General features: G+C 72.5%; 51 protein-coding genes and 2 pseudogenes (2 of these 53 only partly in view). 23 read left to right on the top strand and 30 right to left on the bottom strand.

Features of this window, described 5'->3' with window-relative positions:
* On the bottom strand, positions 1-1298 hold the 5' portion of the coding sequence (locus AC6JBM_RS54810) for a glycosyltransferase (RefSeq protein ID WP_497981359.1). 4 nt of this gene lie to the left of the window's left edge; the window shows 1298 of its 1302 coding nt (coding positions 1-1298); it begins with the start codon at positions 1296-1298; its stop codon lies off the left edge, out of view.
* Between the two features lie 13 nt (positions 1299-1311).
* Positions 1312-1629, bottom strand: a pseudogene (locus AC6JBM_RS54805) (GtrA family protein); the annotation flags it as partial.
* A gap of 164 nt (positions 1630-1793) precedes the next feature.
* Here AC6JBM_RS54805 and AC6JBM_RS54800 point away from each other — a divergent pair.
* The 5 genes from AC6JBM_RS54800 to AC6JBM_RS54780 all read left to right on the top strand — a co-directional run bounded on the left by AC6JBM_RS54800 (position 1794) and on the right by AC6JBM_RS54780 (position 7141).
* Positions 1794-2441 (top strand): response regulator, encoded by a 648-nt coding sequence (locus AC6JBM_RS54800; RefSeq protein WP_497981358.1) that lies wholly within the window; start codon positions 1794-1796, stop codon positions 2439-2441.
* On the top strand, positions 2438-3262 hold the full coding sequence (locus AC6JBM_RS54795) for a sensor histidine kinase (RefSeq protein ID WP_350612655.1): 825 nt from the start codon (positions 2438-2440) through the stop codon (positions 3260-3262). The genes AC6JBM_RS54800 and AC6JBM_RS54795 overlap by 4 nt, the downstream gene beginning before the upstream one ends.
* 34 nt (positions 3263-3296) lie before the next feature.
* Positions 3297-4850, top strand: coding sequence for an FAD-dependent oxidoreductase (locus AC6JBM_RS54790; RefSeq protein ID WP_497981357.1), 1554 nt, complete (start codon positions 3297-3299; stop codon positions 4848-4850).
* A gap of 36 nt (positions 4851-4886) precedes the next feature.
* Entirely contained in the window at positions 4887-6101 is a 1215-nt protein-coding gene (locus tag AC6JBM_RS54785) for a cytochrome P450 (RefSeq protein ID WP_497981356.1), read from the top strand.
* Between the two features lie 809 nt (positions 6102-6910).
* The gene (locus AC6JBM_RS54780; RefSeq protein WP_350612659.1) at positions 6911-7141 is read left to right on the top strand and encodes a DivIVA domain-containing protein; all 231 of its coding nucleotides are present in this window, start codon (positions 6911-6913) and stop codon (positions 7139-7141) included.
* Positions 7142-7214: 73 nt separating this feature from the next.
* Here AC6JBM_RS54780 and AC6JBM_RS54775 read toward each other — a convergent pair whose 3' ends face one another.
* The 7 genes from AC6JBM_RS54775 to pgsA form a co-directional block, all read right to left on the bottom strand.
* Positions 7215-7970 (bottom strand): YebC/PmpR family DNA-binding transcriptional regulator, encoded by a 756-nt coding sequence (locus AC6JBM_RS54775; protein ID WP_350612661.1) that lies wholly within the window; start codon positions 7968-7970, stop codon positions 7215-7217.
* Between the two features lie 2 nt (positions 7971-7972).
* Positions 7973-8596, bottom strand: a complete 624-nt coding sequence (pdxT, locus tag AC6JBM_RS54770; protein ID WP_350612663.1) for a pyridoxal 5'-phosphate synthase glutaminase subunit PdxT — start codon at positions 8594-8596, stop codon at positions 7973-7975.
* Positions 8593-9492 (bottom strand): pyridoxal 5'-phosphate synthase lyase subunit PdxS, encoded by a 900-nt coding sequence (gene pdxS, locus AC6JBM_RS54765; protein ID WP_350612664.1) that lies wholly within the window; start codon positions 9490-9492, stop codon positions 8593-8595. The genes pdxT and pdxS overlap by 4 nt, the downstream gene beginning before the upstream one ends.
* A gap of 99 nt (positions 9493-9591) precedes the next feature.
* Complete coding sequence (locus tag AC6JBM_RS54760; protein WP_497981355.1) at positions 9592-10056, bottom strand: hypothetical protein; 465 nt, start codon at positions 10054-10056, stop codon at positions 9592-9594.
* A gap of 10 nt (positions 10057-10066) precedes the next feature.
* Complete coding sequence (locus tag AC6JBM_RS54755; RefSeq protein ID WP_497981354.1) at positions 10067-11206, bottom strand: glycosyltransferase family 4 protein; 1140 nt, start codon at positions 11204-11206, stop codon at positions 10067-10069.
* Between the two features lie 10 nt (positions 11207-11216).
* Positions 11217-12137 carry a phosphatidylinositol mannoside acyltransferase gene (locus tag AC6JBM_RS54750; RefSeq protein WP_497981353.1) on the bottom strand — a complete coding sequence of 307 codons (921 nt, stop codon included), beginning with the start codon at positions 12135-12137 and terminating at the stop codon, positions 11217-11219.
* Positions 12134-12763: a phosphatidylinositol phosphate synthase gene (gene pgsA, locus AC6JBM_RS54745; protein ID WP_497981352.1), complete on the bottom strand. Its 630-nt coding sequence runs from the start codon at positions 12761-12763 to the stop codon at positions 12134-12136. Before pgsA ends, AC6JBM_RS54750 begins: the two co-directional genes overlap by 4 nt.
* A 191-nt stretch (positions 12764-12954) precedes the next feature.
* Between pgsA and AC6JBM_RS54740 the strand changes: the two genes are divergently transcribed.
* From AC6JBM_RS54740 to AC6JBM_RS54730, 3 genes are read left to right on the top strand one after another with little or no spacing between them, the layout of a single operon-like run.
* Entirely contained in the window at positions 12955-15117 is a 2163-nt protein-coding gene (locus tag AC6JBM_RS54740; protein ID WP_497981351.1) for an elongation factor G-like protein EF-G2, read from the top strand.
* A 53-nt stretch (positions 15118-15170) separates the two neighbouring features.
* On the top strand, positions 15171-16205 hold the full coding sequence (locus tag AC6JBM_RS54735) for a DUF695 domain-containing protein (RefSeq protein ID WP_497981350.1): 1035 nt from the start codon (positions 15171-15173) through the stop codon (positions 16203-16205).
* Between the two features lie 19 nt (positions 16206-16224).
* Entirely contained in the window at positions 16225-17451 is a 1227-nt protein-coding gene (locus tag AC6JBM_RS54730) for a cytochrome P450 (protein WP_497981349.1), read from the top strand.
* Here the strand turns inward: AC6JBM_RS54730 and AC6JBM_RS54725 are convergent.
* Positions 17448-19406, bottom strand: a complete 1959-nt coding sequence (locus AC6JBM_RS54725; RefSeq protein ID WP_497986741.1) for an acyltransferase family protein — start codon at positions 19404-19406, stop codon at positions 17448-17450. The genes AC6JBM_RS54730 and AC6JBM_RS54725 overlap by 4 nt on opposite strands.
* Before the next feature lie 262 nt (positions 19407-19668).
* Here AC6JBM_RS54725 and AC6JBM_RS54720 point away from each other — a divergent pair, with 262 nt between their 5' ends.
* The 3 genes from AC6JBM_RS54720 to AC6JBM_RS54710 all read left to right on the top strand — a co-directional run bounded on the left by AC6JBM_RS54720 (position 19669) and on the right by AC6JBM_RS54710 (position 23106).
* Positions 19669-20250 carry a phosphoesterase PA-phosphatase gene (locus tag AC6JBM_RS54720; RefSeq protein WP_497981348.1) on the top strand — a complete coding sequence of 194 codons (582 nt, stop codon included), beginning with the start codon at positions 19669-19671 and terminating at the stop codon, positions 20248-20250.
* 142 nt (positions 20251-20392) lie between these two features.
* The gene (thrS, locus tag AC6JBM_RS54715; RefSeq protein ID WP_497986740.1) at positions 20393-22582 is read left to right on the top strand and encodes a threonine--tRNA ligase; all 2190 of its coding nucleotides are present in this window, start codon (positions 20393-20395) and stop codon (positions 22580-22582) included.
* A 50-nt stretch (positions 22583-22632) separates the two neighbouring features.
* Positions 22633-23106, top strand: coding sequence for an HIT family protein (locus AC6JBM_RS54710; protein WP_350612840.1), 474 nt, complete (start codon positions 22633-22635; stop codon positions 23104-23106).
* 351 nt (positions 23107-23457) lie between these two features.
* Here AC6JBM_RS54710 and AC6JBM_RS54705 read toward each other — a convergent pair whose 3' ends face one another.
* Both AC6JBM_RS54705 and AC6JBM_RS54700 read right to left on the bottom strand, forming a co-directional pair.
* The gene (locus tag AC6JBM_RS54705) at positions 23458-25869 is read right to left on the bottom strand and encodes a VIT domain-containing protein (RefSeq protein ID WP_497981347.1); all 2412 of its coding nucleotides are present in this window, start codon (positions 25867-25869) and stop codon (positions 23458-23460) included.
* Complete coding sequence (locus tag AC6JBM_RS54700; protein WP_497981346.1) at positions 25866-26753, bottom strand: helix-turn-helix domain-containing protein; 888 nt, start codon at positions 26751-26753, stop codon at positions 25866-25868. The genes AC6JBM_RS54705 and AC6JBM_RS54700 overlap by 4 nt, the downstream gene beginning before the upstream one ends.
* 60 nt (positions 26754-26813) lie before the next feature.
* On the opposite strand from AC6JBM_RS54700, the gene AC6JBM_RS54695 reads away from it, so the two are divergent.
* Complete coding sequence (locus tag AC6JBM_RS54695; RefSeq protein WP_497981345.1) at positions 26814-27368, top strand: cysteine hydrolase family protein; 555 nt, start codon at positions 26814-26816, stop codon at positions 27366-27368.
* A gap of 515 nt (positions 27369-27883) precedes the next feature.
* Here AC6JBM_RS54695 and AC6JBM_RS54690 read toward each other — a convergent pair.
* A complete protein-coding gene (locus AC6JBM_RS54690) occupies positions 27884-29233 on the bottom strand; it encodes an ATP-binding protein (RefSeq protein WP_497981344.1) in 1350 nt (449 codons plus the stop codon).
* Complete coding sequence (locus AC6JBM_RS54685) at positions 29230-29886, bottom strand: response regulator transcription factor (protein ID WP_497981343.1); 657 nt, start codon at positions 29884-29886, stop codon at positions 29230-29232. Before AC6JBM_RS54685 ends, AC6JBM_RS54690 begins: the two co-directional genes overlap by 4 nt.
* A 176-nt stretch (positions 29887-30062) precedes the next feature.
* Here AC6JBM_RS54685 and AC6JBM_RS54680 point away from each other — a divergent pair, with 176 nt between their 5' ends.
* Positions 30063-31103 (top strand): LolA family protein, encoded by a 1041-nt coding sequence (locus tag AC6JBM_RS54680; RefSeq protein WP_497981342.1) that lies wholly within the window; start codon positions 30063-30065, stop codon positions 31101-31103.
* A gap of 10 nt (positions 31104-31113) precedes the next feature.
* Here AC6JBM_RS54680 and AC6JBM_RS54675 read toward each other — a convergent pair whose 3' ends face one another.
* Complete coding sequence (locus AC6JBM_RS54675) at positions 31114-31974, bottom strand: MHYT domain-containing protein (RefSeq protein ID WP_497981341.1); 861 nt, start codon at positions 31972-31974, stop codon at positions 31114-31116.
* An 86-nt stretch (positions 31975-32060) separates the two neighbouring features.
* Between AC6JBM_RS54675 and AC6JBM_RS54670 the strand changes: the two genes are divergently transcribed.
* Positions 32061-32264 (top strand): hypothetical protein, encoded by a 204-nt coding sequence (locus AC6JBM_RS54670; RefSeq protein ID WP_497981340.1) that lies wholly within the window; start codon positions 32061-32063, stop codon positions 32262-32264.
* Between the two features lie 83 nt (positions 32265-32347).
* Here AC6JBM_RS54670 and AC6JBM_RS54665 read toward each other — a convergent pair whose 3' ends face one another.
* A complete protein-coding gene (locus AC6JBM_RS54665) occupies positions 32348-32530 on the bottom strand; it encodes a hypothetical protein (protein ID WP_497981339.1) in 183 nt (60 codons plus the stop codon).
* 42 nt (positions 32531-32572) lie between these two features.
* Here AC6JBM_RS54665 and AC6JBM_RS54660 point away from each other — a divergent pair, with 42 nt between their 5' ends.
* From AC6JBM_RS54660 to AC6JBM_RS54650, 3 genes are all read left to right on the top strand, one after another.
* Positions 32573-33670 carry a DNA glycosylase AlkZ-like family protein gene (locus tag AC6JBM_RS54660; RefSeq protein ID WP_497981338.1) on the top strand — a complete coding sequence of 366 codons (1098 nt, stop codon included), beginning with the start codon at positions 32573-32575 and terminating at the stop codon, positions 33668-33670.
* 99 nt (positions 33671-33769) lie between these two features.
* A complete protein-coding gene (locus AC6JBM_RS54655; protein WP_497981337.1) occupies positions 33770-33994 on the top strand; it encodes a hypothetical protein in 225 nt (74 codons plus the stop codon).
* Between the two features lie 214 nt (positions 33995-34208).
* Positions 34209-36128: a CocE/NonD family hydrolase gene (locus AC6JBM_RS54650; protein ID WP_497981336.1), complete on the top strand. Its 1920-nt coding sequence runs from the start codon at positions 34209-34211 to the stop codon at positions 36126-36128.
* Between the two features lie 191 nt (positions 36129-36319).
* Here AC6JBM_RS54650 and AC6JBM_RS54645 read toward each other — a convergent pair whose 3' ends face one another.
* A complete protein-coding gene (locus tag AC6JBM_RS54645) occupies positions 36320-37651 on the bottom strand; it encodes a DUF6745 domain-containing protein (RefSeq protein ID WP_497981335.1) in 1332 nt (443 codons plus the stop codon).
* 49 nt (positions 37652-37700) lie between these two features.
* Positions 37701-38003 carry a DUF8820 family protein gene (locus AC6JBM_RS54640; protein ID WP_350612697.1) on the bottom strand — a complete coding sequence of 101 codons (303 nt, stop codon included), beginning with the start codon at positions 38001-38003 and terminating at the stop codon, positions 37701-37703.
* Between the two features lie 363 nt (positions 38004-38366).
* On the opposite strand from AC6JBM_RS54640, the gene AC6JBM_RS54635 reads away from it, so the two are divergent.
* On the top strand, positions 38367-39383 hold the full coding sequence (locus AC6JBM_RS54635; protein WP_497981334.1) for a TerC family protein: 1017 nt from the start codon (positions 38367-38369) through the stop codon (positions 39381-39383).
* 115 nt (positions 39384-39498) lie between these two features.
* Entirely contained in the window at positions 39499-40458 is a 960-nt protein-coding gene (locus AC6JBM_RS54630) for a terpene synthase family protein (RefSeq protein WP_497981333.1), read from the top strand.
* Between the two features lie 123 nt (positions 40459-40581).
* Here the strand turns inward: AC6JBM_RS54630 and typA are convergent, their stop codons facing one another.
* Entirely contained in the window at positions 40582-42447 is a 1866-nt protein-coding gene (gene typA / locus AC6JBM_RS54625; protein ID WP_497981332.1) for a translational GTPase TypA, read from the bottom strand.
* A gap of 187 nt (positions 42448-42634) precedes the next feature.
* Here typA and AC6JBM_RS54620 point away from each other — a divergent pair, with 187 nt between their 5' ends.
* On the top strand, positions 42635-43417 hold the full coding sequence (locus tag AC6JBM_RS54620; RefSeq protein ID WP_497981331.1) for a lytic transglycosylase domain-containing protein: 783 nt from the start codon (positions 42635-42637) through the stop codon (positions 43415-43417).
* Between the two features lies 1 nt (position 43418).
* Here the strand turns inward: AC6JBM_RS54620 and AC6JBM_RS54615 are convergent, their stop codons facing one another.
* From AC6JBM_RS54615 to pnuC, 8 genes are read right to left on the bottom strand one after another with little or no spacing between them, the layout of a single operon-like run.
* Positions 43419-43754, bottom strand: coding sequence for a hypothetical protein (locus AC6JBM_RS54615; RefSeq protein WP_497981330.1), 336 nt, complete (start codon positions 43752-43754; stop codon positions 43419-43421).
* Positions 43755-43771: 17 nt separating this feature from the next.
* Positions 43772-44617 (bottom strand): STM4011 family radical SAM protein, encoded by an 846-nt coding sequence (locus AC6JBM_RS54610; RefSeq protein ID WP_497981329.1) that lies wholly within the window; start codon positions 44615-44617, stop codon positions 43772-43774.
* Entirely contained in the window at positions 44614-45912 is a 1299-nt protein-coding gene (locus AC6JBM_RS54605) for an STM4012 family radical SAM protein (protein ID WP_497981328.1), read from the bottom strand. The genes AC6JBM_RS54610 and AC6JBM_RS54605 overlap by 4 nt, the downstream gene beginning before the upstream one ends.
* Positions 45906-46700 (bottom strand): STM4013/SEN3800 family hydrolase, encoded by a 795-nt coding sequence (locus AC6JBM_RS54600; RefSeq protein ID WP_497981327.1) that lies wholly within the window; start codon positions 46698-46700, stop codon positions 45906-45908. Before AC6JBM_RS54600 ends, AC6JBM_RS54605 begins: the two co-directional genes overlap by 7 nt.
* The gene (locus AC6JBM_RS54595; RefSeq protein ID WP_497981326.1) at positions 46697-47731 is read right to left on the bottom strand and encodes an STM4014 family protein; all 1035 of its coding nucleotides are present in this window, start codon (positions 47729-47731) and stop codon (positions 46697-46699) included. The genes AC6JBM_RS54600 and AC6JBM_RS54595 overlap by 4 nt, the downstream gene beginning before the upstream one ends.
* On the bottom strand, positions 47728-48651 hold the full coding sequence (locus tag AC6JBM_RS54590) for an STM4015 family protein (protein ID WP_497981325.1): 924 nt from the start codon (positions 48649-48651) through the stop codon (positions 47728-47730). Before AC6JBM_RS54590 ends, AC6JBM_RS54595 begins: the two co-directional genes overlap by 4 nt.
* 10 nt (positions 48652-48661) lie before the next feature.
* On the bottom strand, positions 48662-49756 hold the full coding sequence (locus AC6JBM_RS54585; RefSeq protein WP_497981324.1) for an AAA family ATPase: 1095 nt from the start codon (positions 49754-49756) through the stop codon (positions 48662-48664).
* Positions 49741-50370 carry a nicotinamide riboside transporter PnuC gene (pnuC, locus tag AC6JBM_RS54580; RefSeq protein ID WP_497981323.1) on the bottom strand — a complete coding sequence of 210 codons (630 nt, stop codon included), beginning with the start codon at positions 50368-50370 and terminating at the stop codon, positions 49741-49743. Before pnuC ends, AC6JBM_RS54585 begins: the two co-directional genes overlap by 16 nt.
* A gap of 16 nt (positions 50371-50386) precedes the next feature.
* Here pnuC and AC6JBM_RS54575 point away from each other — a divergent pair, with 16 nt between their 5' ends.
* Positions 50387-50680, top strand: a complete 294-nt coding sequence (locus AC6JBM_RS54575) for an antibiotic biosynthesis monooxygenase family protein (RefSeq protein WP_497981322.1) — start codon at positions 50387-50389, stop codon at positions 50678-50680.
* A gap of 3 nt (positions 50681-50683) precedes the next feature.
* On the opposite strand, the gene AC6JBM_RS54570 is transcribed toward AC6JBM_RS54575, so the two are convergent.
* Both AC6JBM_RS54570 and AC6JBM_RS54565 read right to left on the bottom strand, forming a co-directional pair.
* Positions 50684-51574, bottom strand: a complete 891-nt coding sequence (locus tag AC6JBM_RS54570; RefSeq protein WP_497981321.1) for a hypothetical protein — start codon at positions 51572-51574, stop codon at positions 50684-50686.
* Between the two features lie 92 nt (positions 51575-51666).
* Entirely contained in the window at positions 51667-51867 is a 201-nt protein-coding gene (locus tag AC6JBM_RS54565; RefSeq protein ID WP_497981320.1) for a hypothetical protein, read from the bottom strand.
* Between the two features lie 186 nt (positions 51868-52053).
* Here AC6JBM_RS54565 and coaE point away from each other — a divergent pair.
* Positions 52054-52623, top strand: a pseudogene (gene coaE / locus AC6JBM_RS54560) (dephospho-CoA kinase); the annotation flags it as partial.
* Positions 52624-52918: 295 nt separating this feature from the next.
* The gene (gene uvrB / locus AC6JBM_RS54555; protein WP_497981319.1) at positions 52919-55084 is read left to right on the top strand and encodes an excinuclease ABC subunit UvrB; all 2166 of its coding nucleotides are present in this window, start codon (positions 52919-52921) and stop codon (positions 55082-55084) included.
* Between the two features lie 683 nt (positions 55085-55767).
* Here uvrB and rpsA read toward each other — a convergent pair.
* Positions 55768-56389, bottom strand: the end of a protein-coding gene (gene rpsA / locus AC6JBM_RS54550; RefSeq protein ID WP_433078370.1) for a 30S ribosomal protein S1. It continues 875 nt past the right edge of the window; only the last 622 of its 1497 coding nucleotides appear in the window; the start codon falls outside the window, past its right edge — the gene reads right to left on this strand; the stop codon is at positions 55768-55770.

The raw sequence follows: 56389 nt of genomic DNA, 5'->3' as shown, positions 1-56389 counted from the left end.
CCGACATTGGTCAGCTCCGGAGCCTCGGTGCGGTGGGCGCCGACGTGGGCCGTCTTCTCCCAGTTGGTCGCGCCCTTGAGCTGGCGGTAGAGCGCCCGGCCGGCCGCGTAGGACAGCACCATCTGGTACGGGAACCAGGTCAGCGCCATCTTCAGCACGGTGCCCGGCCCGGCCTTGAGCCCGTGCGCGCCGGTGAACTCGTACAGCCCGACGACGGACATCACGAAGTGCGCGCCGAGCAGCAGGACCGGCAGCCACGACAGCATCGCGACCGGCACCGGCACGCTGAGCACGAACGCGGACAGCATCGCGACCGGCAGGTAGAAGCCGAGCATCGCCTGCACGTGCGGGAAGGCCAGGGTGTACCAGGCCAGGAACCGCTGCCGCCGGTTGGGCATCAGCTTCCAGGTGCCCTTGCCGAGCGTCTGCATGAACCCCTGGCACCAGCGGGTGCGCTGCTTGATGAAGCTCTGCAGGGTCGGCGGGGTCTCCTCCTTGGTGACGTACCGGTCGTCATAGACCACCCGGACCTTCTCCCCCATGCTGGAGACCCGCAGGCCGATGTCCGCGTCCTCGGTCAGGTTCGTCTCGTCCCAGCCGCCGAGGCGCTCGATGAGGTCCTTCTTGAAGAAGACCGTGTTGCCGCCGAGGGTGATCGCGCCGTTCTTGGCGTGGTAGTGCAGGCGGCTGCGGAACCAGAAGAAGTACTCCAGGACGTTGAACGTCGAGTACCAGTTGGAGTCGAAGTTCATCAGCTGCACGCCGGCCTGCACGACGCTGACGTCGTCGGACAGCATGATGGTGTTGACGATGTCGAACAGCTCCGGCTGGACCTCGTCCTCGGCGTCGAAGATGGACACCACGTCGCTGGTCGCGTGGCGCAGCGCGGTGTTGAGCCCGTGCGGCTTGTTGATCGGCCCGTCGTCGAACACGACCACGTCGACGTTGCTGCGCCCGACCGCTCGCAGGGCGCTCACCTGAGCCCGGGCCTGCTCGATGGTGCCCACGTCGTCCGCCGAGCACACGACGAGGATCTGCACCAGGTGCGGCGGGTAGTCAGCGGACGCGGCGCGGGCGATGGTGGCTTGGATGACCTCCTCCTCGTGGCGCGCCGGGAGGATGGCGGTGAAGGAGAGTTCCGGCGTAGCACGTTGATCGGGCACCCGGGCCTTGGCGTCCGCCTCGGGCTGGTCCCACGTGTAGATCATGAGATACAGGGCGTGCGCCGCCTGCACCGTCAGCACCAGCGAGATCAGCGTGAGGACGGCCAACACCAGCTGCTCCATCGGTGCGTTCACTCCAAATCCACTTCGAGCTGACGGCGAAGTTGACCCCGAAGCCGGCCGCGATACCGACCAGGTTGGCGGGGAGGTAGTGCAGGCCGAGTGCGACCAGCAGCTGGACGACGATCACGTTGACGGGCAGGGCGGCCAGCCCGGCGAGACTGAAGTAGGCGAAGCGCGTCAGCGAAAGGCGCCTCCGGCGAAAGGTCCACAGTTCGTGCAGCACGTAGTTGGACACGAGGGCGAGCTCGACCGCGGCCACGGTCGCGGGCAGCAGCGCGAGCCCGAGCAGCCCGTGCAGCGTGAGCAGGGCGACGTTGTTCACGACGACACCGCTGACTCCCACCAGGGAGAACCGGCTCAGCCGGTGCAAGGAGTGCGTCACGCTCCCAACCGTGCCGACGCACGGGCCCCCGGGGCATCACGCCGGGGTGCTGCCGGGCCCCACACCTTCGGCCTCCCCCATTTGGCGTAGACCGCTTGGACGTTTTGTGGGTAGTCCGCGCGGCGATGAGTACCAGGATCTTGATCGCCGACGACCACGCCATGGTGCGCGAGGGGCTGTATCGCTTCCTGTCGCTCAGCGGCGACCTGGAGCCGATCGGCGCCGCGGCCGACGGGCAGGAGGCCGTGGCGCTGGCCCACGAGCTGCGGCCCGACCTCGTGCTGATGGACCTGCTGATGCCGGTCCTCGACGGGATCACCGCGATCGGTGTGATCCGCCGGGAGCTGCCGGACGTGGAGGTGGTGGCGCTCAGCGGGTACCTCGAGCCGCAGCTCATCGCCGACGCGCTGCACGCGGGCGCGGTGGGGTACCTCCTGAAGGACACCGACGCCGAGGAGCTGCACCGGGCCGTGCGCGCCGCGGCCGCCGGCCAGGTGCAGCTCTCCCCCGCGGTCGCGGCGCGGCTGGTGCGCGACGTGCACGTGCCGGCCAACCCGCCGCAGCTGACCCGGCGGGAGGAGGAGGTGCTGACGCTGCTGGCCCGCGGGCGTGCCAACGGGCAGATCGCCCGGGAGCTGCACATCGCGCCGCAGACGGTCAAGACGCACGTCAGCAACATCCTGCAGAAGCTCGGCATGTCCAGCCGCACGCAGGCCGCGCTCTACGCGATGCGGGTCGGGCTGGTCCCGGTGCACGCGGCGGCCCCCTCGTGACGTCGGTCGTCGTCTTCGACGCGCGAGGGGCCGTCGTGTCCGGGTCGGCGGCCGGTTTCGACACGGCGGTCGTCACCGATGCCCTGGCGGCCCGGCGGCCGATCCGGACCCGGCGCGCGACCTACCTGCCGGTGACCGGCGGGGTGCTGGCCGTCGCCGGGCGCCGGGCCCCCCGCCCGTCCAGCCTGGCACCGTTCGTGCCCCTCGCCGAGCAGCTGCTGGCCGCACCGGCCCGGCTGGCCCGGGACCTGCACGACTCCGTGGTGCAGACGCTGTACGGCATCAGCCTCGGCGCGGGCACGGCCGCGGAGCTGCTCTACGGCAACCCGGCGCACGCCGAGGCCTCGCTGGCCTGGATCAAGGAGACGGCCACGGCGGGCCTGACCGACCTGCGCGGCATCATCCTGCGGCTGCGCCCCGAGACCCTCGGCGGCGCCGGGCTCGCCGCGGCCCTGCGCAGCGCCTTCGACACCCTGCACGCCACGCCCGGGCGGGCCGGGTGGGGGCTGCAGCTCGACGCCGATCCGGCGGTCAGCCCGCAGGTGGAGGAGGCGTTGTACCGCATCGCGCTGGAGGCCCTCGGCAACGCCGCCCGGCACGCCGAGGCCTCGCAGGTCACCGTGCGGCTGGCCGGCGACGACAGCCGCGTGGTGCTGGAGGTGTCCGACGACGGCGTGGGCTTCGCGCCGTCGACGTCGTTCCCGGGGCGGCTCGGGCTGCACTCGATGCGCGAGCGGGCCCTGCTGCTGGGCGGGACGCTCGACATCCTCAGCGCGCCCGGTTCCGGGACCGTGATCCGGGCGGCCCTTCCCTTGGGGTGAGTCCTCCCGTCACGCGCGTTGCCAGGCTTGACGCATGCGTGTGGTTGTCGACCTCACCAGGTGTCAGGGGTACGCGCAGTGCGCCTTCCTCGCCCCCTCGGCCTTTCAGATACAGGGTGACGAGGCCCTGCTCTACGACCCCTCACCGACCGTCGACGCCACCGTGCGCCGGGCGGCGGCCGCGTGCCCGGTGCAGGCGATCCAGCTCGACCGGGTCAGCTCCGTCGACATGCCGGCGATGACGGGCCCCTCAGTCGGGCGCATCGTGATCGTCGGGGCCTCCCTCGCCGGGTTGCGGGCGGCCGAGGCGCTGCGGGAGGAGGGCTACTCGGGCTCGCTCACGCTGATCGACGACGAGCCCTACGGCCCGTACGACCGCCCGCCCCTGTCCAAACAGGCCCTCGGCGGCCGCATCCGCCCCGACGCGACCGGCCTGCCACGCCGGCCCGACCTCGACGCCCGCTGGCGCCTCGGCGTGCGCGCGCTCGCCCTGGACCTGCCCGGCCGCCGGGTGCAGCTCAGCGACGGCACCGCGGTCCCGTTCGACCGCCTGCTGATCGCCACCGGCGTGCGCGCCCGCCCGTGGCCCGGCCCGGCCTTCGACGGCGTGTTCGTCCTGCGCACCCGCGACGACGCGATCGCGCTGCAGCATCGCCTGCTGCCGGCCGACGGCTCCCGCCCCGGCCGCGTGCTCGTCGTCGGCGCCGGGTTCACCGGCTCGGAGGTGGCCTCGACGTGCCGCTCGCTGGGCCTGGACGTGACCGTGGCCGAGGCCGCGAGCACGCCGCTGGAGGGCGCGCTCGGCTCCACCATCGGCGCGATCGCCGCCGACCTGCAGCGCGCGCACGGCGTCGACCTGCGCTGCGGCGTGACCGTGACCCGCCTCGAGGGCGACCACCGGGTGCGGCGGGCGGTGCTGTCGGACGGCGACGTGCTCGACGTCGACGTGGTGGTGGCCGCGCTGGGCGGCGAGCGCAACGTCGAATGGCTCGCCCACTCCGGGCTCGCCGCCGGCCCGTGGGGCGTGGCCTGCGACGCGGGCTGCCGCGCCTTCGACATCAACGGCGTGGTGACGGACGACGTCTTCGTGGCCGGCGACGTGGCGCGGTCGCCGAACGCGCTGTTCGGCTACCAGTTCCTGGCCCTGGAGCACTGGGCCAACGCCGTGGCCCAGGCCGAGGTCGCCGCGCACAACATGGTGAGCGACGAGTCGGACCGCTGGCCGCACCTGCACATGCCGCGGTTCTGGTCCGCCCAGTTCGGGATCAACATCAAATCCGTGGGTGTACCGACCTTCTCCGACGAGGTGATGATCGTCCAGGGCTCGGTGGCGGACCGCCGGTTCGCCGCGGCGTACGGCTACCGAGGCCGCGTCACCGCCGCGGTGACCTTCAACCACGCCAAGTGGCTGCCGTTCTACGCGCGCCAGATCGAACAGGCGGCACCGTTTCCGCCGTTGTTCAACTCGGCCGACCGCCCGGACGACGCATTACCGGTCCCGGCGGGCGTCCCGGACCCGGCGACCCTGGCCCGGGACGCCACCGTGATGGCGACCGGCCACCGCCCGAACCTCGCCCGAATCTCCTGACCCCCCCCTTCTTGCCGCTTCGATTGGACTTTTTCGATGACGACAGCGATCGCCTCCGCATTCGGCGCGGTCCTGGATCCCGTGAACCGCCACGACCCCTACCCCCTGCTCACCTCCCTGCGCCGCACCCCGGTCGCGGTGACGCAGGACGGCACCTACGTGGTGAGCACCTTCGACGCGATCACGGCGCTCCTGCACGATCCGCGGGTGAGCTCCTCCGACATTCCCGACCTGGCGGAGAAGTCGTCGTCCGGCGCGACGGCGGATCTGGTCGGACTGCCGCCGAGCTTCCTGCGCCAGGACCCGCCGGAACACGACCGCCTGCGCCGCCTGGCCACCCGCCCCTTCGGCCCGCCGCACACCCCGCACCGCGTGGCCGACCTGGAGCCGACGCTGACCTCACTGGCGCGGTCCCTGGTGGCGGCCTTCCCACCGTCCACCGTGGACCTGGTCGACCATTTCGCGTACCCCCTGCCGGTCCAGGTCATCTGCTCCCTGCTCGGCGTCCCCATGGCGGACGAGCCGCGGTTCCGGGCCTGGATCGACGCGGCCCTGATCTCGGTCGAGCCGAACCGGGCCGCCCTGGCCGACCTGGCCCAGTACCTCGGCGAGCTGGTCGACGGCCGCCTGGCCGACCTGGCCACCCCCGACGGCGGGGCGGCCCTGGGCGGCGACCTGCTCACGGGCCTGGCCACCGACGACGGCCCCGACGGGCGGATGTCCCGCTCCGAGCTGGTCAGCACCGCGATGCTGCTGCTCATCGCCGGCCACGAGACCACGGTCAACCTGATCGCCAACAGCGCGCTCATCCTGCTGCGCCAGAGGGCGTGGCTGGAGCGCCTGCTCGCCGAGCCGGACATCGTGGTGCCGTTCGTCGAGGAGGTGCTGCGCTACGACCCGCCGGTGCAGATGCTGCCGTGGCGTACGGCGCTCGACGACATCCCGATCGCGGGCACCACGATCCCGGCGGGCGCGTCGATCACGCTGGTGCTGGCCGCGGGCAACCGGGACCCGGAGCAGTTCCCGGACCCGGACCGGTTCGACCCGGATCGGCGGCCGGTTCAGCATCTCGGGTTCGGCGACGGGATCCACTACTGCTTCGGGGCGCCGCTGGCTCGGCTGGAGGCTCAGGTCGCTCTGACGGCTCTGGCTCCGGTGCTGGCTCGTGCGCGGCTGCTGGAGGATCCGCCGGAGTACCGCCTGAGCGCCGTCCTGCGCGGCCCGCGCCACCTGCGCGTGGCGCTCGATTGACGGACGCCGATTGCCACCCTCGGCGGCGCGCCGCGGGCGTGTGGCATGGCCCGGCTGTCGGTGTGCGAGTCGCCGAACAGCACCATGGCCGCGGTGCCGTCCGGGTCGCCGTGGCGGTCGCAGCACTTCGCCAGCGCCGCCCTCGTCGACGTGTCGTCGAGCCAGGCGAGGCAGCCACAGTCGCCGGACGGGGTGTCACGGGCCGCGACGGCGACGGGCGGGGTGAGGTTCCGCGGCAGCGCGGCCTGCGTGGCACCCGCCGCGAAGAGGCCCTCCACCCGGGCCCGGCCCTCACCGACCGCAAGCGCGGCGGCCGACGGCGCCGGGGTCCCGGGGTGGACGCGCTCAAGCTGCGAATGGGCGAGTTCCCGCAACGACAACCGGGCCAGACTGGCGCCGGGCCCCCGCCGCCGACGCGACGAATGACGGCGGATCTTGCCCCGAGAGCGGCCCAGGCGGCCGACTCGCGCAGGACTGCGAGCGTGAGCCGTAGTCGATCGAGCACCGCGGGTCGCGCCATCGGGCCGAAGCACTCCGCAAACCGGATGGACGCGCTCGGGGCAGGACAACACACCCACGCCCAGCTAGATCAACGCGACCACACCCACGCGGTGCGCCTGGCTCACATCCCGACCGCCGCGAACCAGCTACATTTGCGACCATCCACACCGCGACGCAAGGGCTCCAGGAGGGTTCCGGCGCTGCTTAAGAAAAACCCTACCACACGCGACCTAACTGATCATGCCCGTCAATGCCAACGGTGACGGCGCGATCACCCCAGGACAATATCAAGGTTGCAAGCGTCCGACATGATCGCGGGCATGCCGGAATTTGAGGTTTCGCCGCGCGGGTACGACGTCAATGCGGTTCAGGACCTGGTCGGGCGGGCCGAGTCGGCGCTCGCCGGCCGTGATCCCGCCCAGCGCGCCCAGGCCCTCGCCGCGATCCGCGAGGCGAAGATCGGCGTCGTGCTGCGCGGGTACGACCGGGCTCAAGTCGACCAGTACTTAGCCCAGGTCACGCGGGAGCTGGGCGGTTGAGCGACAGTGCGGCAAAGCAAAGACGGCGCCGCCGGAATGAATGCACCGGGGGCGCCGCCTCCACAGGGAAGACTCAGGCCTCGACCAGGGCCATGACCTCGTCGCTGACGTCGAAGTTCGCGTAGACGTTCTGCACGTCGTCGCAGTCCTCTAGGGCGTCGATCACCTTGAAGACCTTGCGCGCGCCCTCCTCGTCCAGGGGGACGGTCACGCTCGGGACGAAGGACGACTCCGCGCTCTCGTAGTCGATCCCCGCGTCCTGCAGGGCCGTGCGCACGGGGACCAGGTCCGAGGCCTCGGAGATGATCTCGAAGGCCTCGCCGAGGTCGTTGACCTCCTCGGCGCCCGCGTCGAGGACGGCCATGAGCAGGTCGTCCTCGGTCAGCTCGCCGGCCTTCGGCACGATCACGACGCCCTTGCGGGTGAACATGTACGACACGCTGCCCGCGTCGGCCAGCGAGCCGCCGTTGCGCGTCAGGGCGACCCGCACCTCCGTCGAGGCGCGATTGCGGTTGTCCGTCAGGCACTCGATGAGGATGGCGACGCCGTTCGGGCCATAGCCCTCGTACATGGCCGTCTGCCAGTCCGCGCCGCCGCCGATGAGGCCCGAGCCGCGCTTGACCGCGTTGTTGATGTTGTCGTTGGGGACCGAGTTCTTCTTCGCCTTCTGGATGGCGTCGAAGAGGGTCGGGTTGCCGGCCGGGTCACCGCCGCCCGTGCGGGCAGCCACCTCGACGTTCTTGATCAGGCGGGCGAAGAGCTTCCCACGCTTGGCGTCGATGACCGCCTTCTTGTGCTTGGTGGTCGCCCATTTAGAGTGCCCCGACATGCCTAACCCTCCGTCGTCTTACCCGCCTCGCGCACCATCTCCACGAAGTACCGATGGACGCGTAGGTCGCCGGTGAGCTCGGGGTGGAAGGATGTCGCGAGCAGGTGCCGCTGCCGAACCGCGACAATCCTACCGGCGGCCGGGCCATCCTTCACGCGGCCCAGCACCTCGACGGAGTCTTCCACACTCTCGACCCAGGGCGCGCGGATGAACACGGCGTGGAAGGGCCCGCCGTCGATGCCCGAAATGTCCACGGTGCCCTCGAACGAATCGACCTGGCGGCCGAACGCGTTGCGGCGGACGGTCATGTCGATACCGCCGAACGGGACCTGGTCGGCGCGGCCGTCCAGGATCGTCGAGGCCAGCATGATCATGCCGGCGCAGGAGCCGTAGACGGGCAGGCCGGCCGCGATCCGCTTGCGCAGCGGCTCGAGCAGGCCGAACTCGATCGCCAGCTTGCTCATCGTGGTCGACTCGCCGCCGGGGATGATGAGGCCGTCGACGGAGTCGAGCTCGTCGGCCCGTCGCACGGGGCGGCCGATCGCGTCGAGATCGGCCACCGCGTGCAGGTGTTCACGGGTATCGCCCTGCAGGGCGAGCACGCCGATGATCACGGGGGCGGTCACCAGCCCCGCTCGGCGAGGCGGTGCGGCTGCGGGATCTCGTCCACGTTGATGCCGACCATGGCCTCGCCCAGGCCCCGGGAGACCTTGGCCAGCACGTCGGGGTCGTCGTGGAAGGTGGTGGCCTTGACGATCGCGGCGGCGCGCTGCTGCGGGTTGCCGGACTTGAAGATGCCGGAGCCGACGAAGACGCCCTCGGCGCCGAGCTGCATCATCATCGCCGCGTCGGCCGGGGTCGCGATGCCGCCGGCGGTGAACAGCACGACGGGCAGCTTGCCGTTCTCGGCGACCTCCTTGACCAGCTCGTACGGCGCCTGGAGCTCCTTGGCCGCGACGAACAGCTCGTCCTCGGGCAGCGAGGTCAGCCGGCGGATCTCGCCGCGGATCTTGCGCATGTGGGTGGTGGCGTTGGAGACGTCGCCGGTGCCGGCCTCACCCTTGGAGCGGATCATGGCCGCGCCCTCGTTGATGCGCCGCAGCGCCTCGCCGAGGTTGGTGGCGCCGCACACGAACGGCACCGTGAACGCCCACTTGTCGATGTGGTTGGCGTAGTCGGCCGGCGTGAGCACCTCGGACTCGTCGACGTAGTCGACGCCGAGCGCCTGCAGCACCTGGGCCTCGACGAAGTGCCCGATGCGGGCCTTGGCCATGACCGGGATGGAGACGGCGTTGATGATGCCGTCGATCATGTCGGGGTCGCTCATGCGCGACACGCCGCCCTGCGCGCGGATGTCGGCGGGGACCCGCTCGAGCGCCATCACCGCGACGGCGCCGGCGTCCTCAGCGATCTTGGCCTGCTCGGGCGTGACGACGTCCATGATGACGCCGCCCTTGAGCATCTCGGCCATGCCGCGCTTGACGCGGGCGGTGCCGGTGACCGGCGAAGTGGGTGAGGACACGACGACGCACTCCTAACAGGGAAAGCTGGATTCACCCGCAAGTTTACGCTTCCGTCACCCCTCACCCCGACGGCCAACGGCAACCCTGTGGCCCACGAATCACGAAAGGGAGGGGTCGTCGACGTCGAAGTAGGCCGGAACGGGGTGTTTTCTGGCCAGCCGGAACACCCGCACCAGGCCCCGGCGGCGCACGGCGAGGGCGTCGCGCACGACGTCGTTGTGCACCTGACGAGCCAGGGCCACCCGCCGGCTGACCTGCACCAACGTGTCGTCGACGGGGGTGGCGCCGAAGTCCAGGCGCAGGTGGCGGGTGAGGTCGTTCTCGGCCACCTCGCGGTCGTCCGGCTGGGCGTCGAGGGCGATCTTGGCCGCGTACATGAGCGTGGGCAGCTGGGCCGCCTCGGCGAGGGCCACCGCGGCGGCGGCCCGGCGCACCAGGTGCGCGTCGAGGGTCGCGTAGGCCGCGACCGCCCGCGCGTGGAGCCGGTCGACGCGGGCCGCGAGCCACGTCAGGTAGGTGGCCACCGCGACCACCACGGCCACGACAACGATCACCCACCACATGCGGCGCAGCCTACGGGACGGATTCCTGGACGGTGGCTCCGGCAACCTCGATGGCGGTTGAATAGACCTCGAGGACCCTTTCGGCGACGACCGGCCAGTCGTAGGCGGCCACCACCTCGGCGCCCCGGGCGGCCAGGGCGGCCCGGCGGGCGGGGTCGTCGAGCAGGGCCGCGGCCGTGCGGGCCAGGGCCGCGGCGTCACCGACCGGGAACAGCGCCCCGGCCGCGCCGCCGTCGAGGACCCGCCGGAACGCGTCGAGCTCGCTGGCCAGCACGGCGGTGCCGGCCGCCATCGCCTCGGTGAGGATCATGCCGAAGGACTCGCCGCCGGTGTTGGGGGCGACGTAGAGGTCGACGCTGCGCAGCATCCGGGCCTTGTCCGGCTCCGATACCTTGCCGAGGAAGACGACGCGATCCCCGACGCGATCACGGTGCGGGAAGTCCTCCATGACGTCCTCGGGGTCGCCCGGCCCGGCGACGAGCAGCCGGAGCCCGGGACGATCAGCCGCAAGAGCGGCGAAACCGTCCAGAAGGTACCGGAACCCCTTCCGCGGCTCCGTGAACCGGCCGATGAACCCGAGCGCCCCGCCGTCGCCCGGCCAGCCGTCCAGGGGAATCGCGTCACGGTACTTCGACGCCTGCACCCCGTTCGGGATCTCCCAGGCCGACCCGCCCAGGTGCTCGACCTGCACCTTGCGGGCCAGTTCGGAGACCGCGATCCGCCCGGTGATCTTCTCGAGCACGAGCTGGAGCACGCCCTGCGCCGCGGCCAGGGCCCGCGAGCGGGTCATCGCGGTGTGGAAGGTCGCCACGACCGGGCCGCGCGCGGAGAGCACCGCGAGCATCGACAGGCTCGGGATCAGCGGCTCGTGCACGTGCAGCACGTCGAAGCGCCCCGCGGCGAGCCAGCGGCGCACCCGGGTCGCGGAGATCAGGCCGAACGAGACGCGGGCGACCGAGCCGTTGTACGGCACCGGCACGGTCCGCCCGGCCGGCACGACGTAGGGCAGGGTCATGCCCTCGTCGTCCCCGGGGGCCAGGACGCTGACGTGATGGCCGAGCGCGATGAGCGTCTCGGCGAGGTCGCGGACGTGGTTCTGCACCCCGCCGGGCACGTCGAACGAGTACGGGCAGACGATCCCGATGCGCAACGCCCCTCCCCTAGGCCACGGTGCTGACGGCCGGCTCGTCGAGCCAGAACCGCTGGAGCATGTGCCAGTCCTCCGGGTGCCGCGCGATGCCCTCGGCGAACGTGTCGGCGACCCGCTGCGTGACGATCCGGACCCGGGCGTCGAGGGAGCCCTCGTCCACGCCGGGCATCGGAATCGGGCCGGCGAGGTGCCCGGCCGCCGCATCCGCATCGAACCACATGTCGACCACATAGAGCGGGGCGCCGGTGCGCAGGGCGAGCAGCGCCGGGCCGGCGGGCATGCGGGTGCGCCCGCCGAAGAACTCGACCTCGACCCCGCGCGGGGTCAGGTCACGGTCGGCGAGCAGCGGCACGACGGCCGCGTCCCGCTTGATCCGCTCCTCGAGCACGTCGAAGACGGGCCGCTCGCCGCCGGTCAACGGCAGGATCTCCATGCCGAGGGAGCGGCGGAAGGCCAGGAACTTGAGGTACACGCTCTCGGGTTTGAGCCGTTCGGCCACGGTGGTGATCGGCCAGCCCTTGGCGGCGACCCATGCCCCGGCCGCGTCCCAGTTGCCGGCGTGCGGCAGGGCGACCACGGAGCCGATGCCGGCGTGGTGGTTCTGCCCGAGCAGCTCGCCGCGCTCGAGGCGGAATCCGGCCAGGATCTGCGCCTTGGAGCGCCCCGGGAGCTGGAACGCCTCCAGGTAGTAGCGCGCGTAGGAGCGCAGGGCGCGGTGCAGAAGCCGCTGGAACTCGTCCTCGGGCATCTCGGGTCCGACCACACGTCGCAGGTTCTTGGCGAGTGTGGCCGTTCCCTTACCCGGTTTTCCGCGACGGTACCCTCTGTGACCGGTCGACGCCGCGGCCGCGAACAAGGGCCAGACGGCGCCCCGGGGCAGCTTCGGCAGCAGGTTGAACGCCGTGCCGTAGCCGAGCTCGGTCAGGTTCACCGGGACTCGACCCGCTCGGGCGCGTGCGCCTGCCGGTGCACCGTGCCGATGCGCTGCCCGATGGTCACGATCGACAGGGCGGCCAGCAGCCACATGACGATCTCGAGGCCGTACGGCACGCCGAAGGTCCACAGCAGGCCCCCGACGCCGATGCCGATCAGGCGCTCGGGCCGCTCGATGATGCCCACGTTGCACGTGAAGCCCAGGCCCTCGGCCCGCGCCTTGACGTAGGACACCACCTGCCCGGTGAGCAGGCACAGCAGGGCGGCGGCGACCACGCGCGGCTCGTGCTGCGTGGCGTACCAGAAGGCGACGGACCCGAAGATCGCGCCGTCGGCGATGCGGTCCATCGAGGAGTCCAGCAGCGCGCCGAACTTGTTCGTGATCCCGCGCTGGCGGGCCATCGAGCCGTCGATGAGGTCCGTGAAGCAGCTCACGGTGATGATAACGAGCGCGATGAACAGGTGGCCGCGCGCGGCGAAGCCGAAGGCGCCGACGAGCACGCCGAGGGTGCCGATCACCGTGACCGCGTTCGGGGTGATCCCGGCGCGCAGGAGTGCGGCGGCGACGGGGTCCAGGACGCGGGCCAGTCCGGCCCGGCTGACTACGCTGAAGATCTTCGCCATGGCGCTCTCACGATAACGGGGGCGGCGCTCGGCGGATACCGGCACGTGGGACTGCTCACGGTGCTTGAGTAAAGCGGAGGCGCGAGGGTCGCACGGCCCTTGTGTCGGTGAAGTTTCGGGTGTGGGATCGGTGAACAGGTTGTGACTGTGAGACTGCTCACAGGTGGCGCGAGACTTTCGGGAGGCGCGTGATGGCGCAGAAGGTCCAGGAGAAGGGTGTCACCGGCGCCGCGCCGGTGGTTGATGATCCCGGCAGGGTACGCAACGTGGTGGTCGTCGGGCACTCCGGTTCGGGGAAGACGACGCTGGTCGAGGCGCTGCTCGCGGCGACCGGCACGATTCCCCGCCCCGGGTCCGTGACCGAGGGCACCACGGTCACCGACCACGACCCCGCGGCGCAGAAGCAGCAGCGTTCCGTGACGCTGTCCTGTGCCCCGGTGATGCACGACGGCGTGAAGGTCAACCTGCTCGACACGCCCGGCTACGCGGACTTCGTCGGCGAGCTGCGCGCCGGGCTGCGCGCGGCCGACGCCGCCCTGTTCGTGGTCTCGGCGGTCGACGGCATGGACGCGGCCACCGCGGCGCTGTGGGAGGAGTGCGCCCACGTCGGGATGCCCCGGGCGGTGGCCATCACCCGCCTGGACCACCACCGGGCCGACTTCGACGAGACGCTGCAGACCTGCCAGGAGGTCTTCGGCGACAACGTGCTGCCGTTGTACCTGCCGATGCTGGGCGACGACGGGACGAGCATCGCGGGCCTCATCGGCCTGATCACCCACCGCGTCTTCGACTACTCGGCCGGGTTCCCGCCCGAGGTCCGCGACCCCGACGCCGAGCACCTGCCGGCGATCGAGGAGTCCCACAACGCGCTGCTCGAGGGGATCATCGCCGAGAGCGAGGACGAGACGCTCATGGAGCGCTACCTCGGCGGCGAGGCGATCGAGACCTCCGTGATCATCGACGACCTCGAGAAGGCCGTCGCGCGCGGCACCTTCTACCCGGTGGTACCGGTCTGCGCCGAGACCCGCGTCGGGCTCGACGCGCTCCTGGAGGTGCTGGTCAGCGGGTTCCCGTCGCCGCTGGAGCACGAGGTGCCGCCGGTCACCGACGTCGAGGGCCACCCCCGCGAGCCGCTCGCCTGCGACCCCGACGGGCCGCTGGTGGCCGAGGTCGTCAAGACCACGATCGACCCGTACGTCGGGCGGGTCTCCCTGGTCCGGATCTTCTCGGGCACGCTGCGCCCGGAGACGCCGGTGCACATCTCCGGGCACGGCATGGCCGAGCGCGGCCACCCCGACCACGACGCCGACGAGCGCTTCGCCCACCTGTTCTCCCCGCTCGGCTCGAACCTCCGCGAGGTGCCGCTGGCGGTGGCCGGGGACCTGGTGGCGGTGACGAAGTCGGGCACCGCCGAGACCGGCGACACGATCTCGGCCAAGGACGCCCCGCTGCTCATGGCCCCCTGGGAGATGCCGGAGCCGCTGCTGCCGATCGCGATCACCGCCCGCACCCGCTCCGACGAGGACGCCCTCGCGAAGAACCTGGGCCGGCTCGTGGCCGGGGACCCGACGCTGCGGCTGGAGCGCAACGCCGAGACGCACCAGCTCGTGCTGTGGTGCATGGGCGAGGCGCACGCCGACGTGGTGCTCGACCGGCTCCGGGCCGGCGGCGTGGAGCTGGACACCGAGCCGGTGAAGGTCGCGCTGCGCGAGACGTTCGCCGCGCCGAGCCAGGGCCACGGGCGGCACGTGAAGCAGTCCGGCGGGCACGGGCAGTACGCCGTGTGCGACATCCGGGTCGAGCCGCTCCCGCGCGGCTCGGGTTTCGAGTTCGTCGACAAGATCGTCGGCGGGGTGGTGCCGCACAACTACATCCCCTCGGTCGAGAAGGGCGTGCGCAGCCAGATGGAGCGCGGGATGGTCGCCGGGTATCCGGTGGTCGACGTGCGCGTGACGCTCTTTGATGGCAAGGCGCACTCCGTCGACTCCTCCGACGCCGCGTTCCAGACCGCCGGGGCGCTGGCCCTGCGGGAGGCGGCCGAGCAGGGCCACACCACGCTGCTGGAGCCGATCGACGAGGTGACGATCCGCGTGCCGGACGACTTCGTCGGCGCGGTGATGAGCGACCTGTCGGGCCGGCGCGGGCGGGTGCTGGGCAACGAGCCGGACCCCGACGGCCACGAGCGCACCCTGGTCAAGGCCGAGGTGCCGGCGACGGAGCTGGTCCGCTACGCGGTCGAGCTGCGGGCGATGACCTCGGGCTCGGGCACGTTCACGCGCGCGTTCGTCCGGCACGACCCGATGCCGGCGCACCTGGCCGAGGCGGTCAAGAAGGAGCACGCCGCCGCCCGCTGACGAATTTCACCCACGGTGATCCCGTCGCGGCGGGATCACCGTTAGGGTGAGCCGTGATCTTCGGGCGGTCGAAGCGGAAGGCCGGGGACGCCGGCGCGATCGTGGACTTCTGGACGTGGTGGCCGACCGTCCGGGCCGATGTCGAGGCCGCGATCGGCTCGGGCGACTGGGCCACGCTCACCCCGCAGATGTCCCGCCGGGTCGAGGCGATCCATCCCGAGCTGGAATGGGAGTTCTGCCGCGGTACCGATGCGAAACACGCCCTCGTCGTGTCGGCCGCCGGCGCCGCGGACCTGCGCCCGGTGGCCGCCCGCTGGGGCGCCCTGGCTCCCGAGGCCGACGCGACCTGGGAGTATCACACCGCCCGGCAGCCCGATCCGCACGTGCTGGAGCAGACGATCGGCCTCGGCGAGGGCGTGCAGCTCGACCTGACCCAGCTGCGCTTCGCGTTCGAGCGCGACGAGCGCTCCCCCGAGATCGACGTGATCGCCTTCCACCCCGGCTTCCGGATGCTCGGCGACGAGTTCCGCGGCCGCGTCACGTTCCTGACCCTGGACTGGCTGCTCGGCGAGGACGGCGTCGAGGAGTGGATCGGCAGCATCGCCTGGGAGACCACCGAGCCCGACGGCGCCGCCGACCCACACGAGCTCGCCGCGGCCGTCGAGGCGCTGCGGGAGGAGTTCCGCACCCCGCAGTGGGTGCTGCTGCACGGCGACACGCCCGGCGGCGGCCCGGTCATCGTCGCGGTCCAGCGGCCGCTGCGCCCGGTGCGCTGGCCCCGGTTCGACACGCACGTGGCGATCACGCTGCCCTACCGGCAGCGCACCCAGGCCGGCCTGCCCGAGGCCGAGTCCCTGGCGGCGCTGCGGGACTTCGAGGACAGCGCGCTGACGACCGCGGCCGGCCGCGACGGCGTCCTGCTCGCCCACGAGACGAGCGACGGGGCCCGGACACTGCACTACTACGTCGACGCGGACTCCCCCGCCGCCGACGACCTGGCCGAGGCGGCCGGGTGGTGGAAGGACGGCCGGGCCCGGGTCGAGCGGCACTTCGACCCGTCGCTGGAGCGCATCGGCCGCTTTCGCTGAACCCGTTAAGGTGGGAGGCGTGGCGGACATCGTGCAGAACGACGAGGTGCTGCGGCTGCTGGGCGAGCTGACCACCATGACGGGGCGCGCGGATCCCTACCCGCGCTACGCCCGGCTCCGCGAGATCTCCCCGATCGTGCGGGCCGAGGACGGGGCCCTGGTCGTGACCGGGTACGGCGACTGCCAGACCGTGGTCCGCGACGGCCGGCTCGCCCACATGCCGCCGGACATGCTGGCCTTCGCCGGCTTCCCGGACTGGCGCGAGCGGCCGGCGCTCATGCAGCTGTTCACGAGCATGCTCGCGCTCAACCCGCCGGACCACACCCGGCTGCGGCGCCTGGTCAGCTCGGCGTTCACCGCCCGGCGGGTGGCGTCGCTGCGGCCCGCGATCGAGCGCCTGGTCGGCGAGCTGCTCGACGCGATGTCGGCCCGGGCCGCGCGGGGGCCGGTGGACTTCGTCGCCGAGTTCGCGTTCCCGCTGCCGGTCGCCGTCATCGGCGAGCTGCTCGGGGTGCCGGCCGCGGACCGGGCGCCGCTGCAGGGGCTGGTCGGCGACTGGACCCGGGTGCTCGAGGTGCTCACGCCCGACGTGCTCGCGAAGGCCGATCCGGCGGCGGCGCGGCTGCGGGAGTACCTCGCCGGGCTGCTCGCCGAGCGGCGCCGGGACCCGCGCGACGACCTGCTCAGCGCGCTCGCCCAGGCCCAGGCCGCCGACGACCGGCTCACCGACGACGAGGTGCTCAGCAACGCCGCGCTGCTCTTCGCGGCCGGGTTCGAGACGACCACCAACCTGCTGGCCAACGGGCTCGCCGCGCTCCTGGACCGGCCCGGGCGGCTGGCCGCGGCCGCCGCCGCGCCCGAGGCGGCCGTGGAGGAGCTGCTGCGGTTCGACAGCCCGGTGCAGATCGTCAGCCGGGTCGCGACCGCGCCGGTCGAGCTGGCCGGGCGCACGGTCGAGGAGGGGGAGCGGGTGGTGGCGTACATCGGCGCCGGCAACCGCGACCCGCAGCGCTTCGAGGCCCCGGACGAGCTGCGGCTGGACCGGGCCGACAACGCGCCGCTGTCGTTCGGCGGCGGCATCCACTACTGCCTCGGCGCGCCGCTGGCCCGGCTCGAGGCGCAGGTGGCCTTCCCCGCGCTCGCCGCGCGCTTCCCGGGCATCGCCCTGGCCGGGGTGCCGCAGCGGCGCGACAGCCTGAGCCTCAAGGGCTTCACCGCGATGCCGGTCTCAGCCGGCCGGGTCTAGCTCGACAGCGCCGCCTCCAGCAACGGGGTCAGCAGCCGGACGTAGGTCGACGTGACGTGGCTGCCGTCGCGGTACACCAGCGTGTTGCCGACGACGGCCGGGCACACGGCGGCGGTGCAGAACCAGGGCGCCGGGTCGGCCACGGTCACGCCCGCGGCCCGAGCCGCCCGCTCGATCGCGGCGCGCCGGGCCGGATACAGGGCGGCCGGGGCGGGCAGGGCGCAGCGGGTGATCGCCGCCGGGTGCGCCGCGACGCAGTCGGGAACGCTGGTCCCGCGCGGATCCGGGGTGTCCTGCAGCAGTACCACCCGTGCCCCCGACGCCCCGACGCGCCGGGCGGTCGTCGTCAGCGCCGCGGCCCAGGCGGTGCCCGCGGGCGGTCGCGCGCCCGCGGGCGGATCGGTGTACGTGCGCGTGGACAGCACGACCAGGGCCGGGCGGAGCCGGGCGATCACGGCGAGGGCGTCCTCGCGCCAGGCCGAGCACTCCCGGTACACCCGCCGGGTCCCCAGCTTGATCGTGAGCGCGTCCGCGGGCGTGCACCCGCTCTTGGCCAGCACGACGAGCCGCCAGTGGCGCCGGTGGGCGATCCGGTCGGCGGCGTCGAACCACTGCTCGGTGTGCGAGTCGCCGAACAGCACCATGGTCGCGGTGCCGTCCGGGTCGCCGTGGCGGTCGCAGCCCTTCGCCAGCGCCGCCCTCGTCGACGTGTCGTCGAGCGAGGCGAGGCAGCCGCGGTCACCGGACGGGGTGTCACGGGCCGCGACGGCGACGGGCGGGGTCAGGTTCTGCGGCAGCGCGGCCTGCGTGGCACCCGCCGCGATGAGGCCCTCGAGCCGGGCCCGGGCCTCACCGACGGTGTCCGGGGCGGTCACGGCCGCGGCGGTGTCGCCGGCGGTACCGGCCCCGGGCGCCCGCATCGGCAGGCCGAGCAGGATCGTGGCGGCGCCGGCGGTGAGCGCGGTGACGGCGGCGCCCAGCACCAGGCCGTGCCGCCGGGCGGGGCCGAAGCGGATCGGGTTCTCGACGAGGTGCAGCGACAGCCAGGCCGGCAGCAGCGCGGCGATCGCGGCCGCGGGCCTGACCAGCGGGCCGTCGTGCAGGTGGGCGGCGATGACGAGGGCGGGCCAGTGCCACAGGTACCAGCCGTAGGAGAGGCGGCCGACCCAGCGCAGGGCCGCGGTGCCGAGCAGCGGGTTCGGGCTCGTGCGGCCGGCCGCGACGACGAGCGCGGCGCCGGCGACGGGCAGCACGGCCGCGTAGCCCGGGAACAGGGTCTGGTCGTCGAACCACAGCGCGGCCGCGACGATCATCGCCAGCCCGGGCCAGGTCGCGAATCCCGGCAGCCGCGGCGCGAGCAGGGCGATGAGCCCGCCGGCGGCCAGCTCCCAGGCGCGGGCCTGCAGGCCGAAGTACGCCCACGGCTGCGCGGCGGTCGTCTGCCAGACGCAGATCGCCAGCGAGGCCGCCGCCAGGATCGCGAGGGCGGTCACCGCACGCCGGCGGGTGGCTCCGGCGACCAGCAGCAGCAGCGGCCACACGAGGTAGAACTGCTCCTCGACCGCGAGGGACCAGCAGTGCTGCAGCGGCGACGGTTCCCGGGCGGCGTCCAGGTAGTCGGTGCCCTGGGCGGCGAGGCGGACGTTGATGCCGTTCACCGCGGCCGTGATCGCGTCCAGGCTGACCGCCCGCGCGGCCAGCGGCGACAGCCACGCCCACGCGGCGGCGACGGTCGCGGCGGTGGCCAGGGCCGCGGCGGGCAGCAGGCGCACCATCCGCCGGCCGTAGAACGCGGCGAGGCGGATGCGGCCGGTGGCGCGGCGCTCGGCGTGGAGGTGGCGGGTGATCAGAAAGCCGGAGATCACGAAGAAGACGTCGACGCCGACGTACCCGCCCGCGAGGCCCGGCACGCCGGCGTGCCCGAGCACCACGCTCACCACGGCGACGGCGCGCAGGCCCTCGATGTCGCCCCGGAACGCGGGCCGCTCGCGCGGTGCGACCCGGACGGGCCGGGGACGTGGACGGGGGCCGGGTCGCCGCTGTCCAGGGGTACGAGGCCTGGACCGGGTGCTGGACTGGGTGACGGTCACCGGTTGCCGCCGAGTCGCCTACGCACCGCGACACGGTAGCGAATTCGGGCATTTACCGCACTTTCCGGAGATTTACTCCTATCTCGGGGGGCAACTCGGCCGGGCCGGCGCCGGTAGGGTGCCTGGCGTGATCAAGCAGCGGGTCGCCCGGGTCCTGACGGAGGCGTTCGCGCCCGCGGTGCTCGTGTCGGTGCTGCTCGTGCTGCTCGGCGTGCACTCGGAGCCGGGGCTCGCGCGCGGACTGGCGCTCGGGGCCGTCGCGGCACTGTTCGAGAGCGTGCTGCCGTTCCTGTACATCGTGCGCGGCGTGCGCAGCGGGCGGATCAGCGATCATCACATCGGCGACCGCCGGCAGCGGCTCGTGCCGCTGCTGGTCGGGATGGGGTCGGTGCTGGCCGGGATCGTGGTGCTGGTGCTCGCCGGCGCGCACCGCGAGCTGCTCGCCGCGGTCGGGGCCGGCGGGGTCGGGCTGGTCGTCGCCGCGCTGGTCAACCACTGGTGGAAGATGTCGATCCACGCGGCGGTGGCGGCGGGGTCGGTGGTCATCCTCTGCATGGTGTACGGCTGGATCATGCTCGTCACCGCCCCGCTCGTCGGCGCCGTGGGCTGGTCCCGCGTGGCCCTCAAGGACCACACGGCGGCGCAGGTCGCGGTCGGCACTGTGGTGGGGGCGCTCGTCGCCGGTGGGGTGTTCGCGGCCCTTCGGTGACGTGACGGCGGCGCAGGTCGCGGTCGGCACCGTGGTGGGGGCGCTCGTCGCCGGTGGGGTGTTCGCGGCCCTTCGGTGACGTGCTCGATAGCATCGGAGGGCAAACCGACCTCTTGATGCTTGGGAGCAGCCCGTGTCCGCAGTGCGCTCGAATACCGAAGCCCCACCGCGCATCGTGGTCCCGGCGGGCACGACGGCGGCCGCCGCGGTCGCCGCGGCCGGGCTGCCGACCAGCGGCCCGAAGGCGATCGTCGTGGTCCGCGAGGGCGACCGGCTGCGCGACCTCGACTGGGCGCCGGACGCCGACACCGAGGTCGACGCCGTCGACATGTCCAGCCCCGACGGGCTCAACGTGCTGCGCCACTCGACCGCGCACGTGCTCGCCCAGGCCGTGCAGGACGTGTTCCCGGAGGCCAAGCTCGGCATCGGCCCGCCGATCGAGAACGGCTTCTACTACGACTTCATGGTCGCCAAGCCGTTCCACCCCGACGACCTCGCCAAGCTCGAGAAGCGCATGCAGGAGATCATCAAGGCCGGCCAGCGCTTCCGGCGGCGGCGCTTCGACTCGGTCGAGCAGGCCAAGGCCGAGCTCGCCGACGAGCCGTTCAAGCTCGAGCTCGTCGACGTCAAGTCGGATGTGGACACCTCCGAGGTGATGGAGGTCGGCGGCGGCGAGCTGACCATCTACGACAACCTCGACCCGCAGTCGGAGAAGGTCTGCTGGTCCGACCTGTGCCGCGGCCCGCACCTGCCCTCGACCCGGTTCATCCCCGCGTTCAAGCTCATGCGCAGCGCGGCCGCCTACTGGCGCGGTTCCGAGAAGAACCCGCAGCTGCAGCGCATCTACGGCACGGCGTGGCCGACGCGGGACGCGCTGAAGGACTACCAGAAGCTGCTCGAGGAGGCGGCCCGGCGCGACCACCGCAAGCTCGGGGCCGACCTGGACCTGTTCAGCTTCCCGGACGAGCTCGGCTCCGGCCTCGCCGTGTTCCACCCCAAGGGCGGGATCATCCGGCGGGAGATGGAGCAGTACTCGCGCCAGCGCCACCAGGAGTCCGGCTACGAGTTCGTGAACACGCCGCACATCAGCAAGTCGAACCTGTTCCACACCTCGGGCCACCTGCCGTACTACGCCGACACCATGTTCCCGCCCATGGAGATGGAGGGCGCGGAGTACTACCTCAAGGCCATGAACTGCCCGATGCACAACCTCATCTTCCGGGCCCGCGGCCGCTCCTACCGCGAGCTGCCGCTGCGCCTGTTCGAGTTCGGCAGCGTGTACCGCTACGAGAAGTCGGGCGTGGTGCACGGCCTCACCCGCGTGCGCGCCATGACGCAGGACGACGCGCACATCTACTGCACCAAGGAGCAGATGGCGGGCGAGCTGACCTCCCTGCTCCAGTTCGTGCTCGACCTGCTGCGCGACTACGGCCTGCCCGACTTCTACCTCGAGCTGTCGACCCGCGACGACTCCCCCAAGTTCATCGGCGAGGACGCGGACTGGGAGGAGGCCACCGAGGCCCTCCGCTCCGCGGCCGAGGCGTCGGGCCTGGAGCTCGTCCCGGACCCGGGCGGCGCCGCCTTCTACGGCCCCAAGATCTCCGTCCAGGCCAAGGACGCGATCGGCCGCACCTGGCAGCTGTCGACCATCCAGGTGGACTTCAACCAGCCGAAGCGCTTCGGCCTGGAGTACCAGGCCTCGGACGGCACCCGCCAGCAGCCCGTCATGATCCACCGCGCGCTGTTCGGCTCGATCGAGCGCTTCTTCGGCGTCCTGACCGAGCACTACGCCGGCGCCTTCCCGGCCTGGCTCGCCCCGGTCCAGGTGGTCGGCATCCCGATCCGCTCCGACCACGCCGACTACCTCTTCGACTTCGCCGACATGCTGCGCAAGGAAGGCATCCGCGTCGAGGTCGACCACTCCGACGAGCGCATGCAGAAGAAGATCCGCAACGCGCAGCAGCAGAAGATCCCGTTCATGGCCATCGCCGGCGACGACGACGTCACGGGCGGGACGGTGAGCTTCCGCTACCGCGACGGCTCCCAGCGCAACGGCGTGCCCCTGGCCGAGGCCGTGGCCCACGTCGTGGACGTCGTCCGCTCGCGCACCAACGTCGGCCCGTCCGCCCCCACCGCGGCGGACTCCGCCGCTGCTTCGACGCCCTCGGCTTCCGGGACGCCCTCGGCTTCCGAGTCGCCCTCAGCCTCTGGGACGCCCTCAGCCTCTGGGACGCCCTCGGCTTCCGGGTCGCCCTCGGTTTCCGGGTCGCCCTCGGTTTCCGGGTCGCCCTCGGTTTCCGGGTCGCCCTCGGTTTCCGGGTCGCCCGAGTGACGAACCCGGGTGAGCCGGACGAGCTGGAGCGCTTGTGGACGCCGCATCGCATGGCGTACATCAAGGGCGAGGATCGAGCCGACGACCACGACGAGCCGGCCGGGTGCCCGTTCTGCCGGGCCCCCGGCCTGCCCCCGGACGAAAGCCTCGTAGTCGCGCGCGGCGAGGCCGTGTACGCGATCCTGAACCTCTACCCGTACAACCCCGGCCACCTCATGGTCGTCCCATACCGGCACGTGGCCGACTACACCGACCTGACCCAGCCCGAAACCGCCGAGGTGGCATCGTTCACCCAGTCGGCAATGCGAGTGATCCGCCGGGTGAGCGGCGCCCACGGCTTCAACCTGGGCATGAACCAGGGCGCCGTAGCGGGCGCCGGGATAGCCGCCCACCTGCACCAGCACATCGTCCCGAGATGGGGCGGCGACACGAACTTCATGCCGGTGGTGGGCCGCACGAAGGTCCTGCCGCAGCTCCTGACCGACACGCGCAAACTCTTCGCCGAGGTCTGGCCCGCCCCCTGATCCCACAGCACCAGAGTCCGGGCAACGGTCGTTGCCCGGACTTTGTCGTTTGAGAAACGCCATTCAGCCAACTCAAACGGCCGTCCCGCATCGCCAGGACCACCCGCCCGCCGGCAGCCCGCCCGACCAGCGCTCTCAGGCAGCACATGGACGGCCGTCTCCCCCGTGCCCACCCCGTCCAACGCTCCCACGCAGCACATGGACGGCCGCCTCTCCCGTGCACGCCCCGACCAACGCTCCCAGGCAGCGCGTGGACGGCCGTCTCCCCGGTGACCGCCCCGCCACCGCCGCAGCCCAGCTCGGCCAGGCCGCCGCGCCACCACCCCTTCGCGATGGCGCAGCGACCAACACTCACCGCTTCCAGAACGCCTTCCGCTGCGGCTCGGCGCTCCCGCCCCCACCCGCAACGCGGTCCAACTCGCCCAACGCGAACTCCCACAGCTCCGCCAGCGGCCGGGTCGCGATGGCCTGCGGGGTCAGCGCGTCGGCCAGGGCGCGGAGCTCGGGCAGGGACAGCGCGGCCAGGCGCGATCCGAGGTCCTCCAGCAGCTCCCGCCGCTCGTACTCGGGCCGCCCCTCCGCCTCCCGCAGCCGCGCCGCCTCCTGGGCCGCCAGGGTGCGAGCATCCGTGCCGCCGCCGTCCGTGAAGCCGTCGTCCTCCTTGTCCACGTCCTGCATGAGCATGCGTCGAGCGAACCCGCGCTGAGGTGCCGCCTTGCGCTGGACGGGACCGCCCCCGCCCGGAGCCGGCGGGGCCATCCGGGCCGGGGCCATCGGCGGCGGCGCCGAGTACTGGGGCGCCGCCGGGGTCGAAGCCGCGAACGGTGCCGATCCCGGACCCGCGGCCGCGGCGTACCCGACCGGCATCGAGGCCAACGTCGGCCGAAGCGGCGGAGGCGGCGCCGCCCGCGGCATCTCCCACCCCGCGGGGCTCTCCACCGGCTGCGTCACCTTCCGCGGCTCGCTGCCCTCGGTCACGACCCGGCTGTCCACCGCCACGAAGGCCGTGAACCGGCACAGAACCCCGAAGCGCAGCGACGTTTCGGTGATGCGCTGCTCCAGCGGGGCACCGGTGACGTACTGGTCCTCGAGATCCCGCAGCATCGACCGCGCCCAGACCGCCGTCAGCGCCGTGGAGTCGTGCCGCTCCGCGGTGACCGTGGCCGACCAAGGGCTGCCGTCGCGGGTGGTGCCGCGGACCGTCAGAGCACCTGCGACCGGGCCGCGATAGCGACCGCTCACCACATAGGGCACCCCCGGGAACACATCCGCCAGCCGAGCCGGGGTGCGCGTGTCGTCGAGCAGGGTCAGCCCCTCGGCGGCGATCGTCACGCCGCTGACGACCGGAGCCCCGATGCGCCGATGGATGCTGTCCATCGCCTCGTCGAGCCGGTCCTCGCTCTCGACCAGCTCGCAGCGCCCCCCGCCGGCGATGGCGAGGCGCCCGAGGAAGCCGGCGTTGACGGCCTGGTCGATGCCGACGGTGTGGACACGCACACCATGCACCGACGACGACACCGTCCGCAGGATCTGCTCCTCGTTGCCGACCTGCCCGTCGGTGACCAGGACCAGCACTCGGTCGCGACCGCCGTCGGAACCGAGCAGGCGCAGGCCTTCGAGCAGCGGTTCCAGCAGCTCCGTGCCGCCGCGGGCGTCAACGCGCGCCAGGTGTTCCACCGCGCGATAGCGATTCCGATCGGTACCGCCCGCAAGCCCCGCCCCCAACGACTCCGGCGTCTCGATCCGGTCGTCGAAGGCCAGCACGGCGAAGCGGTCCTGAGAGCCGAGCGTGTCGACGATCCGGGCCGCGGCGCGTCGGGCCGCCACCATCTTCCAGCCGCCCATGCTGCCCGACCGGTCCAGCAGCAGCACCACGTCCCGTGGGCGCGGCGGCGCATCGGCCTCGGGCGGCAGCACCGTCAGGCGATAGGTGCCTTCCTCCCCGTCGCCATCGGGCGCCAGCGCGAGGCTCTGCGCGCCGGCACCATACGCCAGGCGGAGCACGAAGTCCCGGTTGGCCCGTTCGCCGGGATGTACCGAAACCTGGTTCTCCGCCTTCTCGACCGCGTGCAGGCTGGACCGCACGTCGCCGAGCGGCAGGCCCGCCGGGTCGATGTCGACGTCGATCGACAACCGCAGGGGATTGGGGAAGCCGGGCAGCAGCACCGGCGGACTGATCCGCGAGGCGTCGGGAACGGCGTCGGTGTCCAACGCGTACCCGTCGCCGACACTGTCACCGTCGATCGGCGCCCCGGGGATGTACCGCGGCGCGACCACGAGCGGGAAGCGGAACGTCGCCTCGCCGTCCTCGAACGCGAGCGGCCCGACCAGCGAGAGCTTCACGCTGACCCGCTCACCGGGCAGGATGTTGCCGACCCGCATGGTGAACACGTCGGGCCGCTCCTCCTCGGCGATCGAGGCACGCTGCCCGGCGGCGATGGCGTTGTCGTAGGCCTCACGGGCCGCACCGCGCTCCTGCAGGTCGGCCTCGATCGTCCGGCCGTCGGCGGTCATCGCCATGCTGACCACGGCGGCGCGATCGGGCAGCGGGAAGATGTAGGTCGCCTCGAGCGGCTCCCGGTGCACGTTGACGAATTCCTGCGTGAGATCGGTGCGGGCGACCAGGCCGGTGATCGCGGCCCGCACCTCGAGCCGGTCGAGTGGGAGGTTGCCGCGCTCGGTGCGCAGCGCACCCAGCCCAGCCTCGTCCGCGGGCGCGGCGGCCGTGCGCGCCTCGTCCTCGGTCATCGTCGCGAGTCTCATGTGGCGTTCCCTCTCCTCATCGTCGTCTCGTCCGCTGTGACCAGCCCCCGGGTCGCGAGCAGATCCATGAGCTCGCGGGCCGCGCCCCGGATGGCTTCGAGGTCGTCCTCGTTCGGTGTCGCGTTCAGCAGCAGCACTGCTCCCCCGCCCAACGGCACCCCGCTGAGCAGTCCCGTTCCGACCGGCGCCGGTCGCCCATCAGGCACTACCCACCCCGCCGGCGCATGCTTGCCCGCCGACTCCGACACCGGGCGCTCATCCGCCGCCGGCTCGGACCGCGTGCGCTCGACCGGGTTCAGGTCCGGCGTGGCGTGCTCGAACTCCGGCCCGGTCGACCCGGCCTCTGGCTGCACTCGCTCAATCTCCGGCCGCACGCGCCCGAATCCACCGGGACGCACTTGGTCCAGTGCGGGCCGCGCTTGCCCCCGTCGCGCGGACTCCTTCGGCTCTCGCTCAGCTCGTTCGGATCCGTCCCGATCCTCCGGGTCCTGTGCCACATACTCGGCCGGCCGCTGCACCCAGAATCGGCGCGGCGCCGCTGTGGACTTGGCGTTGGTTGTGGTGGTGTCGGTCAGTTCCGCGATGCGCTGGAGCACCTCATCCGGCACCTCGGCAAGTTCCGCCTGGATCTCGGCGATCTTGAAACCCTGCGACTGCCGCCGCTTGATCGCCACCAGCTGGGCCAGGTGCCGAGGCCCGTACCACGCCGTCCGCCCGCGCATGACGGGCCGATCGACGAGGCCGATCGTGGTGTACCACCTGACGGCGCGAGCATCGGGCACGTCCCGCACCCTGCCGTTCGGCGCGCCCGCGTAGGCGGTGTCGTCGAGCTGGTCGGCAACCCTGCCGATCAGCTCGTCGAGCGTCCACTCCTGTGCGGTCATGACAGCAATACTGACACTGTCACCTTGACAGTGTCAAGGTCTGGGTTTAGATTGCTTGGCATGACGACATTGACCGGCCGGCCGCACACCGCACTGCTCATCGTCGACGTCCAGAACGGCAGCGTCAGCCGCGCCCACAACCGGAATGGCGTCATCGCCAACATCAACACCCTGCTCGACAAGGCCCGGGCCGAGAGTGTGCCCGTCGTGTGGGTGCAGCACTCCGACGACGAGCACCTCCTCCGCGACACCGAGGACTGGAAGATCGTGCCCGAGCTCGGTCCGCGCGAGTCGGAGCCGCTGGTGCACAAGCGGTATTCGGACTCGTTCGAGAGCACGGACCTGGAGCAGCGGCTGGCCGAGCTGGGCGTCGGACGGCTGGTGGTCACCGGGGCGCAGACCGACATGTGTATCCGCGCCACGCTTCACGGGGCGCTGGTGCGCGGCTACGACGCGACGCTGGTCGAAGACGCGCACACGACGGAAGACCTGACGGAGTGGGGTGCGCCGGCGCCGGAGCAGGTCATCGCCCACACCAACCTGTACTGGGCGGACGAGCACGCCCCGGGCCGGCGCGGCGGGACCGTGGCGACCAAGGAGGTTACCTTCGACTGATCAGAAGAAAGGCGGCGTCAGAACCTGAGCGAGCTGCAGTCGCGAGTGCAGCCCGCTAGACGGGTGTGGGAGATCCCGTCGCCGTCGCCGGGGCAGGCAAAGTGCGGCGCGGGCGTGGAAGACGACGGCTGCAGCCGTCGGCACTCGAGTGGTTCCAACGGGCCATCGGCTGACGGCGCCACAGCGCCGAACAGCGCCAGGACCAGGCCGAGCACACGCCGTGGGTCAACCAGGGCCTCACAGCACCATCGACAGACCGTCGTCCGCACGGCAGCACCAGGCCGGCAGCACCAGGCCGGCAGGGCTAAGCGGGCAGAGCTGAGCGGGCAGAGCAAGGCCGAGCCCGGGACGAGGCGCGGCGCGGCGCGGCGCGAAAGAATCACCGCAGCGCCCCGAGGAACCGAAGACAGGGCCGGCGTGCCGCGGCCCGCAGCACAAGCCGGGCCGTGGACCGGAGCACAAGCCGGGCCGTGGGCCGGAGCACGGCAGGAGAGCAAACGCACGGGGTGAGGTGGTTACATGGTGCTGTCCGGCAGGCGGGGCAGGCGGATCTCGGCCCGGATGCCGGGGCGGGCGTCCGCCAGGCGTGCTGTGCCGCCGTGGCGGCGGGTCAGCTCGCGGACGATCGCCAGGCCCAGGCCGCTGCCGCCGGCGTCCCGAGCGCGGCCGTCGTCCAGGCGGGCGAAGCGGTCGAAGACGCGCTCGCGGAGTGGGGCAGGGATGCCCTCGCCGTCGTCGGTGACCGTTACCAGGACCTCCGACGTGCCCTCGGGAACGACTGCCAGGGTGACGCGTGAGCGGGCGTGGCGTACGGCGTTGTCCACGAGGTTCAGGACGATGCGGTGCAGCGCGTCCGGGTCGCCCTCGGTCCAGAGGGACTCGCCCGGCGTGACGGTGACAGTGTCGTATCGCTTGGCGAGGGTGGTGAGCACGGTGCGCAGCTCGACCGGCTCCACCGCGGCCCGGCGGTGGTCCGAGGCGTCGGCGCGCGCCAGCAGGAGCAGGTCGTCCACGAGGCGGGACAGGCGGTCGAGGTCCGCGATCACGTCGTCGGAGACTGCGGCCCAGTCGCCGAGTTTCTGGGCCACCTCGATCTGGATGCGGATCGAGGCCAGGGGGCTGCGCAGCTCGTGGGCGGCGTCGGCGATGAACGAGCGCTGGCGGGCGCGGGAGACGGCCAGGCGGTCCAGCATGTGGTTCAGGGTGATCGCCAGGCGCTGGATCTCGTCGCTGGAGGGCGGTACGGGCAGGCGCTCGTCGGTCGCGGCGCCCGTGATGCGCTCGGCCCCCGAGCGGAGGCGGTCCACCGGGGAGAGGGCGGCGCCGACCACGCGCCAGGCTATGGCGACCAGGACGGCTATGAGCGCCGGGTAGGTGACCCAGAGGGCGTTGCGAAGGAGGTCGAGGCTGCGGTGGTAGTCCGCGAGCGGGACGGCGACGAGGATGATCCGGCCGTCGGCGGCGCGGTGGGCGGTGACCCGGAGCATGTCGGGCTGGACGGCGCGGTCGCCGGGGACCTCGACGCGTTCACCGTGCAGGGCGCGGTCGATCTCCGGTCCCCGCAGGATTGGTACCAGTAAATCGGCACTTCGATCGCCGGCCAGCACGCTGGTCCGGTCCGGGTCGAGGATCTGGACGACCTGGTTGGCGGGGGCCGGCAGGGTCTCGGGCAGTTTCCCGCCCTCGTTGAGCAGCGAGGCCATCTCGGCGACCGTGGAGTCCGCGGAGCGGTCGAGGGAACCCCGGAAGCTGTACGTCATCGCGAACGCCATCGCCGCCCCCGCGATGCTCAGGCCGACCACGAGACCCGTGGTGCCCAGCAGGACGAGCCGGCCGCGCAGCGAGAGTGACGCCCACCACCTCATGTGCGCAGCCGGTAGCCGGCGCCGCGGACGGTCTCGAGGAGGTCGCGGCCGAGCTTGCGCCGCAGGTACCCCACGTAGACCTCGACGGCGTTGGGTGCGGTGTCGATGCTGGCGTCCCACACGTGGTCGAGCAGCTCCGTCTTCGACACCACCTGGCCGGGCCGGCGCATGAGGTACTCCAGCAGCGCATACTCCCGCGCCGTGAGCACGATCTCCTCCCCCGCGCTGGTCACGCGGCGCCGGGCGGGATCGAGGGACAGCTCCCCGACGGTGAGCACGCTCGGCCGCTCGGGCGCGCCGCGGCGCAGCAGGGCGCGCAGCCGGGCCACGAGCACGACGTACGAGAACGGCTTCGTGAGGTAGTCGTCGGCGCCGCAGTCGAGCCCGTCGGCCTGGTCGTACTCGCCGTCCTTGGCCGAGAGCATGAGCACCGGCACCCAGTTCTTCTCGGCGCGCAGGGCCTGCACCACACGGTACCCGGACAAACCGGGCAGCATGATGTCCAGGATCACCGCGTCGTACCCGCCGTGGCGGGCCATCTCGAGCCCGTTCGGGCCGTCGCCGGCCACGTCGACGGCGAAACCCTCCGCCTGCAGGCCACGCTGCAACGCGTTGGCCATGCGCATCTCGTCCTCTACCACCAGCAGCCGCACGCGGTACAGCGTGGCATGCTCGCCTGTGGCCCGGCACAGACGGTCTCAGCGATGTCACAGCCGCGTCACCGCACCATGGTTGGCAGGAGGTGCAACCAATGTCCACTTTCACGTCACGACCCGTCCTTCGGTGGGCGGTGCCCGCGGCTGCTGCGGTCGCTGTGGTCGGTGCGGGCGTGGCCGCGAAGACCCTCGCCGTCGCCGCCGAGCCCGACCTGCCGCCGCGCACCGCTGCGCAGCTGCTCGTCGATCTGCAAACGGCCACGCTGGACGGACTGTCCGGCACGGTGGTCGAGCGCGCCGACCTCGGACTGCCGGCGATCCCGCTCCTGACGGGCGACCAGAGCGCCAAGCTCACGTCGCTCGTCTCCGGCAAGCACACCCTGCGCGTGTGGTACTCGGGCCCCGACAAGGCCCGCGTCTCACTGCTCGGCACGCAGGGGCAGAGCGACATCGTCCACAACGGCAACGACACCTGGGTCTGGGACTCGCAGGCCAAGGAGGCGCAGCACTTCGCCGGGCAGCCGGGGAAGGGCGAGGGGGGCGCGCAGCCGTCGCCGACGGACCTGCCGAAGTCGCCGCAGGAGGCCGCCGACCTGGCGCTGAAGGCGATCGACCCGACCACGCAGGTCTCCACGGGCACGTCGGCGAAGATCGCCGGCCGCAACGCCTACGAGCTGGTGCTCCGGCCCCGCGACACCTCGTCGCTGGTCGGGGAGGTTCGCCTGGCCATCGACGCCGAGAAGAAGCTGCCGCTGCGGGTGCAGGTCCTGCCCCGGGGCACGGCCAACCCGGCGTTCGAGGTGGCGTTCACCTCGGTGAACTTCGCCCGGCCGGACGACGCCGAATTCACGTTCAACCCGCCCGCGGGGACCAAGGTCACCGAGGCGAACCCGGACGAGAAGGCGGCGCAGGCCGAGCAGCAGAAGCAGCAGCACGAGAATACCGGTGACAAGCCGAAGACCGCGGTCATCGGCACCGGCTGGGCATCCGTGCTGGTGCTGCGGTCCTCCGACGGGACCAAGGGCGCGTCCGCCGACGAGCAGAAGAAGGCACAGGACGCCATCGCCCAGCTGCCCACCGGCAACGGTGGCCGCACGTTCAACAGCAAGCTGGTGAGCGTGCTGTTCACCGACGACGGCCGGGTGCTCATCGGCTCGGTCACGCCGGAGCGGCTGGCCCAGGTGGCCGCCGACCCGGCCGCCGCGCTGAAGTAGCCGTCAGCGCTCAGCGATGCGAGGGGACCGCGGCCCGGCCGCGGTCCCCTTCGCGTTCCTGGCGCCGGTGCTCGGCCGCGCGCTGGAGGGTCGCGACCGAGTACATGTCGCGGGCCCGGCGCAGCAGCGCCTCCTCGCGCGCGGTGTCCTGGCGGACGGTGAAGCCGACGGTGCTGTACGCGAGACCGGCCAGCACCAGGGCGGCCGCGACGCACACGGGCGCCAGCAGGGTGAGCAGCGTGACGCCCGCGACCTCGGCGCCGCCGGGCGCGGGCTGCACCCGCAGCGCGGCCATGACCATGTAGTGGGTGCTGCACACGGCGAGCGCCATGATCACCGAGGCGCAGAGCATGGCCGTCGTACCCCGCACAACGCTCGCGCACCAGAGCGTCACGGTCGCCCCGACGATCGCGGCGACGGCGGCGATGAGCAGCGTCGGCGCGTCGTACGCGATGATCCCGGCGACGCGCATGGACATCGGCCCGGTCGCGTACGCCGCGGTCAGCCCGATGCCCGTCAGCACCCCGGCCGGCAGGACCTTCCAGGCGCTCGGGCGGCCCCAGCCGGCGATGTAGAGCCCGAGACAGTAGACGACCACGGCGATGCCGAACCCGAGAACCGTGATCGGGATGTCGTACCGCACGTCGGTACCCGGCACATCGACGCCGAGCATCGCCATGAAGTGGGGCACCCAGCTGCCCGTACCGCCGATCGCCAGCGCCGACAGGGTGAGCCAGCGGGCCCGGCTGCCGCCGGTGGAGGCCCGGGAGCGGCTGGTCAGGAACGTGCCGAGCAGGCAGCCCAGCATCGACAGCGCGAGGGCGAGCGCCGGCGTGATCCAGCCGTAGGCGAATTGCTCAACCGAGGTCACCCGGTCGATTGAGCCAGCCGTGCCGTACGGCCGGTCGGACAGGATGTGCGCGGTTTGCCCGTTCGTGGCACGGGTAGCCGATGGGTATGACCGAATCCGACCACTCGCTCGTGGGCTCCGGCGCCGCCGGGTGGGCCACGCAGGGCGAGACCGACGAGACCCTGGCCGAGGAGCGCGAGTCGGAGTGGATGTCGCCCGACGCCACGCCGCCGTCGGCCGCGACGACCCCGCCGGACATGCCCGACAACCCGGAAATGCCCGACCCCGACGGATCGCACCACCGGCTCTGAGCGCTACCGGCTCTGAGCGCTATCCGCTTTGAGCGCTACCGGCTCTGAGCGCTATCCGCTTTGAGCGCTACCGGCTCTGAGTGCTATGCCCCGGCCCGCTGGACGTCCTGCTGCTCCCGGCTCGGGCCGAGGTCGGGCCACGCGCGCGGCGGGTCGGTCTCCTCGAGTTCGACCCGGTCCTCGGGCCGCACGGGCGCGGGCAGTTCCCCGAAGCGCGCATGCCGCAGGAAGCTCATCTCGGCATCCGTGAAGCGCTCATCCGGCATACGGCAATCGTGCACCGCGCGGCGGCCGGTCACAATAAGGACATGAGCAGCTCGCCAGCGGTCGACCGGGCGCGGGTCATGCGGTACCGAACCATCATGAACGGCCTGCATGAGCGCCTCGGCGGCGGTCCGGCCGGGCTCGGGGTGCTCGATCTCGGCGTGCCCAACGTGCCCGCGGGCACGGCCCGGCAGGCGCTCGCCGCGCGCTGCACCGACCCGCTCGCCGGCGGCCTGACCCTCGCGTGGACCACCCGCGGCGCCCCGCACCTGCACCGCCCGGCCGACCTGCCCGCCCTCGCCGCGGCGCTCTGGCCGCTCTCCGACGCCGACGCCGCGGCCCGGTTCGCGACCGGTCGCCTGCCGAAGGCCGCGTCCGAGCTGGGCATCGAGGCGTTCCGCGCGACGGCGGCGGCGTTCCGGGAGGTCGTACGGGCGCCGACCGCCAAGGGCGACGTGAGCCGCGCGGTCACCGACCTGGTGCCGAAGGAGCTCACGTTCGACTGCGGGCCCTGCGGCGCCCGGCACATCTCGGGCGGCCTGTTCCAGCAGGCGGGCCTCGGCGGCGGGGTCCGTCTCGAGGAGGACGCCGCCAAGACGATCCTCGCCCCGCTCGACCCGCGCCCGCCCCTGCCCGCGGCGGCGTCGGACACGGCCGGCTTCGTGCGCGCCTACCTGCGCGTGCTCGGCCCGGCGACCATCGGGGACGTGGCCAAGTACCTCGGGACGAGCGTCGCCGCGCTCAAGCCGGTCTGGCCGGCGGACCTCGCCGCGGTCTCCGTCGACGGCCGCAAGGCGTGGCTGCCGCCGGAGCACCTCGACGTGCTGCTCGGCGCGCCGCCGGTGCACGGCGTCCGGCTCCTGCCCCCGTCGGACCCGTTCCTACAGGCGCGCGACCGTGCGTTGCTGGTGCCGGACCAGGCCCAGTCCAAGGAGGTCTGGCGCATGCTCGGCAATCCGGGCGTACTGCTCCTCGACGCCGACCTCGCCGGAACCTGGCGCGCCCGGGCGGCCCGCAAGCGGCTCGACGTGACGGTCACGCCCTGGTTACCGCTCTCGGCCGCGGCTCGCCAGGCGCTGCGGCACGAGGCCGAGGCGCTGGCCGCCGCCCGGGGCCTCGACGGCGCGGACGTGAGCCTGTAGCCCTACGGCCCGAAAAGTCGGGCGCTCCGCGCCGCGACTTTTCGCATTTATGCCCTGTCGGGCGATAAATCCGACATGTCGTGGTGCGGAGCGCCCGACATGTCGTTTCTGCGCCGCCATCGGCGACGTCAGGGCGTGGGCGCCGTTGGCGGCGCATGGGCGATGGCGTTGCAAGGGCAGTCGTTTCTGCGCCGCCATCGGCGGCGTCAGGGCGTGGGCGCCGTTGGCGGCGCATGGGCGATGGCGTTGCAAGGGCACAGGATCGGAACGGCTCGGGGCATGGATGAGGCGACGAACCTGGCCGGCTTCCCGGCGGACGCGTGAGCCGGCGCCGAGGCCGACGCGTCGCAGGGTGTGCGGCCTGCGAACGCGTGCGGGGACCTCGGGCGGGATGTGCGTGCCGATGTCGGCGATGTCGGCGTAGACGAGGGCTGGGCAGCCCGCGAGCGCCCGGAGCATAGGCGCGTGTCGGCGCCCAACTGGCGGGGCGGGTGGAGCGCGGAGGTCGCGCGTGGGGCGGACGCTACGCTCGGGACGCATGAGGCTGGATCCGGTTGGTCGTCTGCTCAAGTTGCCGCCCGCCGTGACCGGGCGGGTCCGGGTGACGCGGGCCCTTCCGATCCGGATGCGCGACGGGGCCAACCTGCGCGCCGATCACTACGCGCCCGCGATCGACGCCGAGGTGCCGACCGTGCTCGTGCGCACGCCCTACGGCCGTGGGGCGCCGGTCAGCATTCTCTGCCGGGCCGTGGCGCAGCGCGGGTTCAACGTGCTCATCCAGTCGTGCCGGGGGACGGCGGACTCCAGCGGCACGTTCGAGCCGCTGCTGCAGGAGCGCGAGGACGGCCTCGACACGCTCGACTGGCTGCGGCTGCAGCCGTGGTACGACGGGCGGCTGCTCACCTACGGGCCGAGCTACGTCGGGTTCGTCCAGTGGGCCCTCGCGGCCGAGGCCGGCGACGAGCTCAAGGCGATGGCGACGATCGTGACCGCCTCGGACTTCGGGCCGCCGACCTATGCCGGCGGGGCGTTCTCGCTGGACACGGTGCTGACGTGGTCGGCGCTGCTGGAGGCCCAGCGGGGGCCGCGGCTGGAGAACGCGGTCGAGCTCCTGCGCGGCCAGCCCCGCCTGCAGCGCGGGCTCGCACGGGTGCCGATGGCCGAGGCCGACCGGGTGACCGTCGGGGCCGAGATCGAGTTCTTCCAGCGCTGGCTGGCCGAGGCCGACCCGGCCGCGCCGTACTGGACGCAGCGCGGGCACACGCACCGGCTCCCGCGGGTCACCGCGCCGGTGCTCATGATCGGCGGCTGGTACGACATCTTCCTGCCCTGGCAGCTCGCCGACTACACGGCGCTGCGCGCGGCCGGGCAGCAGCCGTACCTCACCATCGGCCCCTGGCACCACGGCAGCGCGGGCCTCTTCCAGCAGTCCGCCGCCGAGGCCGTCGCCTGGTTCCGCGCGCACACGGGCGGCCCCGAGCAGATCCGCGACCGCCCGGTGCGCGTGCACGTGGGCGGGGCCGACGGCTGGCTCGAGCTCGCGGACTGGCCGCCGCCGTCGAGCACGCCGCAGCGCTGGTACCTCGCGGAGTCCGCCACCCTCACGCCCGAGAGCCCCGGCGAGCGCACGGCCGACGACCCCGGCCGGCTCGACCCGGACGCGCTCGGCTGGCCGACCCCGGTCGCCGCCGCGCCCGCCGAGCCCGCCGCGCCCGCCGAGCCCTCGATCGAGAGCGGCGACAGGGGCCGGAACGGCACCGAGATCGCGGACGACCTGGGCTGGCCGACGCCGACCGCCTCGCTCGCGGCCACGGCCACGGCTGAGGGCGAGCCCGAGTCCGGAGTCGAGGACGAGCTCGACTGGCCGACGCCGACGGCCGCGCCCGAGGGCAGGGCCGTGCGCGAGGCCTCGGGCGATGTGCTCGACTCGTTCGTGTACGACCCGAAAGAACCCACGCCGGCGCTGGGCGGGCCCCGGCTCGTCGGCAAGATCGCCGGGCGGCGGGACAACCGGCCGCTCGAGGCGCGGCCCGATGTGCTCACGTTCACGTCCGCGCCGCTGGCCGAGCCGCTCGACGTGGTCGGGCCGGTCTCGGCCGACATCGTGGTGCGCGCGACGACGGCGGAGCGCGACGGTGACGTGCGGGCGCCCTACTTCGACGTGTTCGTCCGGCTCTGCGAGGTCGACGAGCAGGGTCGCTCCTGGAACATCTGCGACGGGCTGGCACGGGCGGCCGCCGACCGGGACCTGAGCGCGCCGGTCCACGTGGAGCTGTGGCCGACGGCGCATCGCTTTGCCGCCGGCCGCCGCATCCGCATCCAGGTGAGCGGCGGGGCCCATCCGCGGTTCAGCCGTAACCCGGGCACGGGGGCGCCGCTCGGGCACGAGCTCGAGCTGCGGAAGGTGCGCCAGGAGGTGCTCGCCCCATCGTTCGTCACGCTCCCCCTCGCCCACTGACCCCGGGAGTTCGGGAGTCGGGAGTCGGGAGCTCGGGAGTCGGGAGCTCGGGAGTCGGGAGCTCGGGAGTCGGGAGCTCGGGAGTCGGGAGCTCGGGAGTCGGGAGCTCGGGAGTCGGGACGTACGGAACCGCGGGAGCGCCCGCGGCTCGCCCACTGACTCCAGAAGCTCGGGAGTCGGGACGAACGGCGTCAGGTTTGGATCAGGGGGCGGTATTCGGCCTCGGTCAGGCCGAAGGTCCACGCGACGCCCTCGCGGGCCGTTCGCGTCGTCGGGGGCACGCGCAGCCAGTAGACGCGGCTCGTGCCGTCCGGCTCCGGGGTGCTGTTGACGACCTCGACCATGACCAGGGGCTCGTCGTCGCTGAAGTTCAGGCGCCACAGGATGCCGGTCTCGTCCTGCGACACGCGATGGGCGCCGGCCTCGCGCAGGTAGCGCTCGTAGCCGAAGTGCTCCAGCATGACGCGGCGCAGCTCGGCGTTGCGCTCGCCGGCGATCTGGCGGTAGGTCAGCCGGCCCAGGCGGTCGACCAGGTCGGACGGGATGGGCATGCCGCGCCAGGCGTGCAGGGCGTAGCCGTCGGTGTAGTGCAGGGCGGGGGCGTCGGCGGCGTGCAGGCGGCCGATGTTGTCGCGGTGCACGGCGTCGGGGCGGTCGGTCAGGATGGCGACGTTCGCGTAGGGCCACCACCAGCCGGCCGAGCGGGCCACCCCGGCCAGGCCGGCCAGGCGCTGGACGGTGTGCAGGGCGGCCTCGGCGGTGCCGGTGCCCGTCGTGGCCCAGACGGCGCCGACCGGGCCGGCGCTGAAGACGGGCTCCTCGGGCTCCTCGGGGGTTGCGGCGCGGGTCGCGGCCCAGGCGGCCGCGCCGACCGGGCCGACGCTGAACGAGGGCTCCACCACGGCGGGGACGGCGGCAGCCGGTGCAGGCGTGGCGGGGGCGGCCGAGGCGTCGAAGGCGGCCAGCCAGCCCGCGTCGTGCTGGCCGCCGACCGCGTCCAGCAGCACCGCCCGGGCGTGGACCGGGAGCTCGCCGCGCAGGTGGGTGCGCAGCGGGGTCGCGACGCGGTCGTTGATCAGGCGCCAGACGTCGGCGCCGCAGGCCGACCACAGGCCCGCCCAGCCGTCGGGGCCCAGCAGGTCGTGGGCCTCGGCCCGGGCCGCGGCCCAGGGGTTGGTGCGGACGGCGGCGCGCACCGAGGCGCCGGCCGAGCCGTGGACGGGCGGGCAGCCCTGGGCGCGCAGCTCGGCCTCGATGGCGTTGTCCGCGGGGTCGGCCGGGGTGCCGGGCAGGCCACGGCGGCCGGTCAGCAGGGCCGCGGCCCGGGCGCCGGCCAGCGGGGAGGCGAACCAGACGATGTGGCGGGGCGCCGGGAGCCCGGCCGAGCGGTAGGCCAGGCGCACGGCCTCCTCGGCGGCCTGGCGGTCGGCCGGCTGGGTCGACAGGCCCGCGGCCAGCCATTTGGCGGAGACGGCGCCGAGGGCGGCGGCCCGGGACTCGGCGGTGGTGAGCGCGGTGGTCATCAGTCGGCCATCCAACAGTCGCGGGACGAGGGCGGCAGCGGCGTGGTCATCAGTCGGCCACGTAGCGGTAGGCGCCGGGGACGTATTCGCGCTGGCGCACGATGCGGTAGGAGCCCGCGGGGATGGTGATGGTCCCGTGCTCCTCGTGGACGACCCGCGCCTTGGTGACGATCTTCACAAAGAGGCGGTCGATGTCGTCGCGGTCGGCCAGGAGCAGGGTGTCGGGGCCGACGATCACGTGGGCGTGGCCCGTGGCCTCGCCGCGCGCCAGGACCATGCGGCCCGCGCGGTCACGGGGTGCCGCAACGGCGGTCGCGGGCACCTCTGCGGCCGGGACTGGCACCAACAGCACGTCACCTTGCCGATACACGATCGCACTCCCCCTCGAGCTGTGTGGATGGCGCGGACATGAGTGAACGTTGAAACGCCCTCCGACGCACCGCACGATAGACGGGGGGTACGACATTTTTTCGGCCCCTGCGCGTCAGGACGTGGCGGCCTGGTGGACAATGGTTGACGAGCAACAGGAGGGGAGTATTCCCCCGCGGCGGTCGTCGTCAGCACGGTGTCCCACGGTGACGTGGGAGTCACACCCGGCGCCGTCGGTCATCCGGCTTCGGCGGGTGGCGGAAGAGACCTCCGGTGTCAACTACACAGCCCACGCGGCCCTCCCGGGTCGGCGTGGCCTGTGGTGTGTCTACCGGAGGAATTTCACGTGGACGTTGCCGGCTGGGTCTGGACCGCGACACTCGTCGGGCTGGGCGCGATTCTGCTGTTCGATCTCGCGATCGTCGCCCGACGGCCCCACGAGCCGTCGATCAAAGAATCGACGATCTGGGTCACGGTGTACGTCGGGCTCGCCCTCCTCTTCGGCCTGTTCGTGCTGGCCAAGTGGGGCGGGAACTACGCCGGCGAGTTCTACGCGGGCTGGCTGACCGAGTACAGCCTCTCCGTCGACAACCTGTTCGTCTTCGTGATCATCCTGTCGCGGTTCAAGGTGCCGCGGCAGTATCAGCAGAAGGTGCTGCTGATCGGGATCGTGCTCGCGCTGGTCATGCGCGGCGGGTTCATCGCGGTCGGGTCGGCCGCGATCAGCCGGTTCTCGTGGGTCTTCTACATCTTCGCCGCGTTCCTGATCTATACGGCGGTCAAGCTCGCGACGCAGGGCGAGACCGAGGCGGAGGACTTCAAGGAGAACGCGCTGATCCGCTGGTCACGGCGCGTGTTGCCGATGACGCCGAAGTACCAGGAGTCGCGGCTCACGGCGCGTGACGAGCGCGGCCGCCTGCACATGACGCCGATGATCGTGGTGCTCATCGCGATCGGCACGACGGACCTCATCTTCGCGCTCGACTCGATCCCCGCGATCTTCGGGCTCACCGCCGAGCCGTACCTGGTCTTCACCGCCAACGTGTTCGCCCTGATGGGGCTCCGGCAGCTGTACTTCCTGATCGGCGGCCTGCTCGACCGGCTCGTGTACCTCTCGATCGGCCTCAGCGTCGTGCTCGGCTTCATCGGGGTGAAGCTGTTCCTGGAGGCGCTCGCGGACAACAACCTGCCGTTCGTCAACGGCGGCAAGCACGTCTCCTGGGCCCCGCACATCGGCATCCAGACCTCACTCGCGGTGATCATCGGCACCCTGGCCATCACGACCGTCGCGTCGCTGGTCAAGGCGCGGCGTGACGAGCGTGCAGCTGCCGCACAACCGGACAAAGCTCACAAAAATGCATGAATAGCTCGCCGGGCCTCGCGTTGCGGGTCAATCAGCGCGAGGATGAGGTACCACGGCGGGCAGGTGATGCAAATTGCACGAAATGACGTACCGGGGCCATCTGTCGGCCCCCTCGGTGTTGTGCCCGTTTACACCGCGGATCTCACCGCACGCCGATGCCGTCCAACGGTGGTCGCTGCACTGGGCGACGCGGCACGGGCTGCTCGAGCGGCCCGGTGCCCGCGCGACCTTCGCGCGGGCCCGGTTCGCCAACCTCATGTGCCGCGCCCACCCGGACGCCGCCGAGCCCGAGCTGCGCCTGGCCACCGCGTGGCTGATCAGCATCTTCGTGCTCGACGACCTGTTGGAGCGGGCGCTCGTACGCGACCCGGAGCCCGCCCGCGCGGCGGTGACCGAGGTCGTGCGGCTGCTGCGCGACCAGCAGCCGGCGCCGGTCCTGGACACGGCGCTGGGCCGGCCCCTCGCCTCGGCGCTGGGTGAGGTGTGGCGGCGCACGGAGCCGCGGGTCAGCCCGGCCTGGCGGGAGCGGTTCGTCGGGCACGTGGCGGACTACCTGGCCGGCACGCTCTGGGAGGCCGGCAACCGGATCGCGGACCGGCCGCCGCTGCTGGACGAGTACCGCCGCATGCGCCACCACAGCGCCGCGACCGACATGTTCTTCGACCTCATCGAGCCGATGCACGGCGTGGAGCTGCCGGCGGCGCTGCTCGAGGACCAGGACTTCGCCATCGCCCGGCGCACGGCCGGCACGGTGATCGGGATCTTCAACGACCTGATCTCGTGGCCGAAGGAGGCCGCGGTCGGCGACCACCACAACATCGTGTTCTCGTTCCAGCGCGAGCAGCGGCTGGCGCTGGACGAGGCCGTGCTCGCGGCGGTGGCCGAGCACGACGCCCGGGTGCTGGAGTTCCAGGTCGCCCGGGACCGGCTCGAGGCGCGCTGGTGGGACGACCCGAGCTGCGTCATCGGCGTCGGCGACCTGGTCCACTGGATTCGTGGCAACGTGGACTGGTCGCTGGAGTCGGGCCGCTACACGCCCGAGGAGGTCCCGGCGCAGCGGCGCCCTACCGAGTAGGACGCCGCTCTTGCCACGACGGAGGCCGGGATTCCTGGCGGGAGCGACGGTCCGCAGGTGACGCGGACCCGAGCAATGACCGCTTCCGGCTTTTACCTTGAGGAGCTTTGCCTTGAGGAGCCTTTAGGAGTGCGCCCGCTTGCGCGCCACGCGCTCGCGGTCCTTCTGGTCGAGCATGACCTTGCGGATGCGGACCGCGTCCGGCGTGATCTCCACGCACTCGTCCTCGCGGCAGAACTCGAGGGCCTGCTCCAGCGACAGCTTGCGCGGCGGGATCAGCTTCTCGGTCTCGTCCGCGGCCGACGAGCGCATGTTCGTGAGCTTCTTCTCCTTGGTGATGTTGACGTCCATGTCGTCGGCGCGGGAGTTCTCGCCGACGATCATGCCCTCGTACACCTCGGTGGTCGGCTCCACGAACATCGAGCCGCGCTCCTGCAGGTTCATCATCGCGAACGGCGTCGCCACGCCCGAGCGGTCGGCGACCAGCGAGCCGGTGGCGCGGGTGCGCAGCTCGCCATACCACGGCTCGTAGGACTCGAACACGTGGTGCAGGATGCCCGTGCCGCGGGTGTCGGTGAGGAACTCGGTCCGGAAGCCGATCAGGCCGCGGGCCGGGACCAGCCACTCCATGCGGATCCAGCCGGTGCCGTGGTTGACCATCTGCTCCATGCGGCCCTTGCGGGTCGCCAGCAGCTGGGTGATCGCGCCGAGGTACTCCTCCGGCGCGTCGATCGTGAGCCGCTCGGTCGGCTCGTGGACCTTGCCGTCGATCTCCCGGGTCACCACCTGCGGCTTGCCCACGGTGAGCTCGTAGCCCTCGCGCCGCATCTGCTCCACCAGGATCGCCAGCGCCAGCTCGCCGCGGCCCTGGACCTCCCACGCGTCCGGGCGCTCGGTCGGCAGCACCCGCAGCGACACGTTGCCGACGAGCTCGCGCTCGAGGCGGTCGCGCACCAGGCGGGCGGTGACCTTGGCCCCCTTGACCTTGCCGGCCAGCGGCGAGGTGTTGGTGCCGATGGTCATCGAGATGGCCGGCTCGTCGACGGTGATGCGCGGCAGCGGCACGGGGTTCTCGGCGTCGGCGAGCGTGTCGCCGATCATGATCTCGCCGATGCCGGCCACGGCGATGATGTCGCCCGGCCCGGCCTCCTCGGCCGGCTTGCGCTCCAGCGCCTCGGTCATGAGCAGCTCGGAGATGCGCACGCTGGTCTGCGTGCCGTCCTCGCGGCACCAGGCCACCGTCTGGCCCTTGCGGATGCGGCCCTGGCGGACCCGGCACAGGGCCAGGCGGCCGAGGAACGGCGACGCGTCGAGGTTGGTGACGTGGGCCTGCAGCGGGGCGTCCTCGTCGTAGGCGGGCGCCGGAATGGTGCCGAGCAGCGTGCGGAACAGCGGCTGCAGGTTGTCGCTGTCCTCGGGGACCGTGCCGTCCTTGGGCTGGGTCAGCGAGGCGATGCCGTCGCGGGCGCAGGCGTAGACGATCGGGAAGTCGATCTGCTCCTCGTCGGCGTCGAGGTCGAGGAAGAGCTCGTAGGTCTCGTCGACGACCTCCTTGATCCGCGCGTCGGGGCGGTCGACCTTGTTGATCACCAGGATGATCGGCATGCGGGCCTTGAGCGCCTTGCGCAGCACGAACCGGGTCTGCGGCAGCGGGCCCTCGCTCGCGTCGACCAGCAGCACCACGCCGTCGACCATGGTCAGGCCGCGCTCGACCTCGCCGCCGAAGTCGGCGTGGCCCGGCGTGTCGATGATGTTGATCGTGACCGGGTCGCCACCGTCCTGGGGGACATAGCGCACCGCGGTGTTCTTGGCGAGAATGGTGATGCCCTTCTCGCGCTCGAGGTCCATCGAGTCCATGACCCGGTCGGTGAGCTCGGCGCGGGCGTGGAACGCGCCGGACTGCCGCAACATCGCGTCGACGAGGGTGGTCTTGCCGTGGTCGACGTGGGCGACGATGGCCACGTTGCGGAGGTCTGAACGGGTCTGCATGTCTTCCATTGTTCCAGGCGCCGTGTCATGGAAATCGGGGGTCCCGCGCGTCTGGTAATTGGGGCTAGCCTGACGTGCACGGGGAGGAGAACACACGTCGATGGATGATGACACTGCGGAGTTCGAAGCTTACGAAGAGCGGCGCCGGCCGAAACGCAACCTCGGATGGATACTGCTCTCGGTCGCGATGGCCGTGGTGCTGGTCGGCTGCGGGGTGATCGGGGCGACCCTGGTCAAGGGCGTGGGCTCCAGCAAGCCCGCCGCGCAGGAGCGGCACGACGGGTCCGTGCCGATCGCACCGGTCTCGGCGGCGCCGCCGAGCACCGAGGCGCCCGTCGAGATCGTGGAGACGACCTCGGCCCCGCCGACGTCGAAGGCGCCGACGCAGACGAAGAAGCCGACCAAGAAGCCGTCGCCGAAGGTCACCGAGACGGTCCTGCCCCCGGCCCCGCCGCACACCACGTGCACGCCGGTGCGCGGGACGAACCAGCTGCCCAAGGCGACCGTGAAGGGATACCTCGACAAGGCCGCGACCACGCACTTCTGGGGCACCAAGACCGACCCGGACTACGAGCAGATCGTGGTGCCGCAGCGGCTGCTCTACGCGGTGGCCGAGCAGGAGAGCGGGTGGCAGACGGACATCACGGCGTGTGACGGCGGCCTCGGGGTGATGCAGATCATGCCGAGCACCCAGACGTTCGTGAACACCCGCTTCGGCACGAGCTGGGATCGCACCAAACCCGACCAGAACGTGATGCTCGGCGCGAACTACCTCGCCTGGCTCATCGCGTACTTCGGGCCCAAGCTCGGCACGTATGACATGACCGACACGAAGCTGCTCAACGCGGTCATCTCCGCGTACAACTGGGGTCCCGGCGGGGTCGACTACGCGGGCGGGGTGTACCCGAACCCGCAGTACGTGCAGAACGTACGCGCCCTGATGACGGCCAGCCGCGCCGGGAACTACTAGCTCAGTCCTCCGGGAATCCGGTCGAGGGGCCGACGTCGGTGTAACGGCCGGCGTCGGCGTCCCACTCGAACTGCCGGCCCTCCGAGCCCGCGGCGACGATCTTGCCGAACGCCGGATACCGCTCGACCAGCCACTCCAGCTCCGGCATGAGCAGCTCGCCCGCGTCGGCCAGCTGCTCGTCGGTCTCGTCGCCGACGAGCAGGTTCCAGCCGCTGGCCGTGCGTCCGCCGGGGCCGGGCGGCAGGGTGGCGTCCTCCGGGTCGTGGTACACGTATCCCGGGGTCAGCGACTCGTCCTCCACCAGCCGTCGCGACGCGAACGCGATCAGGTTGTCCATGCGGTCCAGTATGGCTGCTACCGGCCGGGACCCCCGCCAGGGATGCGCTCCAGCACACCGCCCGCGAAGACGTCGTACAGCGGCAGCGTCTTGAGGTGCACGTAGCCGATGTGGCAGTCGCAGATCGCGTTCGGGCAGGGCCGCTCGGCGCGCCGGGCCGTCCACGAGCCGTCGTAGAGGTTGCCCAGCACCTCGGGCACGAAGTGGCAGCGGCGCACGGTGCCGTCGCCGGACACCGAGACGACCTCGTCGCCGGTGCGGCACGGCATCCCCAGGGACAGGTGCGGCCGGACGCTGTAGCCGAACAGCGGGTCGATCGCCGTCCAGGCCGCCTCCTCCTCGGCGCCGTAGACGTGGCCGTCGGCGGCGTTCACCCAGAGGTACACGTCCGGGCCGAGCCGTTCCTTGAGCCGCCCGGCGGCCTCGAGGTGCCCGGGGAGCCCGACGATGCCGGCGGAGTGCCGGATGCCGTGCTCCCGCAGCGTGGCGCTCGCGGCCAGGAAGCGTTCCTGCGTCGTCTGGCCCGGGTGGTACGTGCACCACAGCGCCAGCTTCGCGGGGTCCGCGTCCGCGACCCAGCCGAGCCGGGCCGACAGGTTCGTCTGGATCGCGGCGCGGCCGACGTGCGGCAGGTGGGACAGCTCGATCAGGGCGCTGCGGTACCAGCTGCGGGTGAGACCCTCGCCCCAGGGCGTGAACAGCACCTCCACCGGCTCGTCGGCGTCGCGGACCCAGGCGACGAACCGCTCCAGCGCGGCCCGGTCGGCGCGCAGCAGGTCGGGCGGGTCGCGGCGCTTGGCGAACGGGCAGTACGGGCAGTCGTAGTTGCAGCTCGCGAGCGGGCCGCGGTAGAGGATCCTCATCGCGTCACGTGCCCGGCCATGGCCTCGCGGACGCCGGCCGAGATGAGCCAGGGCCCGATCGCGTCGGAGTGGGCGAGGCCCTCGGCGGTGAGCCGGTGGCCCTCGGCGTAGCCGGCGTCGCGGAGCCGGGCCAGGGCCGGGAAGTCGTCGTCGACCGAGGTCCCGAACCGCGCCGAATACCCCGCCGGGTCCACGCCCTCGGCCCGCAGCAGCGACTTGAGCAGCCAGCGGCGCCGCTGCTCGGCCGCGTCGAGGGCGAACCCGACCTCGGCGACGTCGAAGTCGGCCTCGGGGCGCGCGAGGTAGTCGGCGAGGATGCCCCGCACGTGCGGGACGCCGACCGCGTAGTCGAACGAGTAGTGCAGCGCCCGCGTGTAGGAGCGGGCGCCGCAGCCGAGGCCGACCATGCCGTCGTCCTGGCAGCAGTACTCGTCGGGTGTGTCCGGCCGCCCGTCCGGCCGGCGGAACTGGCGCATCGAGCGCTGCTCGTAGCCCTCGGCGGTGAGCCTGGCCACGGCGTGGCGGTAGAGCTCCAGGCGCTGCGCGTCCCACTGCGGGTCGGCGCCCTTGCTCCGCCGTCCGAGGCCGGTCTGCGGGCGGACGTAGAGCGGGTAGAGGTACAGCTCCTCGGGCCCCCAGCGCAGCGCCGTGCTCAGGGACTCGTCCCAGGTCGTGCGGGTCTGGCCGGGGATGCCATAGATGAGGTCGATGTTGAGCCCGGCCGGGCCGGCGGCGCGGATCGCGTCGAGGGCCCGGTCGACCTCGGGGCGGTGCTGGGGCCGGCCGGCGGCGTGGGCCTCGGCGTCGAGGAAGCTCTGCACGCCGATGCTGATCCGGGTCGCGCCGCGCTCGTTGAGCACCTTGAGCCGGTCGGGGGTGGCCGTCGCCGGGGAGGTCTCGACCGACATCGGCCCCCGCGCGAACCCGGTGCCGCGCTCGATCAGGTCGAACAGCTCGGTCAGCTCGGGCGCGGTGAGATAGGTCGGGGTGCCGCCGCCGATCGCCGCCCGCGCGAACCGGGCGCCGGGGATCGCGGCCATCGCGCGGGCCGTCTGCCGGCGCAGCTGGGCCAGGTAGGCGGTGACCTGCTCGTGCGGCGGGTTGGCGCGGGTGAAGAGGTTGCAGAAGCCGCAGCGCATCTCGCAGTAGGGCACGTGCACGTAGAGGAACAGGTTCGCCAGGTCCTCGCCGGCCCAGACGTCCGCGAGGCGGGGCCGCGGGTCGAGGGGGCGGTAGGCGGTCTTGTGCGGATACGCGTACAGGTAGCCCTGATACGGCGAGCCGAGGTTCACCATGCGCCCGCCTCCAGGGTCAGCTCGGCGTAGGGCACGGTCCACACGACCTCGTGCGCGACCCGGTGCCCGGTGTGCCCGTCCTCGCCGTAGGCGGTGCCGTGGTCGCTGCACAGGATGACGCGGCAGGGACGGCCGCGCGAGGTCACCAGGCGCAGCAGCCGCGGGAGGTGGCGGTCGACGTATTCCAGCGCCGCCCCGTGCGACGCGATGGAGTCCTCCTCGGCGCCGGGCAGGTAGTGCTTGTTGGGCTGGTGCAGGGCGGCGACGTTGACGAAGGTGAACAACGGCCCGGCGCCGGGGAGGGCCGCTCGCAGGGTCTCGAGCTGGACCTCGAAGCAGGCCGGGTTGGTGACGCCCGTCGCGCGCGACCAGTGGGCCTCGTCGAACAGGGCCGGCAGGACGCTGCCGAGCGGGGACGTCATCGCGAAGAACCCGACGCCGCCGAGGCAGATCGTGTGATAGCCCTCGGCGCGCAGCGCGGTCACCACGTCCGGCGCGTCGAACTCCCAGGTGTCGGCGCCGACGGTGGTGCTGCCGGCGAACCGGGCCGCGAACGGGCGCTCGTGCGGGCCGGGCGTCGGCGGTGTGGGCAGGAACCCGGCGAAGAACGCGTGGTGGGCCGCGTAGGTGAACGAGGCCGGCGACTGCCGCCGCTCCCACGCGCCGCCCGGCAGGACCCGGGCCAGGTTGGGCGTGCGGCCCGCGGCGAGCAGGTCGGCGGCGACGTCGTAGCGCAGCGTGTCGAGCGTGACGAAGAGCAGGTCGTGGCTGCCCAGGAGCGACTTCACACCGGCACCGCCCAGCTCGGCAGGGCCGCGACCTCGGCCGCGTAGGTGTCGCGACCGTCGACGAGCAGGTTCGGCAGCAGGTCGCCGAACGCGTTGACCTCGGCGACGGCGTGCTCGCCGAAGCCGGGCGCGAACATCAGGTCGACGCCGGCGTGCAGGCTGCCCGGGAAGCAGGCGGCGGCCCGCTCGCACGTCTGCAGGGCGGCCGCCCAGCGCTCCTCCCCCGCCGCGGCCCGGATCGCGGCCAGGTCGCCGCGGGCGTTGCCCAGGTGCAGGTTGGTCAGCGGGGTGCGGCTGGTGCGGGCGACGACGTGGCTCGCCCGGCCGGCGATGACCACGACCCGCAGGTCGAAGACCGTGCCGGCGTGGGTGGCCTTCGGGAACCAGCGCTCGACGTGCAGGCCGTCGGCGCCGAGCCGGTCGATGATCGCGGCGACCGTGCGCTCGTCGGTGTAGTGGTGCACGCGCAGCTCGTTGTAGAGCCGCCCGTCCTCGACGCCGACCGAGGTGTGGGCGCTGACCCTGGACCGGTTGAACGCCAGCGCGACGACGCCGGACGCGGAGCTGCCGTGCGCGGGCTTGACGAAGACCCGCGACCAGCCGGCGGCGCGGACCTCCGCGTAGCTCGTGGCCGGGAACCCGGCCGGGACCGGCACGCCGCGCTCCCGCAGCAGGCCGTGGCAGCGGCGCTTGTCGAACATGACGGCCAGCTCGTCCACCGGCGTCGTGAGCGGGCCGGTGGCGGCGCGCTCGACCCGGCGGGCGGCGGCGACGAACCCCGCATACCAGGCGGCGAGGCCGACGATCTCGCCGTGCCCGGCGGCCCGGTCGGCGCCGCGCAGCAGCCGGTCGACCTCGGCGTCCTCCCCCGGCGACTCCAGCCGCACCAGCGATCCGGGGGCGATCGCGAAGTCGCCGGCGCACACGTCCCGCCAGCCCACGACCGCGGGCGCGGGCCACCCCGCGGCCACGGCGGCGGCGCGGAACAGCTCCACCCGCCGGTGCCCCGGGATGCCGACGACGGTGATCATTCCGCGACCGAGACGTATCTGAAGCCGTCCTCGTCGGCCTCCTGCTCGTCGGAGACGTCGACGCGGACGCCGGGCAGCTCCTCGGCGAACCGGGTGGCCATCTCCTTCGACATGAAGTGGTGCGACAGGTCGAGCGAGCGCAGGTGGGTCAGCGGCTGGCCGAGCAGCAGCGCCTCGGCGCCGGCGTCGGACAGCGCGCCCATCGACAGGTCGAGGCTCTCCAGCCGGGCCACGACGGGCGCGGCGGCCAGGGCCGTGGCGACGTCGTCGGCGATCTCCGCGTTGCGCAGGGCCAGCCGCCTGAGCGCGGGCAGCTCGGTGCCGGTCATGATCGGGGCGAGGTCGTCGACGACCGCGTCGCCGCCGTATTCCTGGGTGCCCAGCCACAGCTCCAGATCCGTGAGGGCGGGGAACGAGGAGTCGTTGAAGCCGCGGATGAACGAGGCCGGCAGCCCGCCGCTCTCCACGCACAGCTCCCGCAGCCGGCGGTGGCGCACCGGGGCTAGCCGCAGCCCGTCGGCGCCGCGGATGTGCAGCACCTCCAGGGCCGGGAAGGCGCCCAGCAGCGGCGCGTATTCCCCCTGGTTGATCCAGGAGATCTCGCACTCCTCGTAGGTCATCTCGCCGACGAACAGCGCGCGCAGCTCGGTGAGCCGGTCGCGGGCGGCGGTGAGCAGGTGCAGCGGCGGCCCGGAGGCCTGCGACTCGCCCCACGAGCCGATCACCAGCGCGGTGATGTGGTGCGCGCCGACCGTGTCCATGAGCGCGTTGAGGGCGTCGGCGACCTCCCGCTCCCCGTCGTCGTAGCGGACGCTGATCCGCCATGCGACCCGCTCGCCGTGCCGCTGCACCCGGGTGCCGGGCTTGAACGGCCGGACGGGCAGGCCCGCGAAGGTGGTGAGGTTGGTGCCGATCGTCATGGGCGGGACGTTAGCAGGACCCTCCGACAATTCTGTTCGAGTCGGCCGGGAGCAGCGGCGATGCCAGATTCCAGCCCGCGGCGAGCACGTCGTCGACCGCCCTGACGGCGCTTGTGAGGCGGCGGCGGTACGGCCCGGAGAGCTCGATCCAGGGCACCCCGCGCCCGGCGAGCTCGTCGCGGAACCGGCCCGTCATCCAGGCGCGCAGGTGCTCGCCGTCGCGCATGCCGTCGTCCTCGAACGGGACGTCCTCGTCGCTGGTGAGCAGGTACAGGTCCGGCCGGCGGGCGGCGGCGCGGACCGGCTCGGAGGTGTGGCCGAGGTACCGCTCCTCCCAGATCGCGGTCGCGAAGCTGTCGGTGTCGCAGACGAGCACCGGCCCGCCGGCCCGCGCCGCGGCGTCCTCGGCGGCGTTCTGCTCACGCGCGACGGTCACGAAGTCGTCGCGCGTCCACACCAGGTCGGCCATCGTCTGGCCCGGGCGCAGCCGCGCCATCTTGAGCGCGGTGAGGGTGCGGCCGTACTCCTCGACCCAGGTCGTGCCCGCGAACACGCCTCCACGCAGGCGCAGGTGCGAGGCCAGGGCGCGGGCCAGGGTGGTCGTGCCCGTCGACTCCGCGCCGACGACCACGACCCGCTTCGCGAACCAGCCGCGCACCGGCGGCGCCAGCTTGTCCCAGTGGGCGACGGGGTCGGCGCGCACGGCGGTGCCGGAGACGGGAACCGTGCCGCGGGCCGGGTCGACCGGGACGTGGCGGGCGCCGAAGCGGCGGGCCAGCTCCTCGCCGTACTCCTCCGAGGAGAAGACCCGGTCGACCTTCTTCGCGCCGACGGCCCGGCGGAACGTGGCCGTGTGGGCGTCCCAGGCGGCCTCGGAGCCGTAGTCGATCGGGGTGTCGTCGTAGATGCCGACGAAGCGGACGTGCGGCGACGCGGCGTGCACCTCGCGCAGCCACGCGACCCGGTCCTCGAGCGGGATCGACTCCACCGTCGAGGGCGCGACCACGACGGTCACCTCGTCGCAGGCGCGGGCGGCGGTGTCGATGAGGTGATGGTGGCCCGCGTGCGGCGGGTAGAACTTGCCGATGACTAGTCCGTGGACCACGCCGGGCTCCCCTCCGGCGCGCGGCGCAGCTCGGCCCGCCAGGCCCGCAGGCCGAAGACGCACAGCGTCAGGAAGACGAGGTACAGCAGCGCGGTGAGCCAGAGGTCCTTGTAGCCGTACAGCGGGATGTAGACGATGTCGACCGAGATCCACAGCCACCAGCTCTCCACCAGGCGCCTGGTCTGGCCGTAGGTCGCGAGCAGCGACACGGCGGTCGTGAGCGCGTCCGGCCAGGGGACCGTGGATTCGGTGAAGCGGTCGAGGTACCACCACAGCGCCACGCTCAGCAGCACGCCCGCAACCGCGAGCCACCACCACTCGGCCCGGGTCGTGGTGCGCACCCGCTGCTGCAGCCGACCGGTGCTCCAGCACCACCAGCCGTAGGCGCCGAGGGCGACGTAGACGACCTGCAGCCAGGCGTCGCCGAAGAGCCCGACGTGCCAGAAGGCGACGATGAACAGCAGGTTGTTGGCGATCCCGACCGGCCAGTTCGCGATGTGCTGGCGCACGACGAGATAGACGCAGAGCAGGCCGCTGGCGAATCCGAGCAGCTCAGCCCAGGTGGTTGGGGCACCGAACGCGTGCAACGCCGCGGAGGTCAGCCAGTCGAGCACGGTCTACCCTAGCTGGATGGTTCTGGAAGTCGCACTGATCGACGTGCTCGAAGGCCGCGAGGACGAGTTCGCCGCCGCCTATCGCAAGGCCCATGAGGTGCTGGCCACGACGCCGGGGTGCCGCTCGGTGCGCATGACCCGCGGGATCGAGAGCGCGTCGCGCTTCGTGCTGCTCGTGGAGTGGGACTCGGTCGACGCGCACCTGGACAACTTCCGGGCCACCGACCGGTTCACGCAGTGGCGGGGGCTCATCGGGCCGTTCTTCGACGGAGCCCCCCGCGTGGAGCACTTCACCGACGTCACGGTGTAGCGCTCAGTCGCCGCTCTTCTTGTAGACCACGAAGTCCAGGTTCGACGTGTAGAGCGCACCGGTGACGAGCTCGCCCGCCCGGGTCATGAACCAGGCGTAACGGCTCTCGCTGGTGCGCACGCACACCCGCGCCCCCGGCACGAGGCTGCCGATCACGACCTGGCTGACCCAGCGGTCCTCGGGCAGCGTGGAGCACGCGGCCAGCGACGGCGTGTCGGCGGTGAGCAGCAGCGCGAACTTGGCGCCGTTGGCGGCGCTGATGCCGATCGCGCCCGCGGTGGCGTCGGCGCCGGCGGCCTGCTTGACGCCGCTGTCGAAGTCGTACGCGTCGTCGGGCTGGCCGGCCAGGACCACGAACTGGGCCGTGCCCGCCCGCAGGATCGCCGTGCTGGGCGGGGCCGCCGGGACCGTCGTCTCCGCGCTCGCGCCCGCGCTCACGGTCTGGCTCGGCCCGGTGCTCGTCTGCGCGCTCGTCGCGGCGCCGCTCGGCCTCGCGCTGCCGCTGTCGACGATGATCGGCAGCGCCGCCTCGGTCGTGGGACCGGGGGCCGCGATGGTGTCGCTCTGGTCCTTGGTCTCGGGTTTCGTGTCGCGGGTCGCCAGGACGCCCCCGACGGCCGCGATCACCAGCACGATGAGGCCGATGATCAGGACGCCGATGCGCCCCTTGCGCGACGGCTCCGGCTCCGGAACCGGCACCGGCTCGGGTGCCGGCTCGCCCGCCGTCTCCTCCGCCTTCGGCGGCGCGGGCTGGCGCGGCACGATCGAGTAGGCCGACGTGGGCCAGCCCGAGCCGCCGTCCAGCGGCGAGTCCGACATCCAGCCGCGCCGGCTCTTCGGCTTGGGCGGCGGTGGCGACCCGTTGACCTGGTCCTGGCCGTTCTCCGGCTCCATGCGGCGCGTCCTTCTGGTCCCTGGCAGTTGTGCGGTTGCCCGGGAGAGTATCGCTGAACGGCCACGGCGCGCGCCACGGCGGAACGGACCGACTACCGGGCCAGCATCTGCGCGACCGCGTTGGCGCCGCTGGCCGTATACCAGCCGCTCACGGCCAGCATTCCCAGCACCGCGGCCGCGACCAGGAACGCCCAGCCGTCGGAGGTCGTGCGCCAGCGCGGGTTGGCGCGGCGGTGGCGCGGGCGGCGCGCGGGCCGGCTACCCGATGGCGCCGTACCGCTACCCTGCGGCATGAAACCAGCCCAATCGCGGCGCGCCAGGCCCGCCCGGCCCAGGCTGTGTCGCCCCACTGTCATGATCTTCCCCCGTGATCTTCCGCTTGAGTCGGAAGGTATCTTGACAATCCACGCAATCCGTGCAGCACACGCCGTCCGGACCCCGGCGGGCCGCCGCGATTCACCTTCGGGTGTGATGGCGTCATGAAGATGATCGGGCTCACCGGCGGCATCGGCAGCGGCAAGAGCGCGGTGGCGGCGCGGCTGGCGGCGCTCGGCGCGGTGATCGTCGACTCCGACCGGCTGGCCCGCGAGGTGGTCGAGCCGGGGACGCCGGGCCTCGCCGCGGTCGTCGAGGCGTTCGGGGCCGGGGTGCTGGACGCGTCCGGGGCGCTGGACCGCCCGGCGCTGGGCCGCATCGTCTTCGCGGACGCCTCGGCGCGGCGGCGGCTCGAGGAGATCACCCATCCGCTCGTGCGGGAGCGGTCGGCCGAGCTGGTGGCGGCGGCACCGCCCGGCTCGATCGTCGTCAACGACGTGCCCCTGCTCGTCGAGAAGGGCATGTCTGGCCTGTACTCCCTTGTCGTGATCGTCTTCGCGTCGCTGGAGACGCGCCTCGACCGGCTCGTGCGCATCCGGGGCATGGCGCGGGACGAGGCGATGGCGCGGATCGCGGCGCAGGCCACCGACGAGCAGCGCCGGGCGGTGGCGGACATCGCCATCGAGAACGACGGCTCGATCTCGGACCTGGACCGGTCCGTGGCGGCCGCCTGGGAACGGATTCGGGCCGTTTAGGTGCTCAGGCGCTCAGGCGCTCGCGGCGGCCGGTCGCGCGTGTCGCGCGATCCCGCCTCGGTGCGCTCGCCGGCCGTGACGGGCCGGGGCTGCAACCGGGCGCCGGGAGGGCCTGCGTGATGGGCGGGCCGGCTCTCCGGTCGGCCGCCGCGAGCGGCCTACGGCGTCTACGGTAGACCGGTGATGTTCCCCACACAATCGCCGGGTTGAATACGTCCGGCCACCGAGGGCGAGGACCCGGAAAGTGTCATACCCCCCGCGTACGGTTGGGGGCATGGCGCTCGACATCCCACGCTTGGACCGCCGTTTCGAGGTGGTCAGCGAATATAAGCCCTCCGGCGACCAGCCCGCGGCGATCGACGCCCTCGCCAAGCGGGTGCGGGGCGGGGACCGGCACACGGTGCTGCTCGGTGCGACCGGCACCGGCAAGAGCGCGACGACGGCCTGGCTCGTGGAGCGGCTGCAGCGCCCGACGCTGGTGCTCGCCCACAACAAGACCCTGGCCGCGCAGCTGGCCAAGGAGTTCCGCGACCTGATGCCGCACAACGCGGTCGAATACTTCGTCAGCTACTACGACTACTACCAGCCCGAGGCCTACATCCCGCAGACCGACACCTACATCGAGAAGGACTCGTCGGTCAACGAGGAGGTCGAGCGGCTGCGGCACTCGGCCACGATGAGCCTGCTGACCCGGCGCGACGTGATCGTGGTCGCGACCGTGTCGGCGATCTACGGGCTCGGCACGCCGGAGGAATACCTCGACCGCGCGGCGAAGGTCAGCGTCGGCGAGGAGATCGACCGGGACAAGCTGCTGCGGCGGCTCGTCGATATTCAGTACACGCGCAACGACCTGGCGTTCAACCGGGGCACCTTCCGGGTGCGGGGCGACACGCTGGAGATCATCCCGGCCTACGAGGAGCTCGCGATCCGCATCGAGTTCTTCGGCGACGAGATCGAGCGCCTCTCCTACCTGCACCCGCTGACCGGCGACGAGATCCGCCAGACCGACCAGCTGCTGATCTTCCCGGCGACGCACTACGCGGCCGGGCCGGAGCGCATGGAGCGGGCCATCGCCGCCATCGAGGTGGAGCTCGAGGAGCGCCTGGCCGAGCTCGACCGGGAGGGCAAGCTGCTCGAGGCCCAGCGGCTGCGGATGCGCACGACCTACGACGTCGAGATGATGCGCCAGGTCGGGTTCTGCAACGGCATCGAGAACTACTCGCGGCACATCGACGGGCGCGAGGCCGGCAGCCCGCCGCACTGCCTGCTCGACTACTTCCCCGACGACTTCCTCACCGTCATCGACGAGTCGCACGCGACGGTGCCGCAGATCGGCGGCATGTATGAGGGCGACGCCTCCCGCAAGCGGACCCTCGTCGAGCACGGGTTCCGGCTGCCCAGCGCCCAGGACAACCGGCCGCTGCGCTTCGACGAGTTCGAGGAGCGGGTGGGGCAGACGGTCTACCTGTCGGCGACCCCGGGGCCGTGGGAGCTGGGCAAGACCCAGGGCGAGTTCGTCGAGCAGGTGATCCGCCCGACCGGCCTGATCGACCCCGAGGTGGTGCTCAAGCCGACCAAGGGCCAGATCGACGACCTCATGCACGAGATCAAGCTGCGCACCGAGCGCGACGAGCGCGTGCTGGTCACGACGCTGACGAAGAAGATGGCCGAGGACCTCACGGACTACCTGCTCGAGCACGGCATCCGGGTTCGCTACCTGCACTCCGAGGTCGACACGCTGCGCCGGGTGGAGCTGCTGCGCGAGCTGCGCCGCGGCGAGTTCGACGTGCTGGTCGGCATCAACCTGCTCCGCGAGGGGCTCGACCTGCCCGAGGTGAGCCTGGTCGCGATCCTCGACGCCGACAAGGAGGGGTTCCTGCGCTCGGGCACGAGCCTCATCCAGACCATCGGCCGCGCGGCGCGCAACGTGTCCGGGCAGGTGCACATGTACGCCGACAAGATGACGCCCTCGATGGCCCTCGCGATCGACGAGACCAACCGGCGGCGGGAGAAGCAGCAGGCGTACAACAAGGCCAACGGCATCGACCCGCAGCCGCTGCGCAAGAAGCTCGGCGACATCCTCGACGACATCTACCGCGAGGCCGAGGACACCGCCGGCGCCGTCTCCGGCCACGGCCCGGGCGGCGCGGTGGTCATCGGCGGCGGCCGCCAGATGAGCCGCGGCAAGTCCCCGGAGAACACCCGCGCCCGCCAGAAGGGCGGCGGCACGAAGGGCGCGGCGGGGGCGGCCGGCGCGCCCGCGGCTCCCGCCCGGGCCGGCATGGCCCGCGCCGAGCTGGCCACCCTCATCCAGGACCTGAACGAGCAGATGCTGGGCGCGGCGCGCGAGCTGCAGTTCGAGCTCGCGGCGCGCCTGCGCGACGAGGTCGCCGAGCTGAAGAAGGAGCTGCGCGCCATGGACGTGGCCGGCGTGAAGTAGCCACCCACGACCGGCTGGCCCGCGCAGCCGACCCGCGCGGGCCGGCCACCTCCAGCGCACCCGCCAACGGCCCGCGCAGCCTCAACCGCCGCGCGGGCCGACTGGGCGCCGGCGACCTCAACGCCACCGCGAGCGCGCCCGCTCCCGTGCCCGACCCGGCGCCCCTTGCCGTCCCGCTCGCAATTCGCCGCTGCACGCCGCCCGCGGCGCCTCGCAGCGCGCCACCCCCGTGCCTGATCACAGCTCATCGTCCGCGCGGCCCGACTCGGCGCCTTGCAGCACGCCGCCGGCAGGCCCGCGCAACCTCAGCCGCACGGCCCAACAGGCGCCGGCCACCGGCGACCCTCGATGCCGCTCGTGGGCGCCATGCAGCACGCCCGTTCCTGCCCGATCCGACGCCGCGGCGCTACCTCGCGCGCCGCATAGCACTGGCCTCAGGGAAAGTCATCGCGCTCTCGCCAGCGGCTCTTCGACGAGGCGGGGCCGGACCCGTGCTCTTCTGCGCCTCGCGGGCGCTGTGCGCTGCGAAAAGTCGGGCGCTTCGCGCCACGACTTTTCGGATTTATACCCTGACAGGCGACGAGCCCGATATCGAGGCATTCGCAGGTCTGTCCGGAAACGGGAAAGCCCCGGCTCCTCGGAAGGAGCCGGGGCTTCCCGGTGTTGCTAGGGCTTGCTGCGGGTCAGCTCTTGCCGCCGGCGAGCTTCTCGCGCAGGGCGGCCAGGGCCTCGTCCGTGGCCAGGGTGCCCGAGGGCTCCTCCGGCGCGCGGGCCGCGGTCGGGGTCGACGAGGAGACCGAGCCACCCTGCGGGGCGGCCGCGGCCGGCTCGGCGGTCGCGTCGGCCTGGCGAGCCGTCTGGACCTGCTTGGTGTGGGCCTCCCAGCGCTGACGCGCCTCGGCGTACTGCTGCTCCCACGCCTCGCGCTGCTTCTCGAAGCCCGGCATCCACTCGGCGGTCTCCGGGTCGAAGCCCTCCGGGTAGATGTAGTTGCCCTGCTCGTCGTAGGTCGCCGACATGCCGTAGAGGGTCGGGTCGAAGTGCTCCTCGCCCTCGACGAAGCCCTCGTTGGCCTGCTTGAGCGACAGCGAGATCCGCCGGCGCTCGAGGTCGATGTCGATGACCTTGACCATGACGTCCGAGCCGACCTGCACGACCTGCTCCGGGATCTCCACGTGGCGCTCGGCCAGCTCGGAGATGTGCACCAGGCCCTCGATGCCGTCGTCCACGCGGACGAACGCACCGAACGGGACGAGCTTGGTGACCTTACCCGGCACGATCTGCTGGATCGCGTGGGTGCGGGCG

The sequence above is a fragment of the Dactylosporangium thailandense genome (assembly GCF_059739745.1).
The sequence above is the reverse complement of the archived record's forward strand: the minus strand, read 5'-3'. Positions and strand labels throughout refer to the sequence as shown.

Excerpts from the sequence above, each read along its gene's own strand:
- AC6JBM_RS54800 (WP_497981358.1), top strand. The coding sequence starts at position 1,794 with ATGAGTACCAGGATCTTGATCGCCGACGACCACGCCATGGTGCGCGAG.
- AC6JBM_RS54790 (WP_497981357.1), top strand. The coding sequence starts at position 3,297 with ATGCGTGTGGTTGTCGACCTCACCAGGTGTCAGGGGTACGCGCAGTGC.
- AC6JBM_RS54785 (WP_497981356.1), top strand. The coding sequence starts at position 4,887 with ATGACGACAGCGATCGCCTCCGCATTCGGCGCGGTCCTGGATCCCGTG.
- AC6JBM_RS54780 (WP_350612659.1), top strand. The coding sequence starts at position 6,911 with ATGATCGCGGGCATGCCGGAATTTGAGGTTTCGCCGCGCGGGTACGAC.
- AC6JBM_RS54775 (WP_350612661.1), bottom strand. The coding sequence starts at position 7,970 with ATGTCGGGGCACTCTAAATGGGCGACCACCAAGCACAAGAAGGCGGTC.
- AC6JBM_RS54760 (WP_497981355.1), bottom strand. The coding sequence starts at position 10,056 with ATGTGGTGGGTGATCGTTGTCGTGGCCGTGGTGGTCGCGGTGGCCACC.
- pgsA (WP_497981352.1), bottom strand. The coding sequence starts at position 12,763 with ATGGCGAAGATCTTCAGCGTAGTCAGCCGGGCCGGACTGGCCCGCGTC.
- AC6JBM_RS54740 (WP_497981351.1), top strand. The coding sequence starts at position 12,955 with ATGGCGCAGAAGGTCCAGGAGAAGGGTGTCACCGGCGCCGCGCCGGTG.
- AC6JBM_RS54710 (WP_350612840.1), top strand. The coding sequence starts at position 22,633 with ATGGCGTACATCAAGGGCGAGGATCGAGCCGACGACCACGACGAGCCG.
- AC6JBM_RS54705 (WP_497981347.1), bottom strand. The coding sequence starts at position 25,869 with ATGAGACTCGCGACGATGACCGAGGACGAGGCGCGCACGGCCGCCGCG.
- AC6JBM_RS54700 (WP_497981346.1), bottom strand. The coding sequence starts at position 26,753 with ATGACCGCACAGGAGTGGACGCTCGACGAGCTGATCGGCAGGGTTGCC.
- AC6JBM_RS54695 (WP_497981345.1), top strand. The coding sequence starts at position 26,814 with ATGACGACATTGACCGGCCGGCCGCACACCGCACTGCTCATCGTCGAC.
- AC6JBM_RS54690 (WP_497981344.1), bottom strand. The coding sequence starts at position 29,233 with ATGAGGTGGTGGGCGTCACTCTCGCTGCGCGGCCGGCTCGTCCTGCTG.
- AC6JBM_RS54670 (WP_497981340.1), top strand. The coding sequence starts at position 32,061 with ATGACCGAATCCGACCACTCGCTCGTGGGCTCCGGCGCCGCCGGGTGG.
- AC6JBM_RS54665 (WP_497981339.1), bottom strand. The coding sequence starts at position 32,530 with ATGCCGGATGAGCGCTTCACGGATGCCGAGATGAGCTTCCTGCGGCAT.
- AC6JBM_RS54660 (WP_497981338.1), top strand. The coding sequence starts at position 32,573 with ATGAGCAGCTCGCCAGCGGTCGACCGGGCGCGGGTCATGCGGTACCGA.
- AC6JBM_RS54655 (WP_497981337.1), top strand. The coding sequence starts at position 33,770 with ATGTCGTTTCTGCGCCGCCATCGGCGACGTCAGGGCGTGGGCGCCGTT.
- AC6JBM_RS54650 (WP_497981336.1), top strand. The coding sequence starts at position 34,209 with ATGAGGCTGGATCCGGTTGGTCGTCTGCTCAAGTTGCCGCCCGCCGTG.
- AC6JBM_RS54645 (WP_497981335.1), bottom strand. The coding sequence starts at position 37,651 with ATGACCACCGCGCTCACCACCGCCGAGTCCCGGGCCGCCGCCCTCGGC.
- typA (WP_497981332.1), bottom strand. The coding sequence starts at position 42,447 with ATGCAGACCCGTTCAGACCTCCGCAACGTGGCCATCGTCGCCCACGTC.
- AC6JBM_RS54620 (WP_497981331.1), top strand. The coding sequence starts at position 42,635 with ATGGCCGTGGTGCTGGTCGGCTGCGGGGTGATCGGGGCGACCCTGGTC.
- AC6JBM_RS54615 (WP_497981330.1), bottom strand. The coding sequence starts at position 43,754 with ATGGACAACCTGATCGCGTTCGCGTCGCGACGGCTGGTGGAGGACGAG.
- AC6JBM_RS54610 (WP_497981329.1), bottom strand. The coding sequence starts at position 44,617 with ATGAGGATCCTCTACCGCGGCCCGCTCGCGAGCTGCAACTACGACTGC.
- AC6JBM_RS54605 (WP_497981328.1), bottom strand. The coding sequence starts at position 45,912 with ATGGTGAACCTCGGCTCGCCGTATCAGGGCTACCTGTACGCGTATCCG.
- AC6JBM_RS54595 (WP_497981326.1), bottom strand. The coding sequence starts at position 47,731 with ATGATCACCGTCGTCGGCATCCCGGGGCACCGGCGGGTGGAGCTGTTC.
- AC6JBM_RS54590 (WP_497981325.1), bottom strand. The coding sequence starts at position 48,651 with ATGACGATCGGCACCAACCTCACCACCTTCGCGGGCCTGCCCGTCCGG.
- AC6JBM_RS54575 (WP_497981322.1), top strand. The coding sequence starts at position 50,387 with ATGGTTCTGGAAGTCGCACTGATCGACGTGCTCGAAGGCCGCGAGGAC.
- AC6JBM_RS54570 (WP_497981321.1), bottom strand. The coding sequence starts at position 51,574 with ATGGAGCCGGAGAACGGCCAGGACCAGGTCAACGGGTCGCCACCGCCG.
- AC6JBM_RS54565 (WP_497981320.1), bottom strand. The coding sequence starts at position 51,867 with ATGCCGCAGGGTAGCGGTACGGCGCCATCGGGTAGCCGGCCCGCGCGC.
- uvrB (WP_497981319.1), top strand. The coding sequence starts at position 52,919 with ATGGCGCTCGACATCCCACGCTTGGACCGCCGTTTCGAGGTGGTCAGC.